The sequence below is a fragment of the Sphingomonas sp. PP-CC-1A-547 genome, from assembly GCF_003610375.1.
Classification (GTDB): Bacteria; Pseudomonadota; Alphaproteobacteria; order Sphingomonadales; family Sphingomonadaceae; genus Sphingomonas.
On sequence record NZ_RAPZ01000010.1, the window covers coordinates 1,066,707 to 1,123,250 of the forward strand.

Sequence of the window (56,544 nt, forward strand, 5' to 3'; positions counted from 1 at the left end):
GGTCGCACTCGCGCCGTTTGCGGTTGCCGCTACGGTGCCGTTGATGCCGATCCCGCCCACGATCGTCACCGCACCGCCAAGGCCACCGATCGCCAAGCCATTGCCCTCGATACCGCCATAGACGCCGCTGCCCGCGATGCCGCCATCGACGATCAGCCCGAAGCCGGTCCCGGTGCCGGCGACCGCGCCGATCGCGACGGCGCGCGTGGCCGATCCGATCTGCACCGCGGGCGCCGCGCCGAAGGAGGTGATCGCCGCGGAGCCTTCGGTGGCGTCGGGAAGACCGTCCTTGTCCTCGTCGGTATCGGTCGTGCTCGCGTCCTTTGGCGGGATCGCGAAGATGATGCCGCCCGAAACGTTGCCCGCGACGATCAGCGCCGAGCCGCCCTGCAACAGGTCGTCGGCGTCGAGCTTCGACACGTCGGCAGGCGCCGTCGCATAGCGATAGCCGGTCGAGCCGAGCGCGCCCTGCACCACCAGCGCGCCGGTGATGTCGCCATCGACGCGTGCGGCGACTGCACCCTGGCCGATTGCCGCGATCGTGCCAGCAAGCCGGACGTTGCCAGTGACGTCTGCGATCCGCACGCCGGTCGATCCGTTGCCGGTGACCGATGTCTGGCCGTCATGCGTGAACGCGCCGGTCAGCGGTCCGCCGAGCCAGATACCGGCGGAGTTGTTACCCTTCACCGTGATCGCGCCGCTGTTGACGATCGCCCCCGTGTACGCGCCCGCGGTGCGGATGCCGGAGCGGCCCGTGCCCGCCGCGAACGGGCCATCGAGGTCGCCGTCCTTGTCGGTGTCGGTCGCGACATAGCTTTCGTCAATGATGATCTTGCCGGTCGCCGCGTTGGTGATCCCGCCGCCGGTGCCGGCGTTGGCGAGGATACCGGTCGATCCGTCGGCGTTGGTCACCTGGATCGTGCCTTCATTGCTGACCGAGTTGACGCTGTCGACGGTTACCGCGGTGCCGGTGGTCGGCGTCACCGAACCGGCGGCGGCTATGCGGATATTGTCGGGGGCGCCAGCCTTGATCGTCGAGGTCCGCACCGTGTCGGTCCGCTTGGTGTCGATCACGGTCTGCGCCTGGGCGCCGGTCGTTACCGCGAACAGGCAGGTGGTGGTCAGCAGGAGACGACGCATACGGAACCCTTTTCGATGTGTTTTCGAGAAGAGGACGGAGACGTGGCCTGCGAACCTTGAAGCGTGATGTACTATGGTGCGGCACAATGGCCGCGGCGGCGCGTTGTGCGGCGGACATCTTCAGGGAAATGCCAGCATGATCACCACCATCGCCGAACTCGACCGCATCCGCGACGACAGCAAGCGCCTCGTCACGACGCGCTCGGTGATGTCGGCGGGCGCGGCGGTCGTGCCGATCCCCGGCGCGGACATCGTCGCGGACATCGGCCTGCTCACCAAGCTGCTGCCCGAGATCAGCAAGCGCTTCGGGCTCGATCACGAACAGGTGCAGAAGCTCGAGCCGCAACTTGCGCAGCAGGCGCTGGTGATGGCGTCGAGTCTGGGCAACACGATGATCGGCCGGATGGTGACGAAGCGTATCGTCGTTGCGCTCCTCCGCCGCGTCGGCGCGCGCATCGCGGTGGGGTCGATGGCGAAGTTCGTGCCTTTTGCGGGCTCGGCGGTGGCGGCGACGATCAGCTTCGGCGCGATGAAGCTGGTCGGTAATTCGCATGTGGAGGATTGCTACAAGACGGCGCTGGCGCTGCTGCCGGCTGAGCAGCGAGCACTGGCGAAAGGCTGACTCCTGATCCTCCCCCGCAAGGGGGAGGTGGATCGCGTAGCGAGACGGAGGGGGAGGACACGCAACGGATGTTGTCATTACCTCCCCCTCCGTCTGGCAAGAGCCAGCCACCTCCCCCTGGCGGGGGAGGATTCGAAAGGTTCGCTAAAACGCTGCGTCCAGGCCGATGCGGATGGTCCTCGGACGTTGCGGGGTAATCTGGCCACTCCCGACCTGGAACGGTGTCCCCAGCGCGAACCGGTTGCCGACGCTATCCGTCAGGTTCGTTACCCCAAGCGTCACGCCCAACGCAGGCCGCCCGATCCGCGCAGTAAGCGCCGTATCGAGATAATCGCCCTGCTCTTCGCCCAGTACCGGCCCGACACCCAACCGGGACCGCCCGACATAGCGCGCCCAGCCATACACCCGCAGTTCCAGATCCCGCCCGATATCACGCCGGTAATCCGCCCCCAGCCGCCCGGCATAGCGCGCGATGTTGGGCACCTGGCTCATCCGCGCCAGCGCCACGAACAGCGCGGCACTCGGCTCCGTCACGCGGCTGTCGTTATAGGTGAAGCCCGCATCGAGCGTCAGCCCGGCGACCGGTTTCCACCCGCCCATCGCACTGAACGTCCAGATCCGCCCATCGCCGATGTTGGCGGTACTTGGCAGGCCGGTCGCGTCGATGAAATCCGCCTGGATATCCTGCCAGATCGTGTGCGACACGCTCGCCGTCAGGTACGCGCGATCGACACCCGCGAGCCCGAAGCGCACGCCGCTCTCCAGCGTCCGCACGCGATCATTCTCGAACCGCCGGACGAAATCGCTCTCGATCGCGAGCCCGCCGGGCCGAAACCCCTGCTGGTAGCGGCCGTACAGCGACACCTTCGGCAACACCGCGGCGATCAGCGAGGCGGACGGCAGCACGCTCGTCTCGATCCGGTCCGCCGTCACGCGCGAACGGGCGAGCGCGACCGCCTCCAACCGCGCCGGTGCGATGTCCTCGCCGGTCCCCGCGAGCGACGCCCGGGTCACGCGCGCGCCGGCGGTGGCGGTCAACCCGCGCACCAACTGCAAGCTCCCCTCGCCGTACAACGTCGCCTCGTCGATGCTGTTGGTCACGCCCGTCACTGGCGCGGGCGCATCGACCGGGCCGAGCGAGCGCGACAACCGCGTGCGATTATGCGTGTAACTGCCGCCGACCACCCAGCCGAACCCGTTACGCATCGGCCGCCATACGCGCGTCTCGTTCGCGATCATGTCGGTCGCGTTGCGTTGCGCGAACACGCGCGGACTGCCCGCGGCTGTCGTCAGGGGGCTGCCGAATGCAGGCCAGTTGGTGATCGGTAGCGTCGGATCGACGGCCGGCAGGGTCGCGTCGTAGCGTTCGGTCAGCGTCTGGCTGACGATCCCGGTCGAGGATTTGACCTTCAGCCCGCCGATCGCGCCCGACACGACGACCTGCCCCATCGTGTAGTCCGCGGAGAACCCCTGCACGATCGCGCTCGACCGCGTCAGCGGCGGCGCGTCGCGGTCCGCGTACTGGCTGTCGTCGCCCTTGGTCCATTGCCCGATCCCGCCGAGATCGACCGTCCAGCCATTCCCCGCATCGAGCCGCAGCGCCGCCCGCCCGCCGCCGATCCTCGTGCGGTTCACATCGCGCCGGTCGAGCACCGGATTGTCGATATACCCGCCCTCGCTGACGCCGTAGCCGACGACGCGCAGCGCCACGCGCTCGCCGAGCGGCACGTTCAGCGTCGCGCCCAGATCCGCGCCCGGATCGCCGTGCCACGTCGCCGACAAACCTCCCGCGATCGACGCCGACACTGCGCCCAATTCCGGCGCGTTCGGCACGGTGCGGATGATGCCGCCGAGCGACCCTGCCCCGTACAGCGTACCCTGCGGCCCCTCGAGCACCTCGACCGAGGCGATATCGTAGAGCCGCAGGTCAGGATCGGGCGCATTGTAGCTCAGCCGCAGGTCGCCGAAATACTGGCCGACGGTGGTCTGGGTCGGTCCGGTGAAGCTGGAATCGGCGATACCACGTATGAACAGCTTGTTGCGCCCTGCGCCCAGATGCGTCGACGATACGCTGGCCAGCCGCGCGAGGATCGCCTCGGTCCCGCCCGCGCCGCCGAGCGCAAGGTCGACGCCATCGAGCAACGCGACTTGCCCTGCGAAATCGCGCAGTCGCACGTCGCGCTTGCTGCCGGTGACGACGATGTCCGCGCCCTGGACCGCCGGAGGTGCGGTGATCGGCACGACTTTCTTCTGCTTCACCCGAACGACGCGGGGCGTGCGGGCAGTCAGCCGCCATCCGAATGCGCCCGCTGCGACGACATCGGCATTCGCCGCAGTCGCCAGCCGGTCGAGTGCCTCGCGGGCGGTCATCCGTCCGCGCACTGCGGGCACGCGCCGCGCCCACAGCCCTGGATCGCCGACGACGATACTTGTCCCCGACTGACGCCCGAGCGCCAGCACCGCGTCCCCAAGACGCCCTGCCGGCAAGTCGACCGCCCCCTGCCCCGCCTGCGCGGGAGCGGCGACGGCGAGCGCCGCGACGACCAGACATCCGCGCATCCTCACGAGCGCGAGGACATCACCCAGTGACCGCCACGCTTGCGGATCGCGACACCCAGCAGCGGCGCGGCGAGGCGGGGATCGCCCGACAGCTTGGCCGTCGCGATGCTGCCGCTGAACGCGCGTTTCGCGACGCCCGGATCGGCGCGCAGGTCGACGCCCAGCGCGCGCGACAGGTCGTCGGCGACTTCCGCCAGCGTCGCGCCCTCATACGCCAACACGCTGTCGCGCCACGATCCGACGCTGGCGACATCGACTGCGGTCACGGTCGCCTTGCCGTCGCGGACGACCAGCCCCTGCCCCTTCACGAGCCGGATGCCGCCCTGTCCAGGGTTATAGTCGACCGCGCCTTCCGACACCGCGACACGCGTTTCAGCGCGCGCAAACTTCACGTCGAACGCGGTGCCGACATCGACCAGCCGAGCGCCACCGACGCTGACCTCGAACGGATCGCTGTCGTCGTGCCGGATCACGAACATCGCCTCGCCGCGCTCGAGCGTCGCGACCCGCGGATCGTCGCGATCGAGCATCAGGCGCGTCGCACCACCCATCGCGATTGTGCTTCCATCGGCAAGCCGAACCGTCCGCATCGTCCCCGCCGCGGTTTCGACGGCATAAGGATGCGCGCGCGTTTCGATCGCCTCATAGCCGACGAACAGCGCGAGCGACGCGGCGATCGCTCCACCGGCCCAGACCGGCCAGCGCCTCCGCGCAGGCTGCATCACGATCGGCGCGGCCTGCACGGGAGGCACCGCCGCCGCCATCTCCTCGATATCCATCGACATCGCATGATACGCCGCCGCATGGCGCGGGTCCGCCTCCAGCCAGGCGTGGAACGCGGGCCAGTCGTCGAACGCATCGCTGCCGGTGCGGACCACCCAGTCCAGCGCGGCCTCGTTCAGCGTGCGTTCTTCGATGTCGTCATGCTCCGCCATCATGGCCTCCTATAGCCGAAGACGGAGACGTTGCGATCAAGCCTCATCATAGCGTCGCTTTGCATCGATCATCGCGCGATAGGCTTTGCGCAGGTCGCCCTCGACCGTGCTGAGGCTTACGCCGAACTCGGCAGCGACCGCGCGCTGCTCGACGCCGTCGATCCGGTGCCGTCGGAATATTCGCGCCGCCCGGTCGCCGACCGACTGCAACGCCGCCTCCGCCAGCACCGCCTGCTCGCGTGCGATCACGACGCGTTCGGCGGATGGCTCCTCGGAGCGGTCGAGCGACGGTCCCCCGGTCGCCTCGGTCCATTCGCGATCGCGCTTCTCCGCCTGCCGCACCGCACGATGGCGATCGAGCATCAGGTTGTTCGCCATCCGGTAGAGGTACGATAGCGGCGACGCGATTGGCCCGGTCGGGGCGGTCTGGATCCGCACCCACAGTTCTTGCAGCAGATCCTCCGCATCGCCCGCGCCGAGCGAACGGATGAACCGCAACAGCGTATCGCGATTTGCTAGGAAAACGGCCTCAAGGCCCGAGGAGTCCATGTCATGCCCGTGTCGATAGGCCGCCGATCGGCGCTCGGCGGCACCGTGTTCCCGGCGGGACGTACAGCGCTTGGCGGGGAGACACAATCAGCGCGCCCGGCGCCGTGTTACTGGTGCAGCAGCGTCCAGCCCTGCGGCAGATAGTCCGTCGACATGTAATAATAGAACAGGCACGTCCCGTCGCGGCGATAGGTGCCGCCCTTGACGAGGCCCAGCGCGGTGCTGCCCTCGAACACCGGCGCGCCGCTGTCGCCGGCCTTGCACGTCGGCCCCTCGACGGCGACCCAGGTCGGCAGGCACGCGCCGCCACACAGATCGCCCGCCGGCGCGAAATCGACCATCGCGATCACCGCACAGCTATAGCCGGTACGCTCGCCGCGATGACACACGAAGTCGCCCGCCCGCGTGCTCGTCCGGTAGCGCCACGTGGCGACGGGCCGCGCGAGCGTCTTGGCGGTGTCGGCGTAGAACAGCGGGGCATAACTGACGTCAGGCGCGGTCGCGACGTTGACCTGTACGTCCTGATACCCCCAGCCCCATTGCCCGACGAACGCCAGCGGCCATTCCTCGCGGCCGCCGTCCGAAGGGCGCTTGCCGACATAGGAAAGCGTGTCCGGACAATGCGCCGCGGTGACCACGCCGTTGCGCACGCCATCGGACACGACGAAGCCGGTCGTGCAGGCATAGCGCTTGCCATCGACCGTCCCGACGACACGCGCCCCGCCCTCAATCGCGCCGCTATCGACCGGGGCGGGTATGGGCGTGGGGACCGGAGCGACTTGGTCCTGTGCCATGTTCACCGGCGGCTTATCAACGGCTTCGATCCGCACCGGAACGCCGGTCATCGTCGCGATCCGGGTACGCAGCGCACCGTCGCGGTCGAGATCGGCATCGCCCGACGCGATCATCACGACCAGTTCGCCGGTCCGCTGGTCCACACCAAGCCCGGGCGGGTGCGGCAGGGACTCGCGTATCTTCGCCTGATACGCCGTGATCGCGGCGAGCACCGCCTCGCGCGTCGCAGGTGCGCCGGTGCGGAAGACGATCGGCACGACCATCCCGCCCGCTGTCACCGACTGATCGGCGACCGGATCGGTGCCGGTCAGCAGCACGACGATGCGGTAATTCGGCTGATGCTCGATCGCGACCCCGGCCCAGCGATCCTTGTAAGTTTCGCGCAGCGCGTCGGTTGCCGGCACGCTAGCGCCCTGCGCACGCATCCGCCGCAGCGCCTCGTCGAACGGCACGCCGAACCGGGTCGCATACTCACTCGCATCCTGCATCAGCGCGTCGACCGGCAGTTGCACCTGCGCCGCCGATACCGGCCCCGCCCCGAGTGCGAGCAGCGCCGCCGCCAGAAACCACCGAACAGATATAGTGAACATGAACGACGAAATCCTGGGCGCGCGGGTCTTCTGAGGCGTCATACCGCCATGATCTGAACCGGTGCTTTCACGCAAGCGATCGAGGTGATTGCGCGCGATCTCGCAAGCGTCCTATCAAGCACGCCATGAAGATCATGCTCTCCGCCAGCCTCGCCGTGCTCGCCTTTGCGAGTGCCCCTGCCGCCGCCCGGCAACTCACCATCGACGACGTGACGATGCTCAGCCGCGTCGGTGCGCCGACCGCGTCGCAGGACGGGCATTGGCTCGTCTGGGCGCAGCGCGAGACCGATCTCGCGGCGGACAAGGGGCGCTACGATCTCTGGCGGCTCGACCTGACCACGCCGGGTGCGACGCCGGTGAAGCTGCTCGCCGATCCGCAGGTCAACGAGAACGACCCGCAGATCGTCGGCAACACGGTGTATTTCACCTCGGACAAAGGCGGCGAAGATGCGGTCTGGTCGGTGCCCGTCACGGGGGGCACACCGCGGCGCGTCACCAGCTTCAAGGGCGGGTTCAGCGGCTTCAAGGTCGCGCCGACCGGCGACAAGCTGCTCGTCTGGGCGGATCGCAAGCCGGGCGCGCCGAGCCTCGAGCCGGCAATGGTGAAGAAGGATCCGAATGCGGGCGCCGGGCGGACCTACGACCAGCTGTTCGTGCGGCATTGGGATACGTGGGCGGACGGCACGCGCTCGCAGCTGTTCGTGTTGCCGCTGACCGCCGCAGGTGCGACCGGAAACGGCGTTCCACTGGTAGGCGCGCTGGTCGGCGATGCGCCATCCAAGCCGTTCGGCGGTGCCGAGGAAGTCTCTTGGAGCCCAGACGGCCGCACCGTCTATTTTGCACTGCGCGAAGCCGGCCGGATCGAAGCGCTGTCGACCAATCTCGACATCTTCTCGGTGCCCGCGGACGGCTCGGCGGCGCCGGTGAACCTGACTCCGGCGAACAAGGCGACCGACAACCTCCCGACCGTGTCGCCCGATGGCCGCACGCTTGCATACTTCGCGATGCGCCGGCCGGGGTTCGAGGCGGATCGCCAAGTGCTGACGCTGCGCGATATCGCCAGCGGCAAGACGGTGTCGCTGACCGAGCGCTGGGACCGGTCGGTCGGCTCGATCGCGTGGGCGCCGGACTCGAAGTCGCTCTACGTGACGGCGGACGACACGCAGGAGACGCCGCTGTTCCGGGTCGATGCGACGAGCGGTGCGGTCACGCGGCTAACGCAGGAGGGTCACGTCAGCGCGGTCGCGATCACGCCGCGGGGGCCTGTGGTGGCGATCGACAGCCTCACCGCACCCGCCGATTTCTACCGTGTCGCGGGCACCGGCACACCGCAGCGGCTGACGCAGGTCAACGCGACGAAGCTTGCCGGGATCGACATGCCGACGGTCACGCGGTTCAACTTCAAGGGCGCGAACGCGGACACCGTCTGGGGCTATGCGGTCAAGCCGTACGGTTCCACGGGGAAGGTCCCGGTTGCGTACATGGTCCACGGGGGCCCGCAGGGATCGAGCAACAACAGCTGGTCGTATCGCTGGAACCCCGCCGTGTTCGCGGGTGCGGGCTACGGCCTGGTTGCGGTCGATTTCCACGGGTCGACCGGTTACGGACAGGGCTTCACCGACGCGATCAGCAACAACTGGGGTGGCTGGCCGCTCGAGGATCTTAAGAAGGGGCTGGCTGCCGCGACCGACAAGTTCGCATGGCTCGATGCCGACAATGCCTGTGCGCTCGGTGCGTCGTATGGCGGCTACATGATGAACTGGATCGAGGGGCAGTGGCCCGATCGCTTCAAGTGCATCGTCCAGCATGACGGCGTGTTCGATGCGCGCGCGATGGCGTACGAGACCGAGGAGCTCTGGTTCGACGAGTGGGAGCATGGCGGGAAAGCCTATTACGAGGACCCGCAGGCGTTCGAGAAATGGAACCCGGTCAACTACGTGGCGAAGTGGAAGACGCCGATGCTGGTGATCACCGGCGAGAAGGACTTCCGGATTCCGTACACGCAGGGGCTGGCGACGTTCACCGCGCTGCAGCGGCGCGGGATCCCGTCGCGGTTGCTGGTCAATCCGGGCGAGAACCATTGGGTGCTGAAGCCGAAGAACTCGCGGCAATGGTATGGCGAAGTGTTGGGATGGATGGGGAAGTGGACGGCTAAGTAGGGAATTAACCCCTTCTGGATGCGTTACCACCCCGGCGAAGGCCGGGGCCCAATTGGAAAGGTCGCAGTAACGGGGGACTATCCGCCGTTACCTCTGTTCCCCAATTGGGCCCCGGCCTTCGCCGGGGTGGTGTTTGATCGTGGTGGTAGCGCCTCATAACCCGGCGCGACTTGTTTCCCCGCGAAGGCGGGGACCCAGACTGGGCTCCCGCCTTCGCGGGAGAACAAGGTAGGGCGGACAGTGCTCTCCCGGTCAGTGCGCCTTTGGCTTCTTCACCGCATGGAGCCCAAGCGCGATCGCGCCGCCCAGGATTAACCCGACGATCCCCGAGAAGAACGCGTTCATCACCCAGTTCACCGCGCCCTTGGCAAACGGCACCGCATGCGAAGCTGCCTCCGCCGTATCGTGGATCCAGTGCGGCAAGGCGGTGAGCCCGAACTCCTCGATCCCGTGGACGATGATCTGACCGCCGACCCACACCATCGCCGCCGTCCCGATCACCGACAGTGCCGACATCACGATCGGCATGCCCTTCACCAGCCCACGCCCGATCGCCTGCACGACCGCGCTGCTGCGTTGCGCCAGATGCAGGCCGATATCGTCCATCTTAACGATCAGCGCGACCACGCCGTAGACGCCGATCGTGATGACGATGCCGACCAGCGCCAAGACGATCGCCTGCTCCCAGATCGGCTTGGTCGCGACATCCGACAGCGCGATCACCATGATTTCGGCGGACAGGATGAAATCGGTGCGGATTGCGCCCGAGACCTTCTGTGCCTCGAGCGTTGCGGCATCGACCGGCTCAGCGACGACCTCCTCGGCATGACCGCCGCAGAACGCTTCGAGGATCTTCTCCGCGCCCTCGAAGCACAGATACGTACCGCCGATCATCAGCAACGGCGTCAGCAGCCACGGCGCGAACGCGCTCAACGCCAGCGCCGCGGGCAGGATGAAGACCAGCTTGTTGCGGAACGACCCCAGCGCGATCTTGCCGATCATCGGCAGTTCGCGCTTCGGTTCGAACCCGACCATGTAGCGCGGCGTGACGGCGGCATCGTCGACCACCACGCCGATCGCCTTGCTGCCCGCCTTCCCGGTGGTCGCGGCGATATCGTCGAGGCTGGCGGCGGCGAGCTTGGTGATCCCGGCAATGTCGTCGAGCAGTGCGACCAATCCTGTCGGCATCGATGGTGTCCTTCGCGTAAGTATCGGCGCTCGGTAACGTGACAGGATTGTCATGCAACGGCTTTCGCACTTGCGGTAGTGCGTGGCGGGCGGAATGGTTGCAGCCGACGCGACCCAAGCGACAGGACGGATCATGACCCCCTTCCCGAACGACGACTTCATCACGAACCTGCCCAAGGCGGAACTCCACCTCCATATCGAGGGCAGCCTGGAGCCCGAACTCATGTTCGCGCTCGCCGAGCGCAACAAGGTCGCGATCCCGTTCAAGAGCGTCGAGGACGTCCGCGCCGCGTACAGCTTCACCAATCTCCAGACCTTCCTCGACATCTATTATGCCGGTGCCGCGGTGCTCCAGACCGAGGAGGATTTCCGCGATCTGGCAGTCGCCTATTTCGACCGCGTCGCGCAGGACGGCGTGGTCCACGCCGAGATCTTCTTCGATCCGCAGACGCACACGCAGCGGGGCATTCCCTTCGACGTCGTCGCGCGCGGACTGTTCGAGGGGATCGACGAAGCGCAGGCCAAGCACGGCATGTCGGTGGGGCTGATCATGAGCTTCCTCCGCCATCTCGACGAGGAGGATGCGTTCAAGACGTTCGCGCAGGCGGAGCCGTGGCTCGACCAGTTCATCGGCGTCGGGCTCGATTCGTCCGAGGTCGGTCATCCGCCCTCGAAGTTCGCGCGCGTATTCGCGGCGTCGGCGGATGCCGGGCTGATGCTGTGCGCGCATGCCGGCGAGGAGGGCCCGCCCGCCTATATCCACGAGGCGCTCGACATCCTCCAGGTGGACAGGATCGACCACGGCAACCGCGCGCTGGAAGATCCGGCGCTGGTCGCGCGGTTGGCGCGTGACGCGATGACGCTGACCGTGTGCCCGTTGTCGAACGTCGCGCTGCGCAACGTCGACCGGCTGGAGAACCATCCGATCGACCGGATGCTCGATCTCGGCCTGCGCGCGACAATCCATTCGGACGATCCGGCCTATTTCGGTGGCTATATCGGCGAGAATTTCCGCCAGACGGCTCGCGCGAAGGCCCTGTCGCGCGAGCAGGTCGTGACGCTCGCGCGCAACAGCTTTCTCGGCAGTTTCCTGGATGACGACGCGCTCAGCGGCCATCTCGCGACGCTCGACGCCTATGTGAAGGCGCATCCGTGATCGGGCGGTTCCTGGCGGTCTTCGAACCGTTCATCCTGATGCTGCTCGGCACCGTGGTGCTGGCGAGCTTGTTGCCGGCCCGCGGCGAGATGGCGACGATCGTCGGTTACGCCGCCGATATCGGCATCGTCCTGCTGTTCTTCCTGCACGGCGCGAAGCTGTCGCGCGATGCGATCTGGGCGGGGCTGCGCAACTGGAAACTGCATCTGGCGGTGCTGGCCATCACCTTCGTTGCGTTCCCGCTCTTCGGGCTCGGGCTGACCGCGTTGCCGTTCGTGACCGGGCCGCTCGCCGCCGGGTTGCTGTTCCTGACCTTGCTCCCCTCGACCGTGCAGTCGTCGATCGCGTTTACCGCGATTGCGCGCGGCAATGTCGCCGCGGCGGTGTGCAGCGCGTCGTTCTCGAACCTGCTCGGCATCCTCGTCACGCCTGCGCTGGTCGCGCTGCTGATGAACACTTCGGGCAGCGGCGGGATCTCGATCGAGAGTATCGAGGCGATCGTGCTGCAACTGCTGGTGCCGTTCGTCGCAGGACATCTGCTGCGGCCGTGGATCGGTGCGTGGGTGACGCGCAAAAAGGGCCTGCTGACGGTGGTCGATCGCGGGTCGATCCTGCTGGTCGTCTACAGCGCGTTCGGTGCCGCGGTGGTCGAGGGGCTGTGGACCAAATTGTCGATCGGCGACCTGATCCTGATCGGACTCCTGTGCGCCGCGCTGCTCGCGTTCGTGCTCGGGCTGACGTTCGCCGTTGCGCGGCTGATGAAACTCCCCCGTGAGGATGCGATCGTGCTGCAATTCTGCGGTTCGAAGAAGAGCCTCGCGTCGGGCGTGCCGATGGCAGGCGTGTTGTTCCCGCCGGCGCAGGTCGGCGTGATCCTGCTGCCCGTCATGCTGTTCCATCAGCTGCAGCTGATCGCCTGCGCGGTGATCGCGCGCCGCTATGCCGAGTCCGCACCGCGCGATATTGCTTCAGATTAATATGGTAACCCGCTGCGGGTATTTGCTTTGTTCCGCCGGGGGCTGCATGATCGAGGCTCGATAGGAGAGTTTCGGGTAGATGAACGCGTCGAGCGATATTGCCGGTTCCACCGATGGCGTGGGGCTGGACCTCAATGCGTGCGACCGCGAGCCGATCCACATCCCCGGTGCGATCCAGCCGCATGGCCTGCTGCTCGTCGCGGATGCGACCAGCCTGACGGTCGTGGCGGGCGCGGGCGATCTCGAGTCTCGCCTGACCCCCGACTGGCTCGGCAGCGACCTGTCGGCGCTGTTGGCGCAGGACATTGGTGCGACCCTCACCGCCAATGACACGGTCGCCGGCGTGGCACTTGCCGGACTGCCGGTAGCGGGCCTGACCGAACGGTTCGACGTCACCCTTCACCGCACCGCCGAGCACGTGCTGGTCGAACTCGAACCCGTCGAAGCGGAACCGGTCACTGCGGCCGGCATGCTCGGCCGGCTCAACGCGATGGCGATGACGTTCGAGCGCGCGAGCAACCTCCAGGCGTTGTGCGAGCGCGCCGCGACCGCGTTCCGCCAGTTGACGGGTTTCGACCGCGTCATGGTCTATCGCTTCCTCGACGACGAGGCGGGCCGCGTGATGGCCGAGGACAAGGCGACGGGGCTCGGCACCTTCCTCAATCACCATTTCCCCGCGTCGGACATCCCGAAACAGGCGCGCGCGCTGTACGTGCGCAACCGGACGCGGACGATCCCGATGATCGATTACGTGCCTGCGGTGCTGCGCCCGGCCGGGTTCGAGACGCTCGACCTGAGCGACGTCGCGCTGCGCAGCGTGTCGCCGATCCATCTGCGCTATCTCGCCAACATGGGCGTGGCGGCGTCGGCGTCGATCTCGATCGTCAAGGACGGGCTGCTCTGGGGCCTGATCGCCTGCCATCACGGTACGCCGAAGGGCCTCACCCCCGACATCCGCGCGGCGTCGGCGACGCTGGCCAGTGGGCTCGCGCGCCAGATTCGCGCGAAGGAAGAGGCGGAGACGTACCGCGAGCGGCTGCGGCTGCGTGCGGCGGAGGATGCGGTCATCCCCAAGCTCGCGACCGAACCGGCGCCGCGCAGTATCGTCGCCGCGTTGCGCGACGACCTCCGACGAATGCTCGACGGCGACGGCTTCGCCTATGTCGAGGGCACGATCGTCGATACCGATGGGCCGTGTCCTGGCAAGGACGACATTCTCGATCTCGCCGCATGGGCTCGCACGAGGGGCGTGATCGAGCCGTTCACGACGCATGAACTGTCGTCGCTGTTGCCCCGCGCCGAAGCTTACCGTGCGCAGGCGAGCGGCCTGCTCGCGCTGCCGCTGGTCGACGAGGGAGCGGTGCTGTTGTGGTTCCGTGCCGAGCAGATCGAAGAGGTCGAATGGGCCGGCAATCCGCACAAGGCGGTGTCGGTCGATCCCAATGCGGTACTGACTCCGCGCACGTCGTTCGAATCGTGGACACAGGCCGTCAGCGGTCGATCGCGGCGCTGGACGCGCGAGGAAATCGAGGCGGCGCACCGCCTGCGCCGCGCGTTCCACGACGCGCATATCAACCAGCGCCTGCGCCTGCTAAACGCCGACCTGCAACGAACGCTCGCCGACAAGGACGCGTTGATCGCGCAGAAGGACGTCCTGATGAAGGAGGTCAATCACCGCGTACAGAACAGCCTGCAACTGGTCGCGGCGTTCCTGTCGTTGCAGGCGAAGTCGTCCGACGACGCGAAGGTGAAAGAGCATCTCGCCGAGGCACAGGCCAGGCTCGCCGCGGTCGCGCTGGTGCATCGCCGGTTGTACCGCGACGACCAGGTCGAGTCGGTCGACCTGTCGCGCTATATCGAGGAACTCGCGGGCGACATGCAGACGTCGCTGGGCGAGGACTGGGCGGCGCAGATGACGCTCGATCTCGCGCCCGTGCTCGTCGCCACCGATCGCGCGGTGAACATCGGGCTGGTGCTGACCGAACTCGTCATCAATGCGAGCAAATACGCCTATCGCGGCGATGCCGGCCCGATCCACATCATCCTCGAACAGCATCGCAACCGACTGCGCCTGATCGTCGCGGACCAAGGCGTCGGCAAGTCGGGCACGCGGATCGGCTTCGGCAGCCGGATGATGAACGCCATCGTCGCCGGGCTGTCGGGCACGATCGAGCAGGACGACAACATGCCCGGCCTGCGCGTGATCCTGACAGCGCCGGTCGACGACGTCCGCTGACATCCAGGGGACACAGTCCCGGCTCGCGCGGCAGCGACTAGAGCAACCGCAATGACCGGGCGGCCACCAACAAACCGAGAGAACTGCTATTAACAAAAAACGGCCCAAGATGTGCCACTTGTCGATCAAATTCGCTGATGCAGCCGGTCCGGATCGCGCTGAGGGTCGCGCGCGTTCGGCGTTGACGGACACGGATCGGAACGGGCGTCATCCGCTGACGTTTCAGGGATATAGCGTCCCGTCGGCGCATCCTCCCGAGAAGGACATCATCGTGCGCCGAACCAAAATCTCCGCTCGCCTCTGCACGATCGCCCTCGCGGCATCGGCCCTCACCGCCGGATCCGCTACCGCGCAGACGATCGCGCTGACCGGTGTCCGGTTGATCGACGGGCGCGGCGGCGCATCGGTGGACGATGCGACGATCGTGATCGCGAACGGACGGATCGTTGCGGCGGGCAAGGTCGCGGTGCCGGCGGGCGCGGATCGGCGCGACTATCGAGGGCGCACCGTGTTGCCCGGCTTCGTCTCGGACCATAGCCATGTCGGCCAGGTGAGCGGCACCGAGACGGGCGCGAAGAACTACACGCGCGCCAACATCGTCGCGCAGCTCGCCCAGTATCGCCGCTACGGCGTGACGACGGTGACGGCGCTCGGCAATAACGGCCCGGCGTTCGTCGGGATACGCGCCGACGCGCATGCCGGACGGATCGACGGCGCGGACCTGTTCGGCGTGATGCAGGGGATCGGCGTTCCCAACGGCGCACCACCGCAGGCGATGCTCAAGGTCGGGCCCGACCAGTTGTTTCGCCCCTCGACGCCGGAGGATGCGCGCAAGGCGGTCGCGATGATGGCGGCCGAGAAGACAGATCTCGTGAAGTTGTGGCTCGACGATTTCGGCGGCAGCGTACCGGTCAAGATGAGCCCGGCCATTTACCGCGCAGTGATCGCCGAGGCGCACGCGCGCGGGCTGCGGGTGGCGGCGCATATCCACGACCTCGCGGACGCGGAGGCGATCGTCGCGGCAGGCGCGGACATTATTGCGCACGGTATCCGCGACACGCCGGTACCCCCCGCGTTCGTCGCGACGCTGAAGGCGAAGGGCATCTGGTACATTCCGACGTTGCAGCTCGACGAAGCGACGTTCGCCTGGGCCGATCGCGCACCGTGGACGCAGACGCCGTTCGCCCGCGCCGCGCTGTCGCCTGCCCTCGCGCAACAGGTCGACGATCCGGCGTGGCGTGCCAAAATCCTGGCCGATCCGAAGACGGCCGATGCCCGGAAATCGCTGGCGATGAACCTGCGCAACCTGAAGACGCTGTACGATGCCGGCGTGAAGATCGGGTTCGGCACGGACAGCGGAGCAAGTGCAGTGCGCGTGCCCGGCATCGCCGAACACCGCGAACTCGCGCTGATGGTCGAGGCGGGACTGACGCCCGCGCAGGCCTTGCGGGTCGCGACGGCTGCGGGTGCGGACCTGCTCGGGTTGCGCGATCGCGGCGTGATCGTGGCCGGAACGCGCGCCGATTTGCTGGTCGTCGATGGCGATCCTTCGCGCTCGATCGCCGACGTCGACAAGGTCCTAGAAACCTGGGTCGCAGGACGCGCTGCGCCATTCTGAAACGCTAAAGTGCGGCCTCGGCGAACAAAACGCGTATGAATAGCGTCGGTTACGCGGACCTGCGGGAACAGAAACCCGATCGCGCGGTTCTACCCGGCGAGTGGGGGCACTCGAAACAGGATACCATACCGCATGACCAACCGTTCATCGCGCACGCTGATGGCGCTCGCCACCGCGACCTTGATCACGACATCGGGTATCGCCCTGACGAGCGGCGCGATTGCGCAGTCCGCACGGTCGGTCGATGCGCCGCCACCGCCGCCACCCGCACCAACTGCGACCCAGCCGGCAAAGGCCGCACCCGACATGCAGGCCGTACTCGATCAGCTCGCCGCGCTCGGTGGCAAGCCGATCGAGACGCTCACGCCCGCCGTCGCACGGATGCAGCCGTCGGCAGCCGATGGCGCCAAGCAGGTCATGATCAAGCACGGCCTGTCGGCAACGCCCGACGCGACCGTGACGACGCGCGACGTGCCCTATGGCAGCGACGCGAACCAGTTCGCACGGATCTACAAGCCGGCATCGCTCGCCAACGCCAAGAACCTGCCGGTCATCGTCTATTATCACGGCGGCGGCTGGGTGATCGCGACGGTCGACACCTACGACGCGGCACCACGTTTGCTCGCCAAACAGCTGGGTGCGATCGTCGTGTCGGTCGAGTATCGCCATGCACCGGAATTCAAGTTCCCGGCACAGCATGACGACGCAGCCGCCGCCTATCGCTGGACGCTGCAGAATGCGGCAAGCTGGGGTGGCGATCCGCGCAAGATCGCGGTCGCAGGCGAGAGTGCGGGCGGGAATCTGGCGGTCGCGACGGCAATCTACGCGCGCGACAATCGGCTGACGACGCCGCTGCACATCGTGTCGGTCTATCCGATCGCGAACAGCAGCATGACGCTGCCGTCGCGGATGGATTCGGCGAACGCGAAGCCGTTGAACGGCGCGATGCTCAAGTGGTTCGGCTATTATTACCAGACCACCCCCGCCGATGCGCAGGACCCGCGGCTGAACCTCGTGAAGGCAAACCTGCGCGGCCTGCCGCCGACGACGATCATCAACGCGCAGATCGATCCGTTGCGCTCCGATGGCGAGACGCTGGCAGCGGCGATGCGCGCGGCTGGCGACAAGGTCGAGCAGCGCACCTTCCCGGGTGTGACGCACGAATTCTTCGGCATGGGCATGGTCGTGCGTGGGGCACAGGATGCCAACACGCTGGCGATCGCGCGACTCAAGGCAGCATTCGCCGCCAAACCGAAGCGTTGATCGAGATGGGCCGGGGTGAAGCGGATCACCTCGGCCCTTTTGGTGATGCTCCGCTCGGCCGATTGGCCGATTAAGAACATCTGCAAGTTATCCGCACGACTATTGATAAGTACCCGTTATCAACGCCTTTCGGCTCACCAAGCTCGTTGATGTAGGATAGTTTTATCTACACAATACGGTTAGTTGATATTTCTCAGCTATCGCTATCCCGCTAATATTAGGACAGCTTACTCAGAGAGTTACGTCTTAACTTGAGCATGAAGCACAATTTAATTACAAATCGGCCTGCTATTTGATACTCAGTTTATTGGAAGCGGGGCCGATAGATGAACGTTCAAGTCATGGTTGCGGGCATTATACTCGTTGCCGCCATTGCAGGCGTGGTGCGGTGGCAACAAAAGCTTGCGCGTACCAGACGTTACGGCGCGCGGCGCCATCGGCATCGCAAGCCGATCAAACGCGACAACTGGGCGGTGAAATTGCTGCGGGAAAATCCCGCGAGGCGCCTGATGGAGCGGCGCCATTATCGGTCGCCGGGCAAGACCGACCAGACCTTGTAATATTGCAACCGCGGCCGGCAAGAATCGAAGACTTCTAGCAGTCTTTGAAGACCTTGCCGGCCAAACCGATATCCTACCGTTCGCGTGTGGCGGCGAATCGGATCTTTGCGTAGCGCTCGGCGATGTAGTTCACTTCCCAGGCGCTCTTGGCGAGGAAGACGGGGTTGCCGTCGCGGTCCTTGGCCATTGCGCCGCGGTTTATCTCGGCGAAGGTTTTCAGCTCAAGCGGGTCTTCTGCCGAGATCCAGCGCGCGGTCTCGTAGGGGGCGGGTTCGAGCCCGGCGGCGACCTTGTATTCCGCGTCGAGGCGCGACAGCAGCACTTCGAGCTGGAGCTGTCCCACCACGCCGATGATCCAGTTCGAGCCGATGTCGGGGTAGAACACCTGCGTCACCCCCTCCTCGGCCATGTCGTCCAAGGCCTTGCGCAACTGCTTGGTCTTGGTGAAGTCCTTGAGCACGACGCGGCGCAGGATTTCGGGGGCGAAGTTGGGCAGGCCGGTGAAGCGGATCGCGGCCTTTTCGCTGAGCGTGTCGCCGACTCGGAGCGTGCCGTGGTTGGGGATGCCGATGATGTCGCCGGGGAACGCCTCGTCCGCCAGCTCGCGGTTCTGCGCGAAGAACAGGATGGGGGAATGCACTGCGATCGGCTTGCCGTGGCCGGTGGGCGTAAGCTTCATGCCGCGCTTGAACACGCCCGAGCATAGCCGCATGAACGCGATCCGGTCGCGGTGGTTGGGGTCCATGTTCGCCTGCACCTTGAACACGAAGCCGGTGACTTCGGGCTCGTCCGGGGACACGGGCGCAGGCTCGGCCGGCTGCGCGCGCGGTGGCGGGGCGTAGTCGGCGAGCGCGGCGATCAGTTCGGCGACACCGAAGTCCTTCAGCGCGGACCCGAAATAGACCGGGGTAAGGTTGCCCGCGCGATAGGCCTCGGGGTCGAAGCTCGAATAGCCGCCCTGCGCGAGTTCGGCTTCGTCGTTCAGGCGGACCATCGCTTCGGGACTGAGGATCTTGGCGAGTTCGGGATCGTCGATGCCGGTGAACGGGATCGCCTTGCCCATGAACTCGCGGCTGTCGCCTTCGGGACGGCTCAGCGTGTTGGCGTAGAGATCGTAGACGCCCTCGAACTCGCCGCCCATGCCGACCGGCCAGCTCATCGGGCAGACATCGAGCTGGAGCATCTCGGCCACCTCGTCGAGCAGCGAGAACGGATCGCGGCCCTCGCGGTCGACCTTGTTGACGAAGGTGATGATCGGCACGTTGCGCAGGCGACAGACCTCGAACAGTTTTCGCGTCTGCGGTTCGATGCCCTTGGCGGCGTCGATCACCATGACGGCCGAATCGACCGCGGTCAGCGTGCGGTAGGTGTCTTCGGAGAAGTCTTCGTGGCCCGGCGTGTCGAGCAGGTTGAAGGTGATCCCCTGGCGCTCGAACGTCATCACCGACGAGGTGACCGAGATCCCGCGCTGCTGCTCGATCTTCATCCAGTCGGAGCGCGCGCGCCGGGTCTGGCCGCGCGCCTTCACCTCGCCGGCGAGATGGATCGCACCGCCGAAATACAGCAGCTTCTCGGTCAGCGTGGTCTTGCCGGCATCGGGATGCGATATGATCGCGAAGGTGCGGCGGGGAAATTGGGTCATGGCGTGGGTCCGGTGCGCCGAGTCTTGGCTCGGGAAGATGGGTGAGCCGGGTCAGCGGCGGTCATGGCGCTGCTCTTGGCAGATGCGGGGCGCGGAGGACAGGGGGTGCGATTTCTCACAGCACCAAGGTTGGATCGAGTCTCGAAAGTAAATCCTCCCCCGCCAGGGGGAGGTGTCGCCGAAGGTGACGGAGGGGGAGGACACGGAACAGAGGTTTCGTTTTCCTCCCCCTCCGTCTGGCATGAGCCAGCCACCTCCCCCTGGCGGGGGAGGATCACAGAGGGCCGATGCGTTTGGTTCAAACGGTGGCGGGCACCAGCGTCACGCTCATCGTGATGGTCTTCGTACCCCCCGCAACCACCTCGAACACGCCGGGTTTGTCGCGATAATCGCCGGTATAGCCTTCGGGGTCGGCGATGCCGTGCCAGGGCTCGACGCAGACATAGGCCGCGCCGGGCTTGGTCCAGATGCCGAGCTTGCGCGTGTCGGGGAAGGCGATCTTCAACTGCGGGCCGGTCTTGGCGCCATAGGTGACGGCGTCGGAATGGATCGGGTCCCACACCAGCGCATCCTTGGCGAACAGTTCGTCGCGCAAGGCGATGACGCGGTCCTCGACCGGCGAGGGGCGCTCGTCAACCGCGATCTGGCCGTCGGGGCTGATCGCCTTCAGCTTGCCGGGTTCGTCGGCGTCGAACGTGATGCGGTGGTCTGCGCGGGCTTTGCCGTAGGGGAGTGGCCACGCGAAGGCGGGGTGGAAGCCAAAGCTTGCCGGCATCGCGGCGTCTGTGCGGTTGTGGATGTGCGCCTCGATCGCGAGCGTCGTGCCGTCGAGCGTGAAGACGATGTCGAGTGCGAACGCGAACGGGTAGGCCTTCCGGGTTTCCTCGCTGTCGGTGAGGCGGAAGGTGGCGGAGGTTTCCGACTGCGCGACGACGTCGAACGTCGAATGGCGGGCGAAGCCGTGCTTCTGCATCGGGTAGGCCTGGCCGTCGAGGCGAATGACGCCTTCGTTGACGACGCCGACGACGGGGAAGAGGATCGGCGCGTGACCGGTCCAGAAGGCCGGGTCAGCGTCGGTCATCAGCTCGCGGCCGTCGGCGTCGTGGAGGTGGGTGAGCTCGGCACCGTGCGGGTTGATTTGCGCGGTGAGGTGGTCGTTGGCGATCGTGATCAGGTCGGTCATGAGATTCCTTCCGTGAGCTTCAAACGCGCGAGGCTTCAAAACGCTCACCATACTACCCGCACGCCACCACCCCGGCGAAGGCCGGGGCCCAATTAGGGAACGGTGTTAACGAAGGGCATCGCGTCATCACGATGGCCTTCCCAATTGGGCCCCGGCCTCCGCCGGGGTGGTATTAGGACGCCAGCGCGTGCCCTCACCCTTGCCGCCTTCGGCGTCTCTCCCTCTCCCCTCCAGGGAGAGGGAAGGGGCCCGCGGCCGCTTGGCCGTGGGCAGGGTCAGGGCACGCTTAGACGCGCAGGCTCGCGCCCTGTTTTGCGGCCGCTGCGACGACCTTGTCGGCGATGGCCTTGATCTCTTCGTCGGTGAAGCTCTTGGCGGCCGGTTGCAGGACGATCTCGACCGCGACCGACTTGTGACCGTCCTCTACCCCTGCCCCGGTGAACACGTCGAACACGCGCGCCGAGACGATCGCGACCTTGTCGGCACCCTTGACCGCGCGGACCAGCGTGTCGGTGGCGAGCGCGGCGGGCACGAGGAAGGCGAAGTCTCGGCGGACGGCCTGGAGTGCCGGGGGCGTGTAGGCCGGGCGGGTGAAGCCGGTGGCGCGCTTGGGCGGGATCGCGTCGAGGTAGAGTTCTACCGCGGCAACGGCGCCGTCGAGGTCGAAGGCTTTCAACACCGACGGGTGGAGCATGCCGAAGCTGGCCAGCACCGTCTTGGGGCCGAGGCGGAGCGTGCCGGACTGGCCGGGATGCCATGCGTCGCCGGCCTCTCCCATCACTTGGAGGTTATCGACCGGAGCACCCGATGCGGCGAGGAGCGCAAGCGCCTCGGCCTTGGCATCGTATGCGTCGAAGCTGGCCGCCTTGCCGTCGCGCCAGCCGCGCGGGCGGCGGTCGCCTGCCAGGACTACGCCTAGCGTCGCGCGCTCGGCATCGGCGAGGTAGCGGCGGCCGATCTCGAACAGGCGGACGCTCTGCTGACCACGCTTGAGGTTGCGGCCGGTCGCGGCGAGCAGACCGGGGAGAAGCGAGGGGCGCATGACCTTCAGGTCTTCGCTGATCGGGTTGGCTAGCGTCCATGCACCACCGCCGAAGGGCGCGGCTTCGGCTTCGGAGAGGAAGCTCCAGGTTACAGCTTCGTCGAGACCACGGGCGGCGGCGGCGCGGCGCGCGCGACGTTCGAGCTTCTGCTCGGGCGTGGCGGTTGGCTTGGCGACGCCGGGCATGCGCGGGAGCGGCGTCGAGGGAATGTTGTCGATGCCCTCGATGCGGACGACTTCCTCGACGAGGTCGGCGGGGCCGTCGACGTCGCGGCGCCAGCTCGGGATCGTGACCGGCCATTTGCCCTCGATCGTCGAGAACAGCGCGTCGCTGAACGCGTCGGCGGACGTGATCGCGCCAATTGTGAAGCCGAGCGACAACAAGGTCCGCGCCTGCCGTTCGGGGGCCACGTGGAGGCCACCGAGGTCTGCACTCAAGCGCGGATCGTAGTGGATCACACGGGGGTCTAGCGGGGGTTCGCCCGAGCGCGTGACGTCGCTGGCCGTACCGCCGCAGATGTGGAGCACGAGCGCGGTGGCGATCGCGAGGCCGTCTTCGAGGAACGCCGGATCGACGCCGCGTTCGAAGCGGCTGCGCGCGTCGGAGGTGAGCGTGAGCTTCTGGCCGGTGCGGGCGATGTGGTCGGGATCGAAATAGGCGCATTCGATCAGCACGTCGGTGGTGTCCCCGGAGACGCCCGAGTGCTCGCCGCCCATGATGCCGCCGATGTCGTGCACGGCCGCGTCGTCGGCGATGACGGTCATGGTTGCGTCGAGCGTGTAGGTCTTGCCGTTGAGCGCGACGACCTGCTCGCCGTCCTTGGCTTTTCGCGCGACGAGGCCGCCAGAGAGTTTGGCGCGGTCGTAGACGTGCAGCGGGCGGCCGAGGTCGATCATCAGATAGTTGGTGATGTCGACGAGCGCGGAGATCGGCTTCTGGCCGATCGCGAGCAGGCTGCGGCGCATCCACTCGGGGGAGTCGCCGTTGGTCACGCCGGTGACGGTCTGGGCGAAGAACGCGGGGCAGCCGGCGGTGTCGTCGGTGCGGACGTCGGGACCTGCGCCCTCACTCGTGAACGTGTCGAACGTCAGCGGCGTAAGCGTGCCGAGACCGGCGGCGGCGAGGTCTCGGGCGATGCCGCGGACGCCCATGCAGTCCTGGCGGTTCGGCGTGATCGCGACGTCGATGACCGGGTCGGTCAGGCCGGCATAATCGGGGTAGGCGGTGCCGATCGGGGCGTCTTCGGGCAGTTCGATGATGCCGTCGTGATCATCGCCGAGTTCCAGTTCGCGCGTCGAGCACATCATGCCGTTGGATTCGACGCCGCGAATGCTGGCGAGCTTCAACGTGACGTCGAGACCGGGGACGTAGGCGCCGGGTGCGCCGAACACGCCGACCAGCCCGGCGCGCGCGTTGGGGGCGCCGCAGACGACTTGGAGCGGACCGTTACCGGCATCGACCGACAGGATCTGGAGCTTGTCGGCTTGCGGATGGCGTTCGGCGCTGAGCACCTTGGCGATCTTGAACGCGGCGAGCTTCTCGCCAGGGTTCTCGACGCCTTCGACCTCGAGGCCGATGCGGGTCAGCGCTTCGACGATCTGGTCGAGGGTCGCGCTGGTTTCGAGGTGCTGCTTGAGCCAGCTGAGGGTGAACTTCATGCGCCGACTCCGCCGGACAAGGTGGGGACGTCGAGGCTCGAAAAGCCGTAATGCTTGAGCCAGCGGATATCGCCGTCGAAGAACGGGCGGAGGTCGTCCATGCCGTATTTGAGCATCGCGAGGCGGTCGATGCCGCAGCCGAACGCGAAGCCCTGCCATTCGTCGGGGTCGAGCCCGCACGCTTCGATGACCTTGCGGTGGACCATGCCCGAGCCGAGGATCTCGAGCCAGCCATCGGGCTCGGCGCCGCCGACGACGCGCTTGCCCTTGACCAGCGTGTAGCCGACATCGATCTCGACCGACGGCTCGGTGAAGGGGAAGTAGCTGGGGCGCAGGCGAAGCACGATGTCGTCGCGCTCGAAGAACGCCTTCACGAAGGTTTCGAGCGTCCACTTCAGATGGCCGAGCGTGATGCCCTTGTCGATCACGAGGCCCTCGACCTGGTGGAACATCGGCGTGTGCGTCGCGTCCGAGTCCGAGCGGTAGGTGCGGCCGGGGGCGATGATGCGGATCGGGGGCTTCTGGCTCAACATCGTGCGGATCTGGACCGGCGACGTGTGCGTGCGGAGCAGCGAGAAGGTCGTCTTCTCGTCAGCAGTGCCGGCGGCCTTCGCGTCGATCCCCTGCTGGAGATAAAAAGTATCGTGCATCGCGCGCGCCGGGTGCGTCTCGGGGATGTTGAGCGCGGTGAAATTATGCCAGTCGGTCTCGATCTCGGGACCGGTCGCGACCGCGAAACCGAGGTCGGCGAAGATCTCGGCGAGTTCGTCCATGACCTGGCTGACGGGGTGGATCGTGCCGGCGGGCGTGGCGTCGGCGGGGAGCGTCATGTCGAGCGTTTCGCTGGCGAGGCGCGCGTCGAGTGCGGCGCGTTCGAGCGTGGCTTTCCGCTCGGCGATGCCGTTGGCCACTGCCTCACGCAGCCCCTGGATCAGCGGGCCTTGGACGAGGCGCTCGTCCGGCGTCATCTTGCCGAGCGTCTTCAGCAGCGCGGTGATCGTGCCCTGCTTGCCGAGCGCCTCGACCCGGCACGCGTCGAGCGCGTCGAGGCCGGATGCGGCGGCGATCGCCGTCAGCATGTGGTCGCGCATCTGGTTCAGGTCTTGCGTCACGTCATACTCCCAGGGCGGGTTCGGTTAGGCGGGGCAGCCCGAGGCCGATACCCAGATCGTCCCAATTTTCGTTGCGCGCTTCGATCAGTTCGATCTTCCACGCTCTTCGCCATTCCTTCAGCCGCTTCTCGCGAACGATCGCGGCCTCCATCGTGTCGAACATCTCGTAGTAAGCGAGACGCTTGATGCCGTACCGGCGAGTGAAGCCGGGGATCAACCCCTCTCGGTGCTGAACCAACCTTGCGAGCAAGTTTGAGGTGACGCCGATGTAGAGCGTGCCGTGGCGGCGGGAGTGGAGGATGTAGACGCACGGCTGGAAGGTTTCGCGCATTTTAGTGCTCCCCTGATCACCGCTTGAGCGCTCATCTCAAGAGCTCCGTCATCCCGGCGGACGCCGGGACCCATGGTAGCGGGTCGGGTTGTGGTAGCACGTTTTCGCCGGGTCCACCGTAACCATGGGTCCCGGCGTTCGCCGGGATGACGGAGGGGGGCGAGGGGGTGGCCATAATCAGGGCCCACTTCCACAAACACAGAAAGGGCGCCGGTGGTCTCCCACCGACGCCCTCCCGAAACTCACCTCAGTCGCGAATTACGCGGCCTGGGGGAGAGCCGCCTTCACCTGGGCGACGATCGCGCTGAATGCTGCGCCCTCGTGCATGGCGATGTCGGCCAGGACCTTCCGGTCGAGTTCGATCCCTGCAAGCTTCACGCCGTGCATGAACTGCGAATACGTCAGACCTTCGGCGCGGACGCCGGCGTTGATGCGCTGGATCCAGAGGCCACGGAACGTGCGCTTCTTAACCTTGCGGTCGCGGTAAGCGTACTGTCCGGCCTTCTCGACGGCCTGACGGGCGATGCGGATGGTGTTCTTGCGACGGCCATAATAGCCCTTCGCCTGAACCAAAATACGCTTGTGCTTGGCGCGGGTGGTAACACCCCGTTTTACGCGTGCCATTGTCTAATTCCTTCTCAGCTCAACGCAGGCCGTAAGGCGCCCAGGCCTTCACTGCTGCGGTATCGGCCTTCGACAGCAGCTTGGTGCCGCGGTTCTGACGGATGTACTTGCCGTTGTGATGCGCCAGACGGTGACGCTTGCCGGCGACGCCGTGCTTGAGCAGGCCGGTGGCGGTGAGCTTGAAGCGTTTCTTGACGCCGCTCTTGGTCTTCAGCTTGGGCATTTTTATCCTTTCGGTTACGAAGGAGGACGCTGAAATCGCCGCGGCAGCCCACACTGGCCGGGCGATTCGTAGAACGCGTTCCCTTCGAGGAAGCGGGCCGCATAGACGCATTGATCCGCCATATCAACCGTTGTGGAACTGACGCCGCTGTCGTGCGATAGGCCAAGCATGGACGACAGCCCGACGCAGCCGATCGAGACCCCTCCCCCGGCCCCTGCGCCGGTCGATGCGCAAAAACGTCGCAAGCGGCGGATACTGCGCAACATCCTGCTCGGGATTGTCGCGATCATCGTCGCGATCTGGCTGGTGCTGTACATCACCAAGGGGCGCTTCCTGAAGCATCCGTTCGAGCGTGTCGTCGGCTCGCTCACGCACCGGACACTGACCGTACGCGGCGACTTCCAGCTCTATTTCGCGCCGTTCCGCATCAAGCTGTACGCGGAGAACTTCACGCTCTCGAACCCCGACTGGGCGAGCAAGCCGAACCTGTTCCAAGCGGATAAGCTCGATACGCGCATAGCGCCGCTGTCGCTGCTCTTCGGCAAGCGGCGGCTGTATTGGCTCGATCTCGTCAACGGCGCGGTCGACCTGGAGTGGAATGCGCCGCACACGGCCAACACCTGGACGTTCTCGAACAAGAAGGGTGGCAAGCCGCTCGAATTCCCGCGGATCGACGTTGCGACGGTTACGGGTACGACGGTGCGCTATCTCGATCCGCGGATGCGCGTGCTGGCGGATCTCAAGGTCGCCGATATCCGCTCGGTCGACGCGACGATCGGCCGTGCGGTCGGGCTGACCGGCAAGGGGCGGTTGCGCGAGACGCCGTTCACCGTGACCGCACAGCTGCTGTCGCCGGACGCGACCGCCAATCGCGGACAGAACAAGCTGGTCGCGCGGGCGCGGGCGGCGGGGAACATCATCGACGTCGCGGGCACGCTGCCGAGCATCGCCGATGTCGAGAACGTGCCGCTCGCCGTCACCGCACGCGGCGCCAATCTGTCTACGCTGCTCGGCGTGATCGACGTCGCGATCCCGAACACGCGGACCTACAAACTGCGCGCGCAGCTCATCAAGCAGGGCGACGAATACGCCTTCACGCACCTGCGCGGCTTTGCGGGCCGGACCGATCTCGCGGGCAAGCTGACGATTACCAACGGCGAGCGCATCCATCTTGATTCGGTGCTCACGACCAAGAGCCTCGACATCATCGATGCGGCCCCGTTTATCGGCTTCAATCCCGACATCGTCGAGTCGAAGGGCGCGGTGGCAGCCGCCGCCGCCACGGGCGCCGCTCCGCAACGTCTACTGCCCGACGGGAATTTGCCGGTCGCGACGATGCAGATCTTCGATGCCGACCTGAAATGGACGATCGGGGTGGTGAAGTCGCGCAACCTGCCGATTTCCAACATCGACCTGACGCTCGACCTGGAGCGTGGGCGGCTGGCGCTGTCCCCGCTGACCTTCTCGATGGCGCGCGGCAACGTGGCGTCGGACGTCATCTTCGACACGCGCGCGCGGCCGAGCGCGGTGTCCTACGACATCCGGCTCGCGCCGACGCCGCTGGGGCGGCTTCTCAAAGGCTATGGGCTGGCCGAGGCCGGGACCACCGGGACCGTCAAGGGCCGGATCAAGCTCGATGGCCGTGGCGACTCGATCCACGATTCGCTGGCGTCATCGCGCGGGCGGATCGCGTTCGTGTTGCCGTCGGGGGCGCTTTCGGTGCGCAACGTTCAATTGGCCGAGCTCGACATCGGCACGTTTGCGCAGCGGATGTTCCAGGGGAAGCTGGACGAGCCGGTACAGATCAATTGCGGGCTGATCGGCTTTACCGTGCGCGGCGGTGTCGCGGCGGCGGATCCGATCCTGATCGACACGCGCAAGAACGTGATCGTTGGCCGTGGCGGTTTCAGCTTCCGCAACGAGGCGGTGGATCTGGCGTTTCGGGCGGATTCGAAGAAGTTCAGCCTGTTCGCGGGGCAGTCGCCGGTCGGGGTCGGCGGTTTGTTCGCGGCGCCGAAGCTCAGCGTGATCTCGAAGGATCTGCTTGCGCGGGTGGGGAGCGGGCTCGGGCTGGCGCTGGTGGCGACGCCGGTCGCGGGGATCCTCGCGTTCGTCGATGTCGGGGATGCGAAGTCTACCGCGTGCGGGCCGGTCCTCTCCGGGGCTACGGCGGCGGCGCAACGGACCACCAAGGGCCAGCCGCGGGACGACGTGGGTCACGGGACGACTGCCAAGGCCGAGGACGGGAAGACGTCTGACGCGGAGCGGAAGGGGCAGCGGAAGAAGTTCCTGGGGATCTTCTGAGGGCGAGGGGAGATGGTACGCCCCCCTTCCCTACCTTGCTCTTTCTAGCGTCACGCGAGCGCGGCTCGATGGCTGGGTGCTTTTAAAGGGCTAGCGTTGCGTGTCCATGGGTCCCGGCGTCCGCCGGGATGACGGATTGAGGTGTGAGCGGGGCTCGGTGGTGGACATGCGGGTCGGATATTGCCGTGGTCGGGTGCTACCTGTGGCCGGATGTCGCGCGTAGGTGTGAAGTACATACGCTGATCGAGTCGAATAGCGGCTTGGCTACGACGCTGCCGTCGCTAAGCGCTTACTCCTCACCACACCAACCCCGTCACCCCGGCGGACGCCGGGGCCCATGGTTGGGTCCGCTCAGACGGATAGCGCTCCGTGCCCGTGGGTCCCGGCGTCCGCCGGGATGACGGAGAGGGGTGATGATGTGGGGGCGTTGCGGTTTGCGGTGACGTCTTTTGCCCCTCCCGCTTGCGGGTGGGGAGGGCTGATCGCGGACCGGACGCGGGTACGTACGTCGTGCCCTCCCCTAGCCCCTCCCGCAGGCGGGAGGGAATCCTTATCCGTGGTCGTGACCGTCGTGCCCTTCATGGGCGTGCCCGTCATCCTGCAACCGGTGCATTGCCTCGAGCACGTCGTCCATTCGCGCGGGGTCGCCGATCGCCAGGACATGGCCTTCACTGCCCGCGGTCAGCGGATCGCCGTTCCAGTCGCACATGCGGCCCCCTGCCCCTTCAACTACCGGCACAAGAGCGGCGAAGTCGTAGAGCTTGAGACCGGATTCGCAGACCACGTCGAGATGCCCGCTCGCGAGCAGGCCGTAATTGTAGCAGTCGCCGCCATAGACGGGGCCCTGCCTCGGATTGCCGCCCGAGATTGCCGCGACCAGCGCCAAATAATGCGGGACGTCGACCTCGTCGAAGAGGTGCGGGCTGGTGGTGGCGATCGTCGAGCCTGCCAACTCGCGGCAGGTACGCGTGCGGACCGGTACGCCGTTCAAAGTCGTCGGACGCCCCGCTACACCAACCCAACGCTCGCGCTGGATAGGCTGGTCGATGATCCCGAGCACCGGCCAACCATCCTCGACCAGCGCGATCAACGTGCCGAAGATCGCGCGCCCCACGGTGAAGCTGCGCGTGCCGTCGATCGGGTCGAGCACCCATTTGCGGTTGGTGACACCCGTCTTCTCGCCGAACTCCTCGCCAACGATGCCGTCGCCCGAGCGCTCCGCGTCGAGCAGTCGCCGCATCGCCGATTCGGCCTCGCGGTCGGCGCGGGTGACGGGGGACTGGTCGTCCTTGACCTCGACGCCGTGCTCATGGCGGAAATAGGGTCGGATGACGTGGCCCGCAGCATCCGCGAGGCGGTGCGCGAGATCGATATCGGCTTGGGTTACTGGCATATTTCCAGCCTATCGAGCGCGAGCGTCACGGGCAATGGACGGATCGATCACGCCAGCGTAGGTCATTGCGATCTAAACGGAGTATCATCCATGCGCCTCGTCTCGACACTTGCCACCGCCGCTGCCCTCCTCGTCGCGGCGCCTGCGCTGGCGGCACTCGCGCCCGGCGCCAAGGCTCCGGACTTCACCACGCGCGGCGCGATCGCCGGCCAGGTGTTCACCGTTCACCTGGCCGAGCAGCTGAAGAAGGGCCCGGTCGTGCTCTACTTCTTCCCGGCGGCCTACACCGGCGGCTGCAACGCCGAGGCACATGCGTTTGCGGAAGCAATCCCGGCGTTCACCAAGGCAGGCGCGACCGTGATCGGCATGTCGGCCGACAATGTCGAGACGCTCAGCAAGTTCTCCGCCGAGAAGTGCGCGGGCAAGTTCGCGGTCGCCAGCGCCGGGCCGAACGTGGTCAAGGGCTACGACGTCGCGCTCGGCAAGCAGATGGCCGGGCGCGACATCACCAAGCGCACCAGCTACGTCATCGCCAAGGACGGCCGCATCGCGTTCGTCCATGACGAGATGAATCCCGAGGCGCATGTCTCAACGACGCTTGCTGCGGTCCAGAAGCTCACGGGCAAGTAATGATCGAAACCGGACCGGCAAATACCTGCCGGTCCGGTGACATTATGATAACGCTTTCGGGTCTATCGCTTTGGCGAGGACGCGGGGGATGACATGCGCGATGCACGACTGGCCGGATCGATACGGGACGCAAGACCGGACGCGACTCTGTTCGAGCGGATCGGCGTGTTCCTCGACGAGCAGAAGCTGAGCCCCGATCCCGCGCATTACGCGTTTGCCTATGCCGTGATGTCGGCGCCCGAGAGCCAGTTGGCTTTGGAGGTCGCCGCCTTGACGCAGGACGGTGTTCGTCTCACCCGATCGGATATCGAGCGGCTCGGTGGAACGGTCGTCGATGAGCCCCCGTCGGGCCGATCGCGGCGGACCAACGGCGCTGCAGACACCAGCCCCGATCAGACACCCGATACCGCGATCGCGCTCGTGATCGAGACGCAACAGCAGGTCGATGGCTTCGTACAGATCGTGCGGACGATCCAGGCTGAGACGCATGGCTTTGGCCGTGAACTGGCCAAAAGCGCGGCGTCGATTACGCAACTGGCGGAGATCGACGAGATCGCGGAAATCACAAGCGCGATGATCGCCCGTATCCACGACAGCGAGGTACGTCTGGCGGCGGCCACCGCGGAGGCCGATTCGCTCCGGTCGAAGCTGATCGAAGCGCGCGATACGGCACGCCGCGACGTACTGACCGGCCTGCCCAACCGACGCGCGTTCGAGGAAGCGTTCGCGACGCGCGACCGGGACGCCGGGCCCTATTGCCTCGCCTTGTGCGACATCGACCGGTTCAAGCGGATCAATGACGTGCACGGCCATGGTGTCGGCGACCGCGTGCTCACCGCGATCGGCCAGGCGATGGCGGCCGAATGCGCGCCACATCTCGTCGTTCGCCACGGCGGCGAGGAATTCGCGGTGCTGCTCGGCGGGATCGCCTTGGCCGAAGCTGCGGACATGCTCGATTCCGTCCGCGCGACGGTCGCCGCCAAACGCTTCCGCAACCGCGAGACAGACACCGCGCTCGGCGTGATTACGGTATCCGCAGGCGTGACCGCGATCCATGCGGACGAGGCCGCCGAAACCGCGTTCCAGCGGGCCGACCAGTTGCTCTACACCGCGAAGAAGGACGGGCGCGATCGGGTCTGCGCGGGTTGATCCCGAGGGTTGGCGAAATTTGCGACGAAGAATTGGTGCGTCGTACCAACTCGATCTTCGCAAAAACAATAAACCGCGTAAAATCAACGATCTAAAAAACTGGCACGCACCATGCAATCCATTCGATATCGGCAGCCGGATGGTCCGGCGCCCGACCATCGAAGGAAAATCTCATGTCGATCCGTTTCGAAACCGCTCAGCGCATCGCCTTCTCGCTCGTCGGCGCACTGTTCTTCGCAGCCATCGCAGTCGGCACTGCCGTCCCGATCATCCCCATCGCTTGATCGGGAAACCCATCATGAACCGCAGCATCCTCATCGGCCTCATCGCCTTTTCGACCACCATCCTGCTGATCGCGACACAGACTGGCGGCGCGCTCGCCTGACCGACGAGGCGCCTGCCGGGCGTCACGGTCAGGCGGGCGAGGCCAGCCCCACCGGCCCTACGGGCGCCTCTTCTTCGCGCGAATAGGTGCCGATCAACAGCCCTGCCGCCAGCACATGCCCGGTGATTGCCTCGATCACCGCCGAGCGCCCGGGTGTCGCACCGACATCCCCTGCGCCTACGCCGATCGCGAAGACCTGGAACGCATAGCGATGCTCGCCGTGTCCGCTGGGCGGATCGGGCGGCAACCAACCTTCGCGCAGATAGGAATTCCGACCGACATCGCGACCTTTCGCGTCGCCCTCAACGTCCGCAGCGATCGCGCCTTCAGCTAGCTGGCCCGCATCTGCTTCGAGTCCCCAGATGATCGCGTGGACCAAAGGCTGCGGGGCCGGAGCATCGGCATCCTCGACAATCAGCACCATGCGCTTGGTCCCAACCGGCGGTTCGCTCCACACGAGCGGTGGCGACGCGCCCTCCCCGTCCGCGGTGAAGCGCGGCGGCATCCGTGCTTCGTGCGCGAACGCCGGGCTGGTCAGGGTCAACGTCTCGAAGTTCTCGCCCAACTGGACGATCGCAAGCTTGTCGATACCGGCACGCAAGCCGCTCATCGCGTGGCCAAGCCAGGCGGGGATGTGTTCGAGCATGGCTTATCCTTCCGACGGGCAGGTTTCGGCACGACGGGCGGGGGCTGCGCCGTCATACCAGTCGCTCTGCGCGCCCATCTTGGCCGCGTCATGGTAGCAGACCTGGGTCTTGCCGCGCTTCGGGTCGACGATAACCGTCCAGTTGTGGTCGCCGCAATTATGCTCTTCGCAGCCCCAGGAGGCGACCCGGTCGCCCATCTTGAAAACGGGCGTTGCGGGTCCCGATCGGCCGCGGATCATCTCGCGCAGCTTCGCATCTCCGACCGCATTGACGAGGCCGGTCGCAACGTCGGTGCGGTCGAAGAAATCGACGCCGTCGACCGCATCATGCGGGTATTTACCGACATAGGCAGTGATCGGGGTGGTCTGCGCCTGACCTGCTATCGGGGCGGGCGCGCGCGTTTCGGGCGGGGTGAAGCCGCTGGGCGCGGCGGTCTTGGTGGGATCGTCGTTGCGTCCGCACCCACTGATGAGAAGCGGCGCCGCGAGCAACGCGACCGCGATTGCTGTCCTCATGATCGCACCGTCGTCATCACCTGATCTCCTCAACCCCCATTGCAACGCATCGACCGGCATCGTGGTTGCGGAGGGAGGGTGATGCGACCATCTCGGGTCCATGGAGCATGATCTCGATCGTTTCGTCGCGGCGCAGGACGGCGTCTATCCGCAGGCGCTGGCGGAGTTGCAGCGTGGGGCCAAGCGCAGCCACTGGATGTGGTTCATCTTCCCACAGATCGCCGGACTGGGGCAGAGCGCAATGGCGCGAACCTACGCGATTGCCGGGGCGGACGAGGCTCGGGCATATCTCGCGCATCCGGTACTCGGACCGCGACTGATCGAGGTCACGCAGACGGTAACGGCTGCGTCCGGATCCGCCGAAACGATCCTCGGCGGCATCGACGCAGTGAAGTTGCGGTCGTCGATGACCCTGTTCGCCGCAGTCGCCGACGATCCTTCGCCGTTCCGCGCGGCGCTCGACCGGTTCTTCGGTGGCGAAGACGACCAAGCGACATTGGACCTGCTGCGCCGAACGCCGAACCGATAAGATAGGGGCATTGGCGGCAACGCGTGTAGTGTGACAGCGGGGCCTTCCGCCCCATGAGGTGCCGTGATGGCGAAGAGCCAGAAGAAATCGAGCAAGGAAGTCCGCAAGCCCAAGGCCGAAAAGGCACCCAAGGCGAACGCGTCCAACCCGACCACCAAGGGCAAGCCCGTCGAGATGACGACGCTGAACTAAGGCGCGCCGGGGCGGGTATCGCGCCGGCAAGATCTTCGACCGGGCGATGACGGGGCGTCTTCCGTTGTTCCGGTCGATCGGGCGCAGTACAGTGTGCCCGAGACAATCACGCGGCCAGCAAATTAACCCTGCTGCCTGACCACCCGATCCGGGTCAGCCCGCCGCGGCGATCTGGCGCAGTGCCTGTTCGAAGACCTCGACCGGTTGGCCGCCCGAGATAAGATGCCGGTCGTTGATCACGATCGCCGGCACCGCATTGATCCCGCGAGCACGCCACAGTTCCTCCGCCGCACGAACCTCGTCGGCATAGCGTCCGGACCGCAGAACCTCTTCTGCCGCGAGCGGATCGAGCCCGGCCTTGGTCGCGGCATCGATCAGCACGCGGTGATCGCCCGGATCGGCATTGTCGGTGAAATTGGCCGTGAACAGCGCGTGCTTGAGCGCGCCCTGCCCTCCTTCGATCTGCGCCCAGTGCAACAGCCGGTGCGCGTCGAACGTGTTGTAGATCCGGCTCGCGTCGGTCATCGCCATCGTGAAGCCGAGGTCGCGTGCGCGGTCGACGATCATCGCGCGGTTCGCCGCCGACTGCTCGCGGGTCGATCCGTATTTCTCCGCGATATGCTCGCCGATATTCTGGCCGCCAGCGGGCATCGCCGGATTGAGTTCGAACGGCTGGAAGACGATCTCCGCGTCGAGCGCATCCGCCGCGCGGGCCAACGCCTCTTCCAGCGCGCGCAGGCCGATGATGCACCAAGGACACGCGATGTCCGATACGAAATCGATCTTGAGATGGGCGGTCATATCAGTCTCCTGCAAGCGCACACCGCGGTAGATGGCGGCGGCCTGATGAGCAACCGCGGGGCTTTTGGCTGGCGACGGCCGGCTGCATCCCTACATCCGCTCGATGGCCAATCCGACCGCAGACCTTTTCGGCACGCCCGTCCTGTCTGGGCTCGAGTATCGCGACGCGCTGCTCAGCCGGGACGAGGAGGAGGCGCTGATCGCCCGGATCGACGAACAGGACTTGGCGCCGTTCCAGTTCCAGGGTTGGCTGGGCAAGCGGCTGACCCGATCGTTCGGCTGGCATTACGACTTCGACACGAGCCGGTTCGGCGAGACCGATCCATTGCCCGACTGGCTGCTGCCGATCCGCCGGAGCGCCGCCGCGTTCGCTAAACTGCCGGAGGAGGCGCTCGTCCAGGCGTTGCTAATTCGGTACGATCCGGGGGCCGGGATCGGCTGGCACCGCGACCGGCCGGTGTTCGAGCATGTCGTCGGTATTTCGCTCGGCGTACCGGCGACGATGCGGTTCCGGCGGCGCAAGGCGGGCGGTTTCGACCGGGCCGCCGTACCGCTGGCACCGCGGTCCGTGTACCATCTCAGCGGCGAGGCGCGCCACGACTGGGAGCACAGCATCGCCGAGATGGAGGTGACGCGCTGGTCGATCACCTTCCGCAGCTTCACCGCCAGCGCACGGCAGGACCGGCGCTGACGGTCGAAACTCAGACGTCGAGGTTGGCGACGTTGAGCGCGTTGTCCTGGATGAACTCGCGGCGGGGTTCGACGACTTCGCCCATCAGCTGCGTGAAGATCTCGTTCGCGCTCTCGGCGTTAACCGCGGTGACGCGGAGCATCGAGCGGACCGACGGGTCTAGCGTGGTTTCCCAGAGCTGCTCCGCGTTCATCTCGCCAAGACCCTTGTAGCGCTGGATCGCGAGCCCCTTCCGCCCCGCGGTCAGGATTGCGTCGAGCAGGTGGCTCGGACGCGAGACCTGCGTCGAGCCGCGTGCGGCAACGGCGGTGACCGAGCCGATCACACCGGCGCCAGGTTCCGCACCCTCTTCAGCCTCGGGTTCTTCGGCCTGCGAGGCCTTGCTGACGGGGACGAGGTTCGAGGTGTGGGCGTAGCTCTCGGCATGCTCGCCCGACAATGCGTGCAGCTTGCGCGCCTCGGCCGACACCAGGAAGCTGGCTTCGATGATGTGATGGTCGGTGACGCCGCGCCATGCACGCTGGAAGTGGATGCCGCCGTCTTCGGTCAGCACCGCGGTCCAGCGCGCATCGCCGTCGTCGAGTTCGAGACGGCGGGTAACGATCTCCAGACGCGAGGTCCGGTCCTCGACCGACGCCTCGGGATCGAACACGCCGCCGAGCGCGAGCGCCTCGATCATGCCGGCGTCGTAGCGCTTGGGAACGTAGCGCATCAGCGTCCGCATCCGGCGCGCGTGATCGACCAGATCCTTCAGATCGCGGCCCGAACGACCGCCGCCGGGGCCGTCGAGCACCATCGTATTGACGCCCGCATCGACGAGATATTCGTCGAGCGCCGCGTCGTCCTTGAGGTACACCTCGGACCGGCCCTTGGTCGCTTTGTAGAGCGGCGGCTGCGCGATGTAGAGATAGCCGCCCTCGATGATCTTCGGCATGTGACGGTAGAACAGCGTCAGCAACAACGTGCGGATGTGCGCGCCGTCGACGTCTGCGTCGGTCATGATGACGATCTTGTGGTAGCGCAGCTTGTCCGCGTTGAAGTCGTCGCGGATGCCGGTGCCCATCGCGGTGATGAGCGTGCCGATCTCGCGGCTCGACAGCATCCGGTCCTCGCGCGCGCGCTCGGTGTTGAGGATCTTGCCGCGCAGGGGGAGGATCGCCTGGAAATGGCGGTCGCGGCCCTGCTTTGCCGAGCCACCTGCCGAGTCACCCTCGACCAGGAACAGTTCGGACTTGGCGGGATCGCGCTCCTGGCAGTCGGCGAGCTTGCCGGGCAGCGAGGCGATGTCCATCACGCCCTTGCGACGCGTCAGTTCGCGCGCGCGCTTGGCAGCCTCGCGCGCAGCGGCGGCGTCGATGATCTTGGCGACGATTGCCTTGCCGTGCGCGGGGTTTTCCTCGAGCCACTCGGCCATCTTGTCGGCCATCAGGCTTTCCAGCGGCTGGCGGACTTCGGACGAGACGAGCTTGTCCTTGGTCTGGCTGCTGAACTTGGGATCGGGCAACTTCACCGAGACGATCGCGGTCAGGCCTTCGCGCATGTCCTCGCCGGTGAGCTGGACCTTCTCCTTCTTCAACATGCCGCTCTTCTCGGCATAGTTGTTGAGCGTGCGGGTCAGCGCGGCGCGGAACGCAGCCATGTGCGTGCCGCCGTCGCGCTGCGGGATGTTGTTCGTGAAGGCGAGGACGTTCTCGTAATACGAGTCGTTCCACTGGAGCGCGACGTCCATCGTGACGTCGTCGCGCGTGCCGCTGATCGCGACCGGCTCGGGCATCAACGGCACTTTCGCGCGATCGAGATACTTCACGAACGCGGCGATTCCGCCCTCGTAATAGAGCTCGACGGTCTTCATTTCCTCGTGCCGCGCGTCGGAGAGGAACAGGCGGACGCCCGAGTTGAGGAACGCCAGCTCGCGATACCGGTGTTCGAGCTTGTCGAAGTCGAAATCAGTGATCTTGAAGGTGGCGGGCGATGGGAAGAAGGTGACGCGCGTTCCCTTCTGGCCTTCGGTGGCGGGGCCGACGACCTTCAGCGGCGCGACCGCGTCGCCGAACGCGAAGCGCATGTAATGCTCCTCGCCGTTGCGCCAGATCGTCAGGTCGAGCCATTCGCTGAGCGCGTTGACGACCGAGACGCCGACGCCGTGCAGGCCGCCCGAGACCTTGTAGGCGTTCTCGTCGTTGGTGTTCTCGAACTTACCGCCGGCGTGGAGCTGGGTCATGATGACCTCGGCTGCGGACACGCCTTCCTCGGTGTGGATGCCGGTCGGGATGCCGCGGCCGTTGTCGGTGACGCTGACCGATCCGTCGGCATTGAGGACGATGTCGATCCGGTCGCAATGCCCCGCCAGCGCCTCGTCGATCGCGTTGTCGCTGACCTCGAACACCATGTGGTGGAGGCCGGACCCGTCGTCGGTGTCGCCGATGTACATGCCGGGGCGTTTGCGGACCGCGTCGAGGCCCTTCAGGACCTTGATCGAGTCCGCGCCATAGTCGCCCATGTTCGGGAGGTTGGGATTGTTGGTTTCGGGGTTGGATGCCATGCCGAGTATATAGGCATTCGAGGGCCGAAACGGAAGCGAAATGGCCTGTAGGGGCGAGGCGTGCCGCGCCGGAAGTGCACGAAGTGCAGACGCTGGGAGCGTTTTGCGGCGCGTGTGCACTTCGAGGGTCGGGCGGGCTGGTTTCGAGGGGGTTGGGATCGCCATGCGGGGATGGTGACAGGGGTGGGCTGTGTAGGACAGCGCGCGCATCCTAGCACCGCGCCGGCGAAGGTAGCACCACCCCGGCGGAGGCCGGGGCCCAGTTGGAAAGGTCGCAGTAACGACGAACTGCACTTCGTGAGCAATGTCCCCCAATTGGGCCCCGGCCTTCGCCGGGGTGGTGGCCGACTAAACGCACGCTGGCCCGACGGCCCTCTCCCCTTGGGGAGAGGGAAGGAGGAGCCGTAGGCGACGGGAGGGTGAGGGGGAGTTGGGATCAGGCTCGCGAGCCTCACTCCCCTCTCCCTTCCCACGGCAAGGCCGCGGGCCCCTTCCCTCTCCCCGGAGGGGCGAGGGAGTCCTTGCTTCAGAAGCGGTCGGCGCGCTGGCCTAGCAGGGTCACTTCGACGCGGCGGTTCAGGCGCATGCCGGCCGGCGTTGCGTTGGTCGCGACGGGCTGGTTCTCGCCGTGGCCGACGACACTGAACCGCGCGCGGACGACGTCCATGTCGTCGAACGCCTGGCGGACGCTCGCCGCGCGGCGCTCGGACAGGTCCTGGTTGTGCGCGTCCGTCCCGCGCGAGTCCGTGAACCCGTCGATCGCGACGCGGACGCCGGGGTTGCCACGCAAATAGCGGGCAAGCGGACGCAGTTTCTCGATCGCGCCGGGACGCAGCACGGCGCTGTCGGTGCGGAACAGCACGTCCTCCTGCAGCGTCAGCGTCGCGCCGCGTGGGGTCTGGCGGAAGCCGTAGTTGCGCATCGCGCCGCGGTCCCACGTCGTGGTGGTTTCGACCACGGTGGTGCCGCCGCGGTCGCCGCGATAAGCGCTCGGGTCACGGCCATACGCATCCCAGTCGAACCGGTCGCGGCGAGGGCCTGCAATGCGCGCGAATTCGCGGTTCGCGTCGTCGGCTTCCCGCGGGCTGATACGGCCATCGCCGTTCGCGTCGAAGTTCGGCATCACGAATGCGATGCCGCGCCGCGTATTGCGCAGTTCGGGGAAGAGCACAGGCACGCCTGCACCTTCCAGGCGATAGCCGGGGCGTAACCAGGGGGCGCGGCTCATGTCGTAACGCCCCTCGGGACGTCCGTCGTCTCGCGCTTGCGCGAAAACGGGGGCGGTGGTTGCTGCGACCATCAGGACGCCAAGGGCTGCGCGCGTGAAATTCCGGGTCATCATCGTCTCTCCGTGTCTTCGATGGACGGAGCTTTGCCCGCGCCCGCTTGAACGCGCGGTGAGTCCGGTCGACAGCGCGCGTTCAGCCTAACGCCCGACCGCGATGCGCGTTGCCTGCGTGCCGATCGCATCGAACAGCGCGTCTTCGGTTCCGGTCATCCACACCTGGCCGCGACCTGAGAGCCGAGCGAACAGCGCCGCGCGGCGGGATGGGTCGAGGTGTGCGGCGACCTCGTCGAGGAGCAGGACGGGGGGCTGGCCGGTGCGTTCGGCGACGAGGTCGGCGTGGGCGAGGACGATGCCGAGGAGGAGCGCCTTCTGCTCGCCAGTCGAGGCAAGAGAGGCGGCTCGCGCCTTGTCGAGGTGGGTGACGATCAGGTCGACGCGGTGGGGGCCGCCGAGCGTGCGCCCCGCGGCGGCATCGCGCGCGCGGCCCTGGGCGAGGTCGGCCTGGAGACGGGTGGTGTCGCCGTTCCAGCCTTCGAGTGTCAGGCCGGCACGTGGGAACGGGCCGTCGTCCTGATGCGCAAGCCTCGTGCCGAGCAGCGCCACCGTCTCGCGTCGGGCCGCGTCGACGGCGGCGCCGTGCTCAGCCATCTGTGCTTCGAGCGCGGAGAGCCAGTCGCCGTCGGGGCGGCCTTCGTCGGCGAGCAAGCGGTTTCGCGCGCGCATCGCGGCGTCGTAGCGGGCGGCGTGGTGCGCATGGCTCGGGGCGAGCGCCAGCGTGAGACGGTCGAGGAAGCCTCGGCGTTCGCCCGCGGGGGCGACGAAGAGGCGGTCCATCGCGGGCGTGAGCCAGAGGATGGTGAGCCACTCCGCCAGCGCGTTGGCGGTGGTGGCGGCGCCCTGGATGCGGACGATGCGGCGTTCGGGGGCGGAGGCGAGAGTCCCGGTTGCGACGTCGACTTCGCCCACTGCGGGCGCCTCGCCCGGCTGCATCTCGTCCTCTTCTAACTCCCCTTCCGCTTGCGGGAGGGGTCGGGGGAGGGGCGCGCTTTCCTCGGGATCGGACGCCAGTACGTACGTCGTCCCCTCCCCTAACCCCTCCCGCAAGCGGGAGGGGAATTCTGCTGCGTTCTTGTGCGAGCGCTCGGGCAACAATGTGGCCGCGACGCCGAAGCCGCCTGCCCCGCCTTGTCGTGCCATCTCGCCGAGTGCGGCCCTTCGCAGTCCGCGGCCGGGCGCGAGCAGCGACACCGCCTCCAGGATATTCGTCTTGCCCGCGCCGTTCTCGCCGGTCAGCACGACGAACCCTGGTCCCGGCGCCAGCGTCAGGTCGGCGTGATTGCGGAAATCGGTGAGGACGAGGCGCGACAGCATTGCCTCGGCCTTAGAGCAGTTTCGAAACCGATTGCATCGCCCTTTTCCGTTCGCCCTGAGCGAAGTCGAAGGCGCGGTTCAAGCTCCGGTGCTTCGACTTCGCTCAGCACGAACGGGCAAGGGACCGATCTGATCACATCTGCGCTAGCGACACGTCCAGTCCGCTACCGAGCATCGCGTCAGGCGGCGATCCGCTCCGGCGCGATCGCGGGTGCGGCTGCCGCGGTCGCGGCCTTCTGCGTGCTGAGATACGACGCTAGCGCCGGCCCGAGCTCGCGCTGCGCACGCAAATACGCGACCGGCGTGACGATCCCGAGCCGTTCGCGCGCGGCCTCCAGCGGTTCGTGGAGCAGTTCGAGATAATCTTCGCCGGACACCCACTTCGCCTTGCGGCCGTTGCGATAGCCTTCCCAGACCGCCTTCGCGAACAGCTTGCTGCCGGTGACTCGCATGCTCTTCAGCGCCGCCGCCGAGCCGATCAGCGCCCAGCCGAGTCCGCCGACCTGCGCGTAGCTGAACGCGACGAGTGCCGCTTCGCCCATGCTTTCATCCGCCTTGTAGCCGGTCAGCACGTGCCAGATGTCGTGCGTGTCGCGTACCCGCCGGCCGAACCACGCATAGGGATGCGCCATGTCGTCCTCGCTCGGCGTAAGCCGCGAGACCTCGACCAGCCCGTCCGCGGAATAGCCCGTCGTCTCGAGGAAAGTGCGATACGCCGCCCCGACCGTGCCGGTCGCGAAGCTCGCGACGAACGCGGGGTCGGAGAAACGCTGCGCCAGTTCTACGCGGTCATAGGCGATCCGCCCGCCCTGTTCCGTTGCGATCAGCCGCGCGTAGTTCATCGGCGCATTGCCGACGTTCAGCGCGCGCATGATCCGGAACACCTGTGTTGTGTCGTCGCCATTCGCGAGCAATTTCTTGATCGCATCGAACGCCGTGCGCCAATCGCGACGACCAGTCGTACCGGGAAACGGAGGAAGCTTCGCCATCGAGTCGACTCCTTACTGACATTACTGTTAGTATTGAGCGCTGAGTGCGGAGTCAATCTAGGACGGAGATCTCGGCTTGAACGAACTAACCGCTCCGCCAGTCAGTCCGTTCGATAGGATCTAAATCAAATCCGATATGACGAATCCGCTGAAGCGAGCTTTCCTCGTATACGTCGATCAAACCCTAGCGCTTTGCAGCGCATCTTGAATGTCTCTCGCCCGGTTAGCGAGTGAGGCGCCGTCTCGCGTTGCATCGAAAAACGAAGGATCGTCTGGGACGATTTGCGTCAGGGACACCGCAGTGCCTGTCATGCACACCATCAACATGGCACGCTGGCCGCCTACATCAGCGTAATCGACATCGACACCAAGAACTGCATTGCCGCCTTGCTCGATAGCTTGGGCCCGCAGTGACGCTTTGCATAGGTTTTCGCCGTCACGCAATTTTGCGTTATATGTGCCAGATTGAGTGCCAAACAGATCGGTAAAGGCAGACGCAACGTCCGAGAAAATGCCCGTCCCGGTCACTGTTTGCGCGGTAATTATTCCAAGCGGCTCATAGGTCCAGCCCATCGGCTGTTGCAATGAGACGATAGGAACATGCGACAGAATCGCTGTTAGCTTGGCGCGGAGTTCGCGTGACTCTAATTCCAGCGCTTCCGTCGCATCTCGATACGATGGATCCCCGCACTTGTTGCACGCGGCATCGAGATGCTCGGAACTGGCCAAGTTGATCACGCGAAGCCGGCCCGGAGACAAAGGTTGATTTGACGAAATCATTCCAACCTTGAGCACGGCTCCGCAATTTGAGCAGGTATCGCTCACACCCGCATCGGCATCAGCACGTACAACGCGGGCGACTTGTCGTTTTCGCGGATCAGCGTCGGGGCGGCGGCGTCGGCGAGGTGGACCTCGACCATGTCGCCGTCGATCTGTGCGAGGATGTCCATCAGATAACGGCTGTTGAAGCCGATCTCGAACGGGAGCGCGACGTAATCGCCGGGGACTTCCTCCGCGGCGGTGCCGTTTTCGGGCGAGGTCACCGACAGCGTAATCTTGTCGCGGTCGAGCGCCATCTTCACCGCGCGCGTCTTCTCGGTAGCGATCGTGGAGACGCGGTCGACACCCTCCATGAAGCTTTTCGGGTCGATCTTGAGAATCTTGTCGTTGCCGGTCGGGATCACGCGGCTGTAATCGGGGAAGGTGCCGTCGATCAGCTTCGAGGTCAGGATCGCCTGGCCGAGATCGAAGCGGATCTTGGTCGGCGACAGCGACACACCCACCGAGCCGTCGACCTCATCGAGCAGCTTGCGCAACTCGCCGATGCATTTGCGCGGCACGATCACGTCGGGCATCGATTCGGCGCCCTCGGGACGCGGCAGCGTGACACGCGCGAGGCGGTGGCCGTCGGTCGCGGCGGCCTTCAGCACCGGGTTCGAGCTGTCGCCGTCCGCGACGTGCAGGAAGATGCCGTTGAGATAATAACGCGTCTCTTCGGTCGAGATCGCGAAGCGCGTCTTGTCGATGATCTGCTTGAGCGTTTCGGCGGGCAGCTCGAACTGGGTCGGCAACTCACCTTCGGCAATCACCGGGAAATCGTCGCGCGGCAGCGTGCCGAGCGAGAAGCGGGCGCGGCCTGCGACGATGCTCATCCGGCCTTCCGACGCGGCGAGCTGGACCTGCGAGCCTTCCGGCAGCTTACGCGCGATGTCGAACAGCGTGTGCGCGGACACGGTCGTCGCGCCGGCCTGGTCGACGGCTGCCGCGATCGATTCGTTGATCTGCAAGTCGAGGTCGGTCGCCATCAGTTTGAGCGTGCCCTCGGCGGTCGCCTCGATCAGCACGTTCGACAGGATGGGGATGGTGTTGCGCCGCTCCACCACGGACTGGACATGGCTCAGCCCCTTGAGGAGCGTTGCGCGTTCGATCGTCGCCTTCATCGTAATTCCCCCCGCCACCGCAGCCGGACTCGGGGCTGGGGGCAATCCGCAGATGGCTTACCCAACAACAAAGGGTCGGAGCAAGCGCCCCGACCCTTCTTTGATCACGGTAAACGTCGCGTTAAAGCGATCAGAAGCGGAAGCCGTAGCTCGCCACGACCTGATGACGGTCGGTATCGACGTCGAAGCGGCTGCTGGTGCCGCCGGTCGCATAGTCGATATTGCCGCGCTCATAGTTCGAATAGCGGTATTCGAGCTTGGCATAGCTGTTCGGGCCCATCGCGTGCTCGGCGCCCGCACCGACGCGCCAGCCGTCGAGCTTGAAATTATTGTCGGTGGTCTGGCTGGTGCTGCCGGCGAGCACTTCGAGCTTCGAGTTGGTGTAACCGCCCTTGATGTACAGCATCGTCGTCGGTGCGACGACATAGCCCGCGCGCGCGCCGACATAGATGTCGCGGCCCTGCTTGACGCGGCCATAGCCGAAGTCGCTGGTGTAATCGTTGCGGTCGCTCTTCGCGGTCGAGCCGGTCAGTTCGGCTTCGGCGCCGAGCACGATGTTGTCCGACGTCGCGATATCGTAGCCGATGCCGCCGCCGTACAACAGGCCGTCGATCTTCTGGTCGTCGCGCCCGTTGTTGTTGGACACGCTGCTGCCGGCGCCGGTGTGGTCGTAGCCGAGCGTGGCCTCGACACGAGGGCCGGTGAAGGTCGGGTTGGTCTGCGCGAGCGCGGGGGCTGCGACTGCGGTGGTGGCGAGCAGCGAGACGGCGATAAGCGTACGCATTGGGGTTACTCCTTACTAAACTGGCACCCCATTACGCGGGGCGGACCGCTCCAATGGACCAACCGCGCGGGCGTTGCATGAACCCCAGATAAACGCGAAAATCCGTTGCTTTTGCGCCACAGGGGGTTGAAACGCGGGCCATGATTCCAAGCCAACGGCAGGGTGAAGTGAACGCCCGATCAACCGACATTCCGGCCCTACGGAAAGGTCGCGATTTCGTCGCGCGGCACGGCGAAACCGTGTTCAATGCGGCGCATCGGTTGCAGGGGAATGCCGCGCATACGCCGTTGACGCGCGCTGGGTTCGCGCAGGCAGACGAACTTGGGCGGGCGTTAAGGGAACTGCTGGGGGTGAAGCCGGCGCTGACGTTGTGGGCGTCGCCGACCGGGCGGGCCTTGCAGACGCTCGCAGTGATCTGCGAACATCTGGAGCTGGACTGGCATGATGCGCGGACCGATCCGCGGCTGGTCGAGATCGACATGGGGTCGTGGGGCGGGCGCTATTATGCGGACGTCGTCGACGAGGTCGGGCCGGTGATGCTGCCGGGGGGGACGTTGAAACCTTCGCCGGATGGCGAGACCTATGCAGAGATCGCGGCACGAGTCGGCGGGTGGCTGGCGGATACGGCGGAAGATGCGGGCGACCGGCTGGTGATCATGCACGGGATTTCGAGTCGGGTGATGCTGGGGGTGATGACCGGGGCGGCGGTCGATCCGTTGCTGGGCGCGCCGGTTGCGAGGGGGTTGCCGCAGGGGTCGGTTACGCTGGTCGAGAATGGACGCGCGACGGTGCCGCATCTGGGTACGGGATTTGCTCCGGCGTGAAAATCGCGGTCCTGCTGGCGTTGGCGATCGCTGCTCCCGCGGCGGCGCGTGACACGATCGGCATCTACCAGGGATGGGGAGCGTTTCGCGATGCGAGTCCGGCGCGGTGTTACGCGATTGCGCGGCCGGTGATGGCGGGGGGGCGTGCCTCGGGGTTTGCCAGCGTCGCGACGTGGCCGAAGCGGGGTCTGCGCGCGTCCTTGTATGTGCGGCTCAGTCGCGAGCCTGATCGGTCGGCGGGGGTGACGCTGACGGTCGGCGAGCGGCGATTCGCGCTGGTGGCAAGCGGGTTGAATGCGTGGGCTGGTGATGCGCCTAGCGATCGAGCGATCGTGGCGGCGATGCGGTCGGGGCGGAGCATGAGCGTGGAGGCGGTCGGCGCCGGGGGGCGGCCGTTCGTCGATGTGTATGCGCTGTCGGGCGCGGCGACGGCGGTTGATGCGGCTGTGTTGGCGTGTAGCGGGGGGTGAAACTTCGGGCGAGCCTCCCACCCACTGGTACCACCCCGGCGAAGGCCGGGGCCCAATTGGGGGACGGGAATGACGACACTCAGTTCTCCGTTACAACGACCTTTCCAATTGGGCCCCGGCCTTCGCCGGGGTGGTGGCTCTTTCTCGAGTAACTGCGGAGTGACTGCGAAGCGATTCTGGCGTGCGTCCTGCAGCCAGTAGAAAAATCACGAAAATTCCGCTACGGGCTCGCGCATGCAGACCGCCGCGAACCTCATGCCCATTCCGGGGCACATCGATCCCGTGCCCGTTCCCCGCAGCTTCGTGCCGCGCAGCGATGGGCGGATCGACTTGCTCGGGCTGTCGCTCGCCGATCTGCGGATGGCGCTGGAGACATCGCAGCTTGAGGAGAAGCAGGCCAAGCTGCGCGCGAAACAGCTGTGGCACTGGATCTACAATCGCGGTGCGACCGAGTTCTCGGCGATGACCGATATCTCGAAGACGATGCACCCGTGGCTGGAGCAGCGCTTCGTGATCAGCCGGCCGAACGTGGTCGAGGCTCAAGTGTCGACCGACGGGACGCGGAAGTGGCTGCTGCGGTCGGACGATGCGCAGGATTACGAGATGGTGTTCATCCCCGACGCGGATCGCGGTACGTTGTGCGTGTCGAGCCAGGTCGGCTGCACGCTCAACTGCACCTTCTGCCACACCGGCACGATGCGGCTGGTGCGCAATTTGACGCCCGCCGAGATCGTCGGCCAGGTAATGCTCGCGCGCGATTCGCTGGGCGAATGGCCGAGCCAGCCCGAGGGCCGCATGCTCACCAACATCGTGATGATGGGGATGGGCGAGCCGCTGTATAATTTCGAGAATGTCCGCGACGCGCTGAAGCTGGTGATGGACGGCGCGGGGCTCGCGCTGAGCCGGCGGCGGATCACGTTGTCGACCAGCGGCGTAGTGCCGATGATGGCGCGTGCGGGGGCCGAGATCGGCGTGAACCTCGCCGTATCGCTGCACGCGGTTACCAAGGAAGTGCGCGACGAGATCGTGCCGCTCAACCGCAAGTACGGCATCGAGGAATTGTTGCAGGCGTGCGCGGACTATCCGGGCACCAACAACGCGCGCCGCATCACGTTCGAGTATGTGATGCTGAAGGACAAGAACGACTCCGACGACGACGCGCGCGAGCTGGTGCGGTTGCTGCGGAAGTACGAGCTGCCGGCGAAGGTGAACCTCATTCCGTTCAACCCGTGGCCGGGCGCGCAATACGAGTGCTCGACGCCCGAGCGGATCAAGTCGTTCTCGAGCATCGTGTTCGGCGCGGGAATTTCGGCACCGGTGCGGACGCCGCGCGGTCGCGATATCGATGCGGCATGCGGGCAGCTGAAGACCGCGTCGGAGAAGAAGAGCCGCGCGCAGATCGATCGCGAGGCCGCCGCCGAGTCCGACGCTTTTGCTTGAGTGGACTGCGGTCGCGCTGGCGGCAGGGGCTGGGGTTCTCGGCGGGGCGATGAACGCGCTCGCGGGCGGCGGCAGCTTTGCGACAATGCCGACGCTGATCGGGCTCGGCGTGCCGTCGACGTTTGCGAACGCGACCAGCAACGTCTCGCTCCAGCCGGGCGCGATGGCGAGCGCGTGGGCGTACCGGCATGGGCTCCAGCCGATCTCCGGCGTCAGCATGAAGACCATGGCGGGGATCACCTTCGTCGGCGGGCTGGTCGGGAGCCTGTTGCTGGTCGCTACGTCGGCACGCGCATTCGACCTGATCGTGCCGTGGCTGCTGCTGTTCGCGACGCTGGCGATCGCGTTCGGCACGCGCGCGTCGCTGTGGCTGCGGTCGCGGGTCGAGATCGGGCCGAAGTCGCTGGTCGCGGTGCAGGCGTTGCTGGGGATTTATGGCGGATACTTCGGCGGCGGCGTCGGGCTGATGCTGACCGCTGCGTGGGGGCTGCTGTCTGGCGCGACGCCCGCGACGCTCGCGCCGCCGCGGACGCTGATGCTGGCGGTCGCGAACCTCGCCGCGACGATCATCTTCATCGCGACCGGCATGGTGGTGTGGGCGTTATGCGTGCCGATGCTGATCGGCGGGATCGTCGGCGGGCATTTCGGCGCGAAACTCGGCCTGTTGCTGTCGCCGCAGGTGATCCGCGTGTGGACGCTGCTGGTGACGATCGCGACGACGATCGTGTTCTTCTACCGCGCCTATTCCTGAAGTCCGGTCTTGGTGGCGAGCCATTTCGCCGCGGCCTCGGGCGTTTCCTTGTCGGTATCGCGGTCGACCCGGTAGTTCGCGGCGCGCATCGCCTCGACCGGGATGCGGCCGACCATCGGCTTCAGCGCGGCGAGGAACTTGGCGTCCCCTGCCCGCTTCGGCGCGACCATCAGGATCGCGTCGTAGCCGGGGATCGCGCGCCGCGGGTCGGTGAGCACGGTAAGCCCGTCCGCGGCGATCCGGCCATCGGACGAGAAGGCGGAGATGACGTCGACATTGCCGCTCTCCAGCGCGCGGTACATGAAGGTCGGGCTGTACGGCGTCGTCTTTGCAAATCTCAACGGATAGGCGCGCTTCACCGCGGCCCATTCGGGACGTTCGAGGAATTCCAGATCGCTGCCGAGCGTCATGCCGGGCGCGGCCTTCACCAGATCGTCGAGGCTGGCGATGCGCTTGGCCTTCGCCGCGTCGCCCTTCATCGCGAAGGCATAGGCGTTCTCGAACCCGAGCGACCCGACCAGGCCGACATGATGTTCGCGCGTCGCCCAGTCGGCGATCGCGGCGACCATCGCCGGGCGTTCGGGGACGTCGTTGCGCTTCATCTCGTTCGCCCAGATCGTCCCGGCATAATCGACATAGACGTCGATATCGCCGCCGGAGAGCGCCCCGAAGACGACCGCGGATCCGAGGCCGTCGCGATATTCGACGGTATAGCCGGCATGTTCGAGCCGGTCGCCGATCAGCCGCGCAAGGATGTATTGCTCGGCGAAGTTCTTCGCGCCGACGACCACGGTGCGGTCTGCGCCGCCCTTGGGCCACAGCGGGGCGGTCGCCGCCGCGGTTCCCAAGACCAGCACCACCGCGCTCGCGATCCACAGCCAGCGGCGGCGCGCGCGGATGCCGTATTCGATCGCCCCGATCAGCGCGTCGACCGCCAGCGCAAGCGCCGCCGCCGAGACGCAGCCGGCGAGCACCAGCGCCCAGTTCTGCGTCTGCAATCCCGCGAAGATCATGTCGCCGAGGCTCGGCTGGCCGACCGTCGTCGACAGCGTCGCCGCACCGATCGTCCAGACCGCCGCGGTGCGGATGCCGGCGATCAGCACGGGCGCGACCAGAGGTGCCTCGACCAGCCGCAGTTTCTGCGCGGGCGTCATGCCGACCGCGTCTGCCGCCTGGATCACCGCGGGATCGATGCCGTGCAACCCCGCCACCGCATTCCGCAGGATCGGCAGCAGCGCATACAGCGTCAGCGCGATCAGCGACGGGAGGAAGCCGAGCGCGGGAATGCCGCCGCCGACCAGCGCGGAGAGGCTGAGCAGCAGCGGGTAGAATAGCGCGAGCAGTGCAAGGCTCGGGATCGTCTGGACGAGGCTCGCGAAACCGAGCGACACGCGCGCCACGGTCGCGTTCCGCGCGGACCATATGCCAAGCGGCAGGCTGATCGCGATGCCGAGCAGCAGCGCCGCCGCGGAGAGCAGGACGTGGTTGGCGAGCAGCGGCGGCACGCGGCCGAGCGCATCGAGGAAGGCGCTCATGCGACCCCCCTCATGCGACTAGCGCCTGGAGGCGTTCGGCCTGCGCGCGCGGCACTTGCACCAGCGCCTGCGCGTCGTCGCCACCCTTGCCGGCGACGAGGTCGGCGGGCGTGGCGTCGGCGACGATCCGCCCCGCCTTCATCACCAGCACGCGGTCGGCGAGCAGCAGCGCCTCCGCCATGTCGTGCGTGACGAGGATGGTGGTCAGCCCGAGCCGGTCGTGGAGTTCGCGGATCCGCGTGCCGAGCGCATCGCGCGTGACCGGGTCGAGCGCGCCGAACGCCTCGTCGAGCAGCAGCAGTTTCGCGCCGGGTGCGAGCGCGCGGGCGATGCCGACACGCTGGCGCTGGCCGCCCGAGAGCGCGTCGGGCATCCGGCTCGCGATGTCGCGGGGCAGGTCGACGAGGTCGAGCAGTTCGCCGACCTTGGCCTCGTCCGTGCGCCCGGCGATGCGCAGGCCGATCGCGATGTTCTCGGCGATCGTCATATGCGGGAACAGGCCGATATTCTGGAAGACGTAGCCGATCCGGCGGCGCAGTTCGGGCGCGGGCTCGGCAGCGACGTCGGCACCGTCGATCGTCACGCGGCCTTCGCTCGGCTCGACCAGGCGGTTGAGCGTCTTCAACAGCGTCGACTTGCCCGAACCGGACGTGCCGACGAGCGCGACGAAACTGCCGCGTGCGATCTCCAGCGAGACCGCGTCGACGGCGATCGTCGTGCCCCCAGCGCCTGGGTATCTCTTGGTGACGCGTTCGAAAGCGAGCGCTGGGGAATTGTCTGGCATCTGCGCGCAGGATGCGGGAAACATACCGGAAAATCAAATGGAGAGGGTATGAGCCAGCAGGGCATTTTCATTACCGGCGGCGGATCGGGGATCGGCCGCGCCACCGCGATATTGTTCGCGCGGAAAGGTTGGCGGGTCGGACTCGCCGACGTCAATTTCGCAGGGCTTGCCGAGACTGCCGCGCTGCTGCCCGCGGGGATGGTCAGCACCTACCAGATGGACGTGCGCGACCGCGATGCTTGGGTGGCGTCGCTCGATGCGTTCGTCGCGACCACCGGCGGGCGGCTCGACGTGCTGTTCAACAATGCCGGGATCGGATCGGGCGGACCGCTCGCGGAGACCGACTTCGCCGAGATCGACCGGGTGATCGCGATCAACCTGGTCGGCGCGCTGAACGGTGCGCGGATCGGCCATGCGTATCTGAAGCGGACGCCGGGATCGTGCCTGCTCAACACTGCGTCGGCATCGGCGATCTATGGCTCGGCGGGACTAGCGCCTTATTCCGCGACCAAGTTCGGGGTGCGCGCGATCACCGAGGCGCTCGACGGCGAATGGGCGGCGGATGGCATCAAGGTGCGTTCGATCGTGCCGAGCTTCATCGACACGCCGCTGCTCGATTCCGCGGCGGGGAACACGAACCACTCGATCCGCGAGACGGTGACGGGTGCGGGGCTGGAACTGACCGGGGTGGACAAGGTCGCGGAGGCGGCCTGGGCCGCAGTGCACGGCGATAAGGTACACACTTTCGTGGGGAAGACCGCGCACCGGATGGCATTCGCCGCGCGGTGGATGCCGGGTGCGCTGCGCAAGCGCATGCGGCGGGATATGCGGAAGGGCTGACCACTTGATCCTCCCCCGCCAGGGGGAGGTGGCTGGCACTTGCCAGACGGAGGGGGCGGTACGCGATGACCGAGGTTCCGTGTCCTCCCCCTCCGTCACCTTCGGCGCCACCTCCCCCTGGCGGGGGAGGATTGGGGGTCGGATTCAGGCGTCGCCGACGATGGCGTCGATCGCTTCGGCCATCTCGATATCGCGCGGTGACAGGCCGCCTGCGTCATGCGTGGTCAACAGGATTTCCACGCGGTTCCAGACGTTCTTCCACTCCGGATGGTGGTTCGCGCGCTCGGCGATCAGCGCCACCTGCGTCATGAAGCCGAACGCCTCGACGAAATCGGCGAACACGATCGTCCGCGTGATCGCGTCGCGCGCATCGTCGTAATCCCACTCGTCGAGCCCATCGAGCGCCTCGGCCCGCTCGGTATCGTTCAGCGCTTCGATCATCGGGCTCTCCCTTGCCGCAACAGTTCGCCGACGCGTATGGCTGGCGGCATGAGCGGGCAAGCGACAATATCCGGGGAGGCCCCCGACGCCGACACGATCGAGGCCATCGCGCGGGCGACGATCGCCAGGCTGCCCGTGCAGTTCGCCGAGCATCTCGGCGACATCGTGTTCGCGGTCGAGGAGTTTGCCGACGACGAGACGCTGGCGGCGCTGGGCCTCGAACATCCGTTCGACCTGTCGGGACTGTATCACGGCCGCCCGCTCGGCGAGAAATCGTCGATGGACGTCGCGCCGATGCCCGACCGGATCGTGCTGTACCGCCGCGCGATCCTGGAGGAATGGATCGAGACCGAGGTGCGCCTCGACGATCTCGTCGCGCATGTGACGATCCACGAGATCGGCCATCATTTCGGCCTGAGCGACGACGATATGCATGCGCTGGAAGACGCCGCCGAAGATCGGGCCGCGTGAGCCTTCGCTTTCGCGACGTGGCGTGCGTACGGGGCGGAAGATTGCTGTTCTCGGGCGTATCGTTCGACCTCGAGCCGGGCGATGCGGCGATCGTCACCGGGCCCAATGGCGTCGGAAAATCGAGCCTGATCCGCATCGCCGCCGGCCTGCTCACGCCATTCGAAGGCGCCGTGACGTGTGACGCGAACAAGGCGTTGCTGACCGAAGCGAGCGCGCTCGACTCGGACCGCACGCTGATCGCGGCACTCCGTTTCTGGGCCGCGTTGGACACTGCGCCCGCCCCCGATACCCGGATCGCCCACTCCCTGTCCGCACTCGATCTAAATGCGCTCACGGATATTCCGGTCCGCCTGCTGTCGACCGGGCAACGCCGCCGCGCGTCGATCGCCCGCGTTGCTGCCAGCGGGGCGCCGGTCTGGCTGCTCGACGAACCCGCCAACGGGCTCGACACGGTGTCGATCGCACGACTGGAAACGCTGATCGCCGAGCACCGCGCCACCGGCGGGATCGCGCTGGTCGCCACGCATCAGCCGCTGGCACTTCCCCACGCGCAGGAGATCGCGTTGTGATCGCGCTGATCCGTCGCGACCTCCGCCGTAGCGTGTCGAGCGGCGGCGCGACATTGGTGGTCGCGTTCTTCCTGCTGGTCGCCACGCTGTTCCCCTTCGCGATCGGCCCCGACGCGGCGTTGCTCGCGCGGATCGGCGGCGGGGTGATCTGGACCGCGGCAGTGCTTGCGGCCTTGTTGCCGGTCGAGCGCCTCGTCGGTCCCGATCTGGAGGCGGGGGTGTTCGACCAGTTCGTCGTCCGCGGGATGTCGCTCGCGCTGGTCGCGTTGGCTAAGACGATCGCGCACTGGCTGAGCTTCGGCCCCCCGCTGATGCTCGCCGCGGTGATCGCCGCCGGCCTGCTCAACCTGTCGGCCGACACGCTGCTCCGCGTCGAGATCGGCCTGCTGATCGGCACGCCCGGCCTCGCCGCACTCGCGGTCGCGACTAGTGCGCTGGTCGCGGGCGTTCGCGGCGGCGGCGCGGTGACGGGACTCGTGATGTTGCCGCTCGCGGTACCGGTGCTGATCTTCGGCGCGGGATCGCTCGATCCGACCGGCGGCGCGGGCGCGATCAAGCTGCTCGCCGCGGTCAGCCTCGTTCTCGTTGCGGGCGCACCGTTTCTGGCGGCGGCGGCGATCCGCGCGGGCATGGACTGAGGCGATGAACATGACGGACGAACACGCCGGCCCCGTGCGCGTCGGACTGATCGGCTACGGGTTTTCGGGCAAGACCTTCCATGCCCCATTGATAGCGTCGGTCGCGGGGCTCGAACTTCGCGCGGTGTCGTCCAGCGATGCCCGCAAGGTGCAGGCGGACTTTCCGGGAATGGCGGTCCACGCCGATCCGCACGCGCTGATCGCAGCCCAGGAGATCGACCTCGTCGTAATCGCAACGCCGAACGAGACGCATGCACCGCTCGCGAGGGCAGCGATCGCGGCGGGGAAGCATGTCGTGATCGACAAACCGTTCACGCTCGATCTCGATGAGGGACGCGGGCTTGTCGCGCTGGCGGAAGATCGGGGCGTGCTGCTGTCCGTCTTCCACAACCGCCGCTGGGACAGTGATTTCCTGACCGTGCGCACCGCGATCGACGCCGGTGTCGTCGGCGACGTCACGCATTTCGAATCGCACTTCGATCGGTTCAGGCCGGACGTCCGCGACCGCTGGCGCGAGCGATCGGGGCCGGGCAGCGGTGTCTGGTATGATCTCGGTCCGCATCTGGTCGATCAGGCGTTGCTGTTGTTCGGCCTGCCGGACACGGTCCAGGCTTCGATCGCGACACAGCGGCCGGGCGCGATGACGGACGATTGGGCACATGTCGTCCTGTCCTACGGCGAGCGCCGCGTGATCCTCCAGGCGAGCATGCTGGTGGCGGGCGGCGTCGACCGGTTCAACGTGCACGGCACCGCGGGCAGCATGACGAAGCGCTGCGCCGACCGACAGGAGGCGCAACTTCTAAGCGGAATGCGGCCGGGCGACGCGAACTGGGGCGAGGATCCCGATCCGCTCGTGATCCACGCCGCCGACGGGCAACGCGAACAACCGGCGATACCCGGCGATCAGCGTCGTTATTACCTCGGCATCGCGGCGGCGGTTCGGGGAGCGGCGAAAAATCCGGTCGCGCCGATCGAAGCGCTGGCGGTGATGGCGGTTGTCGAGGCGGCGTTCCTGTCCGCAAAGACCGGCGCGGCGACGGCATTGGCGCTGACCGATCGCGAGCGGGACGCCGCAGCCTGCGCGCCATCGTCCGCGACTGTACAAATCTGAACGATCCGTCCCGCCGCCGCGCGGGTATCGAATGCGTCGCTTGCGAAGCACCGCCGGTCGGTTGCCGATCCGGATCTTCTCTGACAGGATTGCGACGTGCCCGACCCCCTTCACCATGGCCTCAACCAATCGCGGTGGCCCAAGCGGATCGGTCGGTTGATCGATGCGATCTGCCTGGTGGCGCTGATCGTGGTGATCGTCACGGTCATCTACGGCTTCTGGCTCCGCGCGATCTGGGCGCATGGCTATTACCTGGCGGTCGCGGTCGCGGTGCTGGGCGCGTTCGTGATCCTGATCGGGCTTGCGCAACAGGCAATCGCCGCGCGCGACGTGGCCACATGGCGCGACATGGCAGAATGGCAGATCCGCGCGGCGCGGGCGGCGGCGGGACAGGCCGGCGCGACGCAGGCGGACGCCGACGACGAGATCGAGGCGAATGCTGCCGCCTATTACGAGATCCTGATCGGGACGCTGGTCGCGCATGCCGAACAGGACGAGCGGAGCATCGTCGATGAGCGGTGATCCGCATCTCGAACTCGGCGAAAGCCTGCCGCGGTTCCTGTCGCACTGGCTGGCGGCGTGCTTCGGGCATTTCCTGATGGTGCTGCTGCCGCTGATCACCGACTGGGCGCAGGTGAAGAACGCGACCTGGCCGAGCTGGTGGTCGCTGCTGTTGTTCGCCGCGTCGACCTCGCTGGTGGCGGCGATCATCAACGCCAATTTGCCGGTGACGCCGCGCGAGATGATCAAGAGCGTCGCGCTGGGGTTCGCGCTGAACGCGACCATCGTCATGCTGCGGCTGGCGTGATTGGCGCGCGCGTGCCGCTGGTTTCGCGGCTGTTCTCGCGCGATGCGGCGCTGGACCGCGACCAGATCGCGCCGCTTCAGCTGCTGCGCGGACTGGCGGCGTCGGGCGTCGTCGTCGAGCATTTGCTGGAACGCTACGTTCGGCGCGGTGCGATTACCCACGACCTGCCAGATTTCACGACTCGGCTCGGCCAGACCGGCGTCGCCACCTTCTTTGCGATCAGCGGCTTCATCATGGTCTATATCGCGCTGCGGGAGGACCGGCCGCCGCCATCGGGCTGGTCGTTCCTGCGCAACCGCTTCCTGCGGGTCGCGCCACTCTATTATCTGACGACGCTGATGATCGTGGCGTTCGGCTGGCTGGCGCAGGCGATGGGCGCACGGACCATCGTCGCGGCGCGCCTGCCGAACGTGACCGAATTCCTGTTGTCGTTCGCGTTCATTCCCCACCGCGGCGCCAACGGTTTGATCCAGCCGATCTACGAGCTGGGGTGGACGCTGCATTACGAGATGTTCTTCTACCTGCTGTTCGCGGCGGGCCTCGCGGTGCTGGCGCGGCGCGGCGCGTTCCTCGTGCTGGCGGTGCTGGGGCTGCTTGTCGCGGCGGGGACCGGCATCGATGCGCCACCCGACCGGGTCGGCGTATCGGTCGCCGCTTATGTCTTTACGCGGCCGATCATGGCCTATTTTGCGATCGGGATGGTGATCGCGCTCGTCCGCCACCGGATCGGCGACCGCCTGCCGGTGCTGCCGATGTCGGTCATCGCGGTCGTCGCCGTGGCCGCGCTGGGAGTCGCCACTATCGACCCGAGCCAGATCGTCGCAATGGCGGCGATCGCAGGAGCGGTGGCCGTAACCGTGCTCACGACGCCCGCGACGACGCGGCGGTCGGACGGGTTCGCGGCCTTCTCGCGTGCGTTCGGCAACGCGTCCTACAGCATCTATCTCACGCACAGCTTCGTGCTGGGCGCGTTCGCGTCGGCAACCGTATCGATCGTTGCATACGGCCTACCGGCGCTGCTCGCGATGGCGGTGGTCGCCTGTGCAGTGTGCTTCGGCGTGGGGTGGCTGTCATGGCGGTTGATCGAGCTGCCGATCGCGGAAGCGTTGCGTGGACGACGTCCGTCCAGGGCCGAACTCGTCGCGCCTTGAGGTCAGTTGACGGTAGGCGATATCGGCAGGACGCGGCGCTCTGGAGTCGGCGGCAAAGCGCTGCCGTCGCCGACTTCGGGACCACGCGGCAGCACCCGCCGTTCGCCAAGGCTGACCGTCGGCACCGGGGAATCGTCGGGCAAGCTGGCGCGATAGCCGTTGAGGACGGGTCGCTCGCTCGGGGCGACCGCGCCGGATGCGGTGGCCACCGTCGCCGTTGCGTCCGTCGCCGTCGGGGTAACGACCGCAGCGGGCAGCGTCATCGCAGGTTCGTTACCCGCATAGACGCCGCGAAACGCACCCCCTCGCCCGGCCGGACCGTTCCAGCGGTAGAAAATGTGCGCGCCGATCGCCGCGACCTTTTCCAGGCTCGATGCCCAATACGGCACGACATAATT

At 66.6% G+C, this 56,544-nt stretch carries 54 protein-coding genes (2 of these 54 running past the window's edge); 26 read left to right on the forward strand and 28 right to left on the reverse strand.

Annotated elements, in window-relative coordinates; genetic code table 11:
- On the reverse strand, nt 1-1,140 hold the beginning of the coding sequence (locus C8J39_RS05565; protein ID WP_120299543.1) for an autotransporter domain-containing protein. The gene continues 2,067 nt to the left of window position 1, outside the view; only the first 1,140 of its 3,207 coding nucleotides appear in the window; the start codon lies at nt 1,138-1,140; its stop codon lies beyond the left edge, outside the window.
- Between the two features lie 136 nt (nt 1,141-1,276).
- Between C8J39_RS05565 and C8J39_RS05570 the strand changes: the two genes are divergently transcribed.
- A complete protein-coding gene (locus C8J39_RS05570) occupies nt 1,277-1,762 on the forward strand; it encodes a hypothetical protein (protein WP_120299544.1) in 486 nt (161 codons plus the stop codon).
- A 144-nt stretch (nt 1,763-1,906) separates the two neighbouring features.
- Here C8J39_RS05570 and C8J39_RS05575 read toward each other — a convergent pair whose 3' ends face one another.
- The 4 genes from C8J39_RS05575 to C8J39_RS05590 all read right to left on the reverse strand — a co-directional run bounded on the left by C8J39_RS05575 (nt 1,907) and on the right by C8J39_RS05590 (nt 7,190).
- Nucleotides 1,907-4,321, reverse strand: a complete 2,415-nt coding sequence (locus C8J39_RS05575; protein ID WP_120299545.1) for a TonB-dependent receptor — start codon at nt 4,319-4,321, stop codon at nt 1,907-1,909.
- A gap of 2 nt (nt 4,322-4,323) precedes the next feature.
- On the reverse strand, nt 4,324-5,256 hold the full coding sequence (locus C8J39_RS05580; RefSeq protein ID WP_165895135.1) for a FecR domain-containing protein: 933 nt from the start codon (nt 5,254-5,256) through the stop codon (nt 4,324-4,326).
- 36 nt (nt 5,257-5,292) lie between these two features.
- Nucleotides 5,293-5,805, reverse strand: a complete 513-nt coding sequence (locus tag C8J39_RS05585; RefSeq protein ID WP_120299547.1) for an RNA polymerase sigma factor — start codon at nt 5,803-5,805, stop codon at nt 5,293-5,295.
- A 107-nt stretch (nt 5,806-5,912) separates the two neighbouring features.
- Nucleotides 5,913-7,190: a hypothetical protein gene (locus C8J39_RS05590; protein WP_120299757.1), complete on the reverse strand. Its 1,278-nt coding sequence runs from the start codon at nt 7,188-7,190 to the stop codon at nt 5,913-5,915.
- 125 nt (nt 7,191-7,315) lie between these two features.
- On the opposite strand from C8J39_RS05590, the gene C8J39_RS05595 reads away from it, so the two are divergent.
- On the forward strand, nt 7,316-9,349 hold the full coding sequence (locus C8J39_RS05595; protein WP_120299548.1) for a S9 family peptidase: 2,034 nt from the start codon (nt 7,316-7,318) through the stop codon (nt 9,347-9,349).
- Nucleotides 9,350-9,601: 252 nt separating this feature from the next.
- Here the strand turns inward: C8J39_RS05595 and C8J39_RS05600 are convergent, their stop codons facing one another.
- Entirely contained in the window at nt 9,602-10,537 is a 936-nt protein-coding gene (locus tag C8J39_RS05600; RefSeq protein WP_120299549.1) for a DUF808 domain-containing protein, read from the reverse strand.
- Nucleotides 10,538-10,670: 133 nt separating this feature from the next.
- Between C8J39_RS05600 and C8J39_RS05605 the strand changes: the two genes are divergently transcribed.
- From C8J39_RS05605 to C8J39_RS05630, 6 genes are all read left to right on the forward strand, one after another.
- Nucleotides 10,671-11,693, forward strand: coding sequence for an adenosine deaminase (locus C8J39_RS05605; protein ID WP_120299758.1), 1,023 nt, complete (start codon nt 10,671-10,673; stop codon nt 11,691-11,693).
- On the forward strand, nt 11,693-12,670 hold the full coding sequence (locus tag C8J39_RS05610; protein ID WP_404969317.1) for a bile acid:sodium symporter family protein: 978 nt from the start codon (nt 11,693-11,695) through the stop codon (nt 12,668-12,670). Before C8J39_RS05605 ends, C8J39_RS05610 begins: the two co-directional genes overlap by 1 nt.
- Nucleotides 12,671-12,749: 79 nt before the next feature.
- On the forward strand, nt 12,750-14,906 hold the full coding sequence (locus C8J39_RS05615; RefSeq protein ID WP_120299551.1) for a histidine kinase dimerization/phosphoacceptor domain -containing protein: 2,157 nt from the start codon (nt 12,750-12,752) through the stop codon (nt 14,904-14,906).
- A 271-nt stretch (nt 14,907-15,177) separates the two neighbouring features.
- Nucleotides 15,178-16,524, forward strand: coding sequence for an amidohydrolase family protein (locus C8J39_RS05620; protein ID WP_207896929.1), 1,347 nt, complete (start codon nt 15,178-15,180; stop codon nt 16,522-16,524).
- A 132-nt stretch (nt 16,525-16,656) separates the two neighbouring features.
- Complete coding sequence (locus C8J39_RS05625; RefSeq protein ID WP_183037930.1) at nt 16,657-17,787, forward strand: alpha/beta hydrolase; 1,131 nt, start codon at nt 16,657-16,659, stop codon at nt 17,785-17,787.
- A 326-nt stretch (nt 17,788-18,113) separates the two neighbouring features.
- Complete coding sequence (locus C8J39_RS05630; protein WP_132833372.1) at nt 18,114-18,347, forward strand: hypothetical protein; 234 nt, start codon at nt 18,114-18,116, stop codon at nt 18,345-18,347.
- Nucleotides 18,348-18,420: 73 nt separating this feature from the next.
- On the opposite strand, the gene C8J39_RS05635 is transcribed toward C8J39_RS05630, so the two are convergent.
- From C8J39_RS05635 to rpmI, 7 genes are all read right to left on the reverse strand, one after another.
- The gene (locus C8J39_RS05635; protein WP_120299555.1) at nt 18,421-19,989 is read right to left on the reverse strand and encodes a peptide chain release factor 3; all 1,569 of its coding nucleotides are present in this window, start codon (nt 19,987-19,989) and stop codon (nt 18,421-18,423) included.
- A gap of 298 nt (nt 19,990-20,287) precedes the next feature.
- On the reverse strand, nt 20,288-21,172 hold the full coding sequence (locus C8J39_RS05640; protein WP_120299556.1) for an aldose 1-epimerase family protein: 885 nt from the start codon (nt 21,170-21,172) through the stop codon (nt 20,288-20,290).
- Between the two features lie 286 nt (nt 21,173-21,458).
- Entirely contained in the window at nt 21,459-23,873 is a 2,415-nt protein-coding gene (pheT, locus tag C8J39_RS05645; RefSeq protein WP_120299557.1) for a phenylalanine--tRNA ligase subunit beta, read from the reverse strand.
- The gene (pheS, locus tag C8J39_RS05650; RefSeq protein WP_181321194.1) at nt 23,870-24,964 is read right to left on the reverse strand and encodes a phenylalanine--tRNA ligase subunit alpha; all 1,095 of its coding nucleotides are present in this window, start codon (nt 24,962-24,964) and stop codon (nt 23,870-23,872) included. Before pheS ends, pheT begins: the two co-directional genes overlap by 4 nt.
- Nucleotides 24,965-24,986: 22 nt before the next feature.
- Nucleotides 24,987-25,316 (reverse strand): GIY-YIG nuclease family protein, encoded by a 330-nt coding sequence (locus C8J39_RS05655; protein ID WP_056061401.1) that lies wholly within the window; start codon nt 25,314-25,316, stop codon nt 24,987-24,989.
- Nucleotides 25,317-25,574: 258 nt separating this feature from the next.
- Nucleotides 25,575-25,940: a 50S ribosomal protein L20 gene (gene rplT / locus C8J39_RS05660; protein WP_056054375.1), complete on the reverse strand. Its 366-nt coding sequence runs from the start codon at nt 25,938-25,940 to the stop codon at nt 25,575-25,577.
- A 19-nt stretch (nt 25,941-25,959) separates the two neighbouring features.
- Nucleotides 25,960-26,163, reverse strand: coding sequence for a 50S ribosomal protein L35 (gene rpmI / locus C8J39_RS05665; protein ID WP_031395289.1), 204 nt, complete (start codon nt 26,161-26,163; stop codon nt 25,960-25,962).
- Nucleotides 26,164-26,331: 168 nt separating this feature from the next.
- On the opposite strand from rpmI, the gene C8J39_RS05670 reads away from it, so the two are divergent.
- The gene (locus C8J39_RS05670; protein WP_183037931.1) at nt 26,332-28,467 is read left to right on the forward strand and encodes an AsmA family protein; all 2,136 of its coding nucleotides are present in this window, start codon (nt 26,332-26,334) and stop codon (nt 28,465-28,467) included.
- Between the two features lie 550 nt (nt 28,468-29,017).
- Here the strand turns inward: C8J39_RS05670 and C8J39_RS05675 are convergent.
- Nucleotides 29,018-29,860 (reverse strand): inositol monophosphatase family protein, encoded by an 843-nt coding sequence (locus C8J39_RS05675; RefSeq protein WP_120299558.1) that lies wholly within the window; start codon nt 29,858-29,860, stop codon nt 29,018-29,020.
- Nucleotides 29,861-29,950: 90 nt separating this feature from the next.
- Here C8J39_RS05675 and C8J39_RS05680 point away from each other — a divergent pair, with 90 nt between their 5' ends.
- Both C8J39_RS05680 and C8J39_RS05685 read left to right on the forward strand, forming a co-directional pair.
- The gene (locus tag C8J39_RS05680) at nt 29,951-30,490 is read left to right on the forward strand and encodes a peroxiredoxin (RefSeq protein WP_120299559.1); all 540 of its coding nucleotides are present in this window, start codon (nt 29,951-29,953) and stop codon (nt 30,488-30,490) included.
- Between the two features lie 93 nt (nt 30,491-30,583).
- Nucleotides 30,584-31,639, forward strand: coding sequence for a diguanylate cyclase (locus C8J39_RS05685; protein ID WP_120299560.1), 1,056 nt, complete (start codon nt 30,584-30,586; stop codon nt 31,637-31,639).
- A 413-nt stretch (nt 31,640-32,052) separates the two neighbouring features.
- Here C8J39_RS05685 and C8J39_RS05690 read toward each other — a convergent pair whose 3' ends face one another.
- Both C8J39_RS05690 and C8J39_RS05695 read right to left on the reverse strand, forming a co-directional pair.
- Entirely contained in the window at nt 32,053-32,670 is a 618-nt protein-coding gene (locus C8J39_RS05690; protein WP_120299561.1) for a YbhB/YbcL family Raf kinase inhibitor-like protein, read from the reverse strand.
- Nucleotides 32,671-32,673: 3 nt separating this feature from the next.
- Nucleotides 32,674-33,186 (reverse strand): hypothetical protein, encoded by a 513-nt coding sequence (locus C8J39_RS05695; RefSeq protein WP_120299562.1) that lies wholly within the window; start codon nt 33,184-33,186, stop codon nt 32,674-32,676.
- Nucleotides 33,187-33,286: 100 nt separating this feature from the next.
- Between C8J39_RS05695 and C8J39_RS05700 the strand changes: the two genes are divergently transcribed.
- Nucleotides 33,287-33,715: a DUF1810 domain-containing protein gene (locus C8J39_RS05700; protein WP_120299563.1), complete on the forward strand. Its 429-nt coding sequence runs from the start codon at nt 33,287-33,289 to the stop codon at nt 33,713-33,715.
- A 66-nt stretch (nt 33,716-33,781) separates the two neighbouring features.
- Nucleotides 33,782-33,907 (forward strand): hypothetical protein, encoded by a 126-nt coding sequence (locus C8J39_RS19045; RefSeq protein WP_259457500.1) that lies wholly within the window; start codon nt 33,782-33,784, stop codon nt 33,905-33,907.
- A 153-nt stretch (nt 33,908-34,060) separates the two neighbouring features.
- Here C8J39_RS19045 and C8J39_RS05705 read toward each other — a convergent pair whose 3' ends face one another.
- On the reverse strand, nt 34,061-34,708 hold the full coding sequence (locus tag C8J39_RS05705) for a DsbA family oxidoreductase (RefSeq protein WP_120299564.1): 648 nt from the start codon (nt 34,706-34,708) through the stop codon (nt 34,061-34,063).
- A gap of 103 nt (nt 34,709-34,811) precedes the next feature.
- Between C8J39_RS05705 and C8J39_RS05710 the strand changes: the two genes are divergently transcribed.
- The gene (locus tag C8J39_RS05710) at nt 34,812-35,399 is read left to right on the forward strand and encodes an alpha-ketoglutarate-dependent dioxygenase AlkB (protein WP_120299760.1); all 588 of its coding nucleotides are present in this window, start codon (nt 34,812-34,814) and stop codon (nt 35,397-35,399) included.
- Between the two features lie 10 nt (nt 35,400-35,409).
- On the opposite strand, the gene gyrB is transcribed toward C8J39_RS05710, so the two are convergent.
- From gyrB to C8J39_RS05745, 7 genes are all read right to left on the reverse strand, one after another.
- On the reverse strand, nt 35,410-37,941 hold the full coding sequence (gene gyrB / locus C8J39_RS05715; protein WP_120299565.1) for a DNA topoisomerase (ATP-hydrolyzing) subunit B: 2,532 nt from the start codon (nt 37,939-37,941) through the stop codon (nt 35,410-35,412).
- Nucleotides 37,942-38,467: 526 nt separating this feature from the next.
- A complete protein-coding gene (locus C8J39_RS05720; RefSeq protein WP_259457501.1) occupies nt 38,468-39,283 on the reverse strand; it encodes an OmpA family protein in 816 nt (271 codons plus the stop codon).
- An 84-nt stretch (nt 39,284-39,367) separates the two neighbouring features.
- Nucleotides 39,368-40,600 carry a DNA replication/repair protein RecF gene (locus C8J39_RS05725; RefSeq protein ID WP_120299566.1) on the reverse strand — a complete coding sequence of 411 codons (1,233 nt, stop codon included), beginning with the start codon at nt 40,598-40,600 and terminating at the stop codon, nt 39,368-39,370.
- Nucleotides 40,601-40,779: 179 nt separating this feature from the next.
- The gene (locus C8J39_RS05730) at nt 40,780-41,589 is read right to left on the reverse strand and encodes a Coq4 family protein (RefSeq protein ID WP_120299567.1); all 810 of its coding nucleotides are present in this window, start codon (nt 41,587-41,589) and stop codon (nt 40,780-40,782) included.
- 177 nt (nt 41,590-41,766) lie between these two features.
- Nucleotides 41,767-42,414, reverse strand: a complete 648-nt coding sequence (locus tag C8J39_RS05735; RefSeq protein ID WP_132833373.1) for a YbjQ family protein — start codon at nt 42,412-42,414, stop codon at nt 41,767-41,769.
- Nucleotides 42,411-43,529, reverse strand: coding sequence for a DNA polymerase III subunit beta (gene dnaN / locus C8J39_RS05740; RefSeq protein WP_120299569.1), 1,119 nt, complete (start codon nt 43,527-43,529; stop codon nt 42,411-42,413). Before dnaN ends, C8J39_RS05735 begins: the two co-directional genes overlap by 4 nt.
- Nucleotides 43,530-43,659: 130 nt before the next feature.
- Nucleotides 43,660-44,313 (reverse strand): outer membrane protein, encoded by a 654-nt coding sequence (locus C8J39_RS05745; protein ID WP_120299570.1) that lies wholly within the window; start codon nt 44,311-44,313, stop codon nt 43,660-43,662.
- A 167-nt stretch (nt 44,314-44,480) separates the two neighbouring features.
- Here C8J39_RS05745 and C8J39_RS05750 point away from each other — a divergent pair, with 167 nt between their 5' ends.
- The 4 genes from C8J39_RS05750 (at nt 44,481) to C8J39_RS05765 (ending at nt 47,798) form a co-directional block, all read left to right on the forward strand.
- Complete coding sequence (locus C8J39_RS05750; protein WP_259457502.1) at nt 44,481-45,137, forward strand: histidine phosphatase family protein; 657 nt, start codon at nt 44,481-44,483, stop codon at nt 45,135-45,137.
- Complete coding sequence (locus C8J39_RS05755; RefSeq protein WP_120299572.1) at nt 45,134-45,607, forward strand: hypothetical protein; 474 nt, start codon at nt 45,134-45,136, stop codon at nt 45,605-45,607. Before C8J39_RS05750 ends, C8J39_RS05755 begins: the two co-directional genes overlap by 4 nt.
- Before the next feature lie 234 nt (nt 45,608-45,841).
- Entirely contained in the window at nt 45,842-47,047 is a 1,206-nt protein-coding gene (gene rlmN / locus C8J39_RS05760) for a 23S rRNA (adenine(2503)-C(2))-methyltransferase RlmN (protein ID WP_056061442.1), read from the forward strand.
- Nucleotides 47,040-47,798 (forward strand): sulfite exporter TauE/SafE family protein, encoded by a 759-nt coding sequence (locus tag C8J39_RS05765; protein WP_120299573.1) that lies wholly within the window; start codon nt 47,040-47,042, stop codon nt 47,796-47,798. Before rlmN ends, C8J39_RS05765 begins: the two co-directional genes overlap by 8 nt.
- Here C8J39_RS05765 and C8J39_RS05770 read toward each other — a convergent pair.
- Both C8J39_RS05770 and C8J39_RS05775 read right to left on the reverse strand, forming a co-directional pair.
- Nucleotides 47,789-49,333 carry an ABC transporter permease/substrate-binding protein gene (locus tag C8J39_RS05770; protein ID WP_120299574.1) on the reverse strand — a complete coding sequence of 515 codons (1,545 nt, stop codon included), beginning with the start codon at nt 49,331-49,333 and terminating at the stop codon, nt 47,789-47,791. The two genes, C8J39_RS05765 and C8J39_RS05770, sit on opposite strands and share 10 nt — an antisense overlap.
- 10 nt (nt 49,334-49,343) lie before the next feature.
- Nucleotides 49,344-50,117, reverse strand: coding sequence for an ATP-binding cassette domain-containing protein (locus C8J39_RS05775; protein WP_120299575.1), 774 nt, complete (start codon nt 50,115-50,117; stop codon nt 49,344-49,346).
- A 48-nt stretch (nt 50,118-50,165) separates the two neighbouring features.
- On the opposite strand from C8J39_RS05775, the gene C8J39_RS05780 reads away from it, so the two are divergent.
- Nucleotides 50,166-50,957 (forward strand): SDR family oxidoreductase, encoded by a 792-nt coding sequence (locus C8J39_RS05780; RefSeq protein ID WP_120299576.1) that lies wholly within the window; start codon nt 50,166-50,168, stop codon nt 50,955-50,957.
- 144 nt (nt 50,958-51,101) lie between these two features.
- On the opposite strand, the gene C8J39_RS05785 is transcribed toward C8J39_RS05780, so the two are convergent.
- On the reverse strand, nt 51,102-51,398 hold the full coding sequence (locus tag C8J39_RS05785; RefSeq protein ID WP_055881974.1) for a 4a-hydroxytetrahydrobiopterin dehydratase: 297 nt from the start codon (nt 51,396-51,398) through the stop codon (nt 51,102-51,104).
- A gap of 48 nt (nt 51,399-51,446) precedes the next feature.
- Between C8J39_RS05785 and C8J39_RS05790 the strand changes: the two genes are divergently transcribed.
- From C8J39_RS05790 to C8J39_RS05815, 7 genes are all read left to right on the forward strand, one after another.
- Nucleotides 51,447-51,869, forward strand: coding sequence for a metallopeptidase family protein (locus tag C8J39_RS05790; protein WP_243649736.1), 423 nt, complete (start codon nt 51,447-51,449; stop codon nt 51,867-51,869).
- On the forward strand, nt 51,866-52,438 hold the full coding sequence (gene ccmA, locus C8J39_RS05795; protein ID WP_243649737.1) for a heme ABC exporter ATP-binding protein CcmA: 573 nt from the start codon (nt 51,866-51,868) through the stop codon (nt 52,436-52,438). Before C8J39_RS05790 ends, ccmA begins: the two co-directional genes overlap by 4 nt.
- The gene (locus C8J39_RS05800) at nt 52,435-53,076 is read left to right on the forward strand and encodes a heme exporter protein CcmB (RefSeq protein ID WP_120299577.1); all 642 of its coding nucleotides are present in this window, start codon (nt 52,435-52,437) and stop codon (nt 53,074-53,076) included. The genes ccmA and C8J39_RS05800 overlap by 4 nt, the downstream gene beginning before the upstream one ends.
- A 10-nt stretch (nt 53,077-53,086) precedes the next feature.
- Nucleotides 53,087-54,187, forward strand: a complete 1,101-nt coding sequence (locus C8J39_RS05805) for an oxidoreductase (protein ID WP_120299763.1) — start codon at nt 53,087-53,089, stop codon at nt 54,185-54,187.
- A 96-nt stretch (nt 54,188-54,283) separates the two neighbouring features.
- Nucleotides 54,284-54,709: a hypothetical protein gene (locus C8J39_RS05810; RefSeq protein WP_120299578.1), complete on the forward strand. Its 426-nt coding sequence runs from the start codon at nt 54,284-54,286 to the stop codon at nt 54,707-54,709.
- Entirely contained in the window at nt 54,699-54,995 is a 297-nt protein-coding gene (locus C8J39_RS18670; protein WP_165895136.1) for a hypothetical protein, read from the forward strand. Before C8J39_RS05810 ends, C8J39_RS18670 begins: the two co-directional genes overlap by 11 nt.
- Nucleotides 54,992-56,146 carry an acyltransferase gene (locus C8J39_RS05815; protein ID WP_183037932.1) on the forward strand — a complete coding sequence of 385 codons (1,155 nt, stop codon included), beginning with the start codon at nt 54,992-54,994 and terminating at the stop codon, nt 56,144-56,146. The genes C8J39_RS18670 and C8J39_RS05815 overlap by 4 nt, the downstream gene beginning before the upstream one ends.
- A 2-nt stretch (nt 56,147-56,148) precedes the next feature.
- Here the strand turns inward: C8J39_RS05815 and C8J39_RS05820 are convergent, their stop codons facing one another.
- A protein-coding gene (locus tag C8J39_RS05820; protein ID WP_165895138.1) for a cell wall hydrolase crosses the window boundary here: on the reverse strand, nt 56,149-56,544 show its end. Its footprint extends 708 nt past the window's final position; the window shows 396 of its 1,104 coding nt (coding positions 709-1,104); its start codon lies beyond the right edge, outside the window — the gene reads right to left on this strand; the stop codon is at nt 56,149-56,151.

Coding starts and splice junctions, on each gene's coding strand:
- C8J39_RS05570 (WP_120299544.1), top strand. CDS start 1,277: ATGATCACCACCATCGCCGAACTCGACCGCATCCGCGACGACAGCAAG.
- C8J39_RS05575 (WP_120299545.1), bottom strand. CDS start 4,321: ATGCGCGGATGTCTGGTCGTCGCGGCGCTCGCCGTCGCCGCTCCCGCG.
- C8J39_RS05580 (WP_165895135.1), bottom strand. CDS start 5,256: ATGGCGGAGCATGACGACATCGAAGAACGCACGCTGAACGAGGCCGCG.
- C8J39_RS05585 (WP_120299547.1), bottom strand. CDS start 5,805: ATGGACTCCTCGGGCCTTGAGGCCGTTTTCCTAGCAAATCGCGATACG.
- C8J39_RS05590 (WP_120299757.1), bottom strand. CDS start 7,190: ATGTTCACTATATCTGTTCGGTGGTTTCTGGCGGCGGCGCTGCTCGCA.
- C8J39_RS05595 (WP_120299548.1), top strand. CDS start 7,316: ATGAAGATCATGCTCTCCGCCAGCCTCGCCGTGCTCGCCTTTGCGAGT.
- C8J39_RS05600 (WP_120299549.1), bottom strand. CDS start 10,537: ATGCCGACAGGATTGGTCGCACTGCTCGACGACATTGCCGGGATCACC.
- C8J39_RS05605 (WP_120299758.1), top strand. CDS start 10,671: ATGACCCCCTTCCCGAACGACGACTTCATCACGAACCTGCCCAAGGCG.
- C8J39_RS05615 (WP_120299551.1), top strand. CDS start 12,750: ATGAACGCGTCGAGCGATATTGCCGGTTCCACCGATGGCGTGGGGCTG.
- C8J39_RS05625 (WP_183037930.1), top strand. CDS start 16,657: ATGACCAACCGTTCATCGCGCACGCTGATGGCGCTCGCCACCGCGACC.
- C8J39_RS05630 (WP_132833372.1), top strand. CDS start 18,114: ATGAACGTTCAAGTCATGGTTGCGGGCATTATACTCGTTGCCGCCATT.
- C8J39_RS05635 (WP_120299555.1), bottom strand. CDS start 19,989: ATGACCCAATTTCCCCGCCGCACCTTCGCGATCATATCGCATCCCGAT.
- C8J39_RS05640 (WP_120299556.1), bottom strand. CDS start 21,172: ATGACCGACCTGATCACGATCGCCAACGACCACCTCACCGCGCAAATC.
- pheT (WP_120299557.1), bottom strand. CDS start 23,873: ATGAAGTTCACCCTCAGCTGGCTCAAGCAGCACCTCGAAACCAGCGCG.
- pheS (WP_181321194.1), bottom strand. CDS start 24,964: ATGCGCGACCACATGCTGACGGCGATCGCCGCCGCATCCGGCCTCGAC.
- C8J39_RS05655 (WP_056061401.1), bottom strand. CDS start 25,316: ATGCGCGAAACCTTCCAGCCGTGCGTCTACATCCTCCACTCCCGCCGC.
- rplT (WP_056054375.1), bottom strand. CDS start 25,940: ATGGCACGCGTAAAACGGGGTGTTACCACCCGCGCCAAGCACAAGCGT.
- rpmI (WP_031395289.1), bottom strand. CDS start 26,163: ATGCCCAAGCTGAAGACCAAGAGCGGCGTCAAGAAACGCTTCAAGCTC.
- C8J39_RS05670 (WP_183037931.1), top strand. CDS start 26,332: ATGGACGACAGCCCGACGCAGCCGATCGAGACCCCTCCCCCGGCCCCT.
- C8J39_RS05675 (WP_120299558.1), bottom strand. CDS start 29,860: ATGCCAGTAACCCAAGCCGATATCGATCTCGCGCACCGCCTCGCGGAT.
- C8J39_RS05680 (WP_120299559.1), top strand. CDS start 29,951: ATGCGCCTCGTCTCGACACTTGCCACCGCCGCTGCCCTCCTCGTCGCG.
- C8J39_RS05685 (WP_120299560.1), top strand. CDS start 30,584: ATGCGCGATGCACGACTGGCCGGATCGATACGGGACGCAAGACCGGAC.
- C8J39_RS05690 (WP_120299561.1), bottom strand. CDS start 32,670: ATGCTCGAACACATCCCCGCCTGGCTTGGCCACGCGATGAGCGGCTTG.
- C8J39_RS05695 (WP_120299562.1), bottom strand. CDS start 33,186: ATGAGGACAGCAATCGCGGTCGCGTTGCTCGCGGCGCCGCTTCTCATC.
- C8J39_RS05700 (WP_120299563.1), top strand. CDS start 33,287: ATGGAGCATGATCTCGATCGTTTCGTCGCGGCGCAGGACGGCGTCTAT.
- C8J39_RS19045 (WP_259457500.1), top strand. CDS start 33,782: ATGGCGAAGAGCCAGAAGAAATCGAGCAAGGAAGTCCGCAAGCCCAAG.
- C8J39_RS05705 (WP_120299564.1), bottom strand. CDS start 34,708: ATGACCGCCCATCTCAAGATCGATTTCGTATCGGACATCGCGTGTCCT.
- C8J39_RS05710 (WP_120299760.1), top strand. CDS start 34,812: ATGGCCAATCCGACCGCAGACCTTTTCGGCACGCCCGTCCTGTCTGGG.
- gyrB (WP_120299565.1), bottom strand. CDS start 37,941: ATGGCATCCAACCCCGAAACCAACAATCCCAACCTCCCGAACATGGGC.
- C8J39_RS05720 (WP_259457501.1), bottom strand. CDS start 39,283: ATGATGACCCGGAATTTCACGCGCGCAGCCCTTGGCGTCCTGATGGTC.
- C8J39_RS05725 (WP_120299566.1), bottom strand. CDS start 40,600: ATGCTGTCGCGCCTCGTCCTCACCGATTTCCGCAATCACGCCGACCTG.
- C8J39_RS05730 (WP_120299567.1), bottom strand. CDS start 41,589: ATGGCGAAGCTTCCTCCGTTTCCCGGTACGACTGGTCGTCGCGATTGG.
- dnaN (WP_120299569.1), bottom strand. CDS start 43,529: ATGAAGGCGACGATCGAACGCGCAACGCTCCTCAAGGGGCTGAGCCAT.
- C8J39_RS05745 (WP_120299570.1), bottom strand. CDS start 44,313: ATGCGTACGCTTATCGCCGTCTCGCTGCTCGCCACCACCGCAGTCGCA.
- rlmN (WP_056061442.1), top strand. CDS start 45,842: ATGCAGACCGCCGCGAACCTCATGCCCATTCCGGGGCACATCGATCCC.
- C8J39_RS05770 (WP_120299574.1), bottom strand. CDS start 49,333: ATGAGCGCCTTCCTCGATGCGCTCGGCCGCGTGCCGCCGCTGCTCGCC.
- C8J39_RS05775 (WP_120299575.1), bottom strand. CDS start 50,117: ATGCCAGACAATTCCCCAGCGCTCGCTTTCGAACGCGTCACCAAGAGA.
- C8J39_RS05780 (WP_120299576.1), top strand. CDS start 50,166: ATGAGCCAGCAGGGCATTTTCATTACCGGCGGCGGATCGGGGATCGGC.
- C8J39_RS05785 (WP_055881974.1), bottom strand. CDS start 51,398: ATGATCGAAGCGCTGAACGATACCGAGCGGGCCGAGGCGCTCGATGGG.
- C8J39_RS05790 (WP_243649736.1), top strand. CDS start 51,447: ATGAGCGGGCAAGCGACAATATCCGGGGAGGCCCCCGACGCCGACACG.
- C8J39_RS05805 (WP_120299763.1), top strand. CDS start 53,087: ATGACGGACGAACACGCCGGCCCCGTGCGCGTCGGACTGATCGGCTAC.
- C8J39_RS18670 (WP_165895136.1), top strand. CDS start 54,699: ATGAGCGGTGATCCGCATCTCGAACTCGGCGAAAGCCTGCCGCGGTTC.